50 protein-coding genes (1 of these 50 cut by a window edge) are annotated in these 57,139 nt (G+C 72.8%); 25 read left to right on the top strand and 25 right to left on the bottom strand.

The annotated features are described in order from the left end of the window. On the top strand, window positions 1–739 hold the 3' portion of the coding sequence (locus ACFOX0_RS08205; RefSeq protein ID WP_377543251.1) for a hypothetical protein. Its footprint begins 257 nt before the window's first position; only the last 739 of its 996 coding nucleotides appear in the window; the start codon falls outside the window, past its left edge; its stop codon occupies window positions 737–739. Then, the gene (locus ACFOX0_RS08200) at window positions 736–1,245 is read left to right on the top strand and encodes a hypothetical protein (RefSeq protein WP_377543250.1); all 510 of its coding nucleotides are present in this window, start codon (window positions 736–738) and stop codon (window positions 1,243–1,245) included. The genes ACFOX0_RS08205 and ACFOX0_RS08200 overlap by 4 nt, the downstream gene beginning before the upstream one ends. Window positions 1,246–1,365: 120 nt before the next feature. Here ACFOX0_RS08200 and ACFOX0_RS08195 read toward each other — a convergent pair whose 3' ends face one another. After that, the gene (locus ACFOX0_RS08195) at window positions 1,366–2,913 is read right to left on the bottom strand and encodes a deoxyguanosinetriphosphate triphosphohydrolase family protein (RefSeq protein WP_377543249.1); all 1,548 of its coding nucleotides are present in this window, start codon (window positions 2,911–2,913) and stop codon (window positions 1,366–1,368) included. A 131-nt stretch (window positions 2,914–3,044) separates the two neighbouring features. Here ACFOX0_RS08195 and ACFOX0_RS08190 point away from each other — a divergent pair, with 131 nt between their 5' ends. The 4 genes from ACFOX0_RS08190 (at window position 3,045) to ACFOX0_RS08175 (ending at window position 8,064) form a co-directional block, all read left to right on the top strand. Next, on the top strand, window positions 3,045–5,474 hold the full coding sequence (locus tag ACFOX0_RS08190; RefSeq protein ID WP_377543248.1) for a Tex family protein: 2,430 nt from the start codon (window positions 3,045–3,047) through the stop codon (window positions 5,472–5,474). An 80-nt stretch (window positions 5,475–5,554) separates the two neighbouring features. Further along, complete coding sequence (locus ACFOX0_RS08185) at window positions 5,555–6,667, top strand: lipid II:glycine glycyltransferase FemX (protein WP_377543247.1); 1,113 nt, start codon at window positions 5,555–5,557, stop codon at window positions 6,665–6,667. Window positions 6,668–6,673: 6 nt separating this feature from the next. After that, window positions 6,674–7,309: a sugar transferase gene (locus ACFOX0_RS08180; RefSeq protein ID WP_377543246.1), complete on the top strand. Its 636-nt coding sequence runs from the start codon at window positions 6,674–6,676 to the stop codon at window positions 7,307–7,309. Then, on the top strand, window positions 7,297–8,064 hold the full coding sequence (locus ACFOX0_RS08175; protein ID WP_377543245.1) for a GNAT family N-acetyltransferase: 768 nt from the start codon (window positions 7,297–7,299) through the stop codon (window positions 8,062–8,064). Before ACFOX0_RS08180 ends, ACFOX0_RS08175 begins: the two co-directional genes overlap by 13 nt. Here the strand turns inward: ACFOX0_RS08175 and wecB are convergent. The 9 genes from wecB to ACFOX0_RS08130 all read right to left on the bottom strand — a co-directional run bounded on the left by wecB (window position 8,056) and on the right by ACFOX0_RS08130 (window position 18,341). Beyond that, window positions 8,056–9,198, bottom strand: a complete 1,143-nt coding sequence (wecB, locus tag ACFOX0_RS08170; RefSeq protein ID WP_377543244.1) for a non-hydrolyzing UDP-N-acetylglucosamine 2-epimerase — start codon at window positions 9,196–9,198, stop codon at window positions 8,056–8,058. The two genes, ACFOX0_RS08175 and wecB, sit on opposite strands and share 9 nt — an antisense overlap. Next, entirely contained in the window at window positions 9,195–10,430 is a 1,236-nt protein-coding gene (locus ACFOX0_RS08165) for a glycosyltransferase family 4 protein (protein ID WP_377543243.1), read from the bottom strand. Before ACFOX0_RS08165 ends, wecB begins: the two co-directional genes overlap by 4 nt. Then, on the bottom strand, window positions 10,427–11,554 hold the full coding sequence (locus ACFOX0_RS08160) for a polysaccharide biosynthesis C-terminal domain-containing protein (RefSeq protein ID WP_377543242.1): 1,128 nt from the start codon (window positions 11,552–11,554) through the stop codon (window positions 10,427–10,429). Before ACFOX0_RS08160 ends, ACFOX0_RS08165 begins: the two co-directional genes overlap by 4 nt. Then, window positions 11,551–12,588 (bottom strand): polysaccharide biosynthesis protein, encoded by a 1,038-nt coding sequence (locus tag ACFOX0_RS08155; RefSeq protein WP_377543241.1) that lies wholly within the window; start codon window positions 12,586–12,588, stop codon window positions 11,551–11,553. Before ACFOX0_RS08155 ends, ACFOX0_RS08160 begins: the two co-directional genes overlap by 4 nt. Next, entirely contained in the window at window positions 12,585–13,742 is a 1,158-nt protein-coding gene (locus ACFOX0_RS08150; protein ID WP_377543240.1) for a glycosyltransferase, read from the bottom strand. Before ACFOX0_RS08150 ends, ACFOX0_RS08155 begins: the two co-directional genes overlap by 4 nt. A gap of 162 nt (window positions 13,743–13,904) precedes the next feature. Then, a complete protein-coding gene (locus ACFOX0_RS08145) occupies window positions 13,905–15,368 on the bottom strand; it encodes a hypothetical protein (RefSeq protein WP_377543239.1) in 1,464 nt (487 codons plus the stop codon). 112 nt (window positions 15,369–15,480) lie between these two features. Beyond that, on the bottom strand, window positions 15,481–16,269 hold the full coding sequence (locus tag ACFOX0_RS08140; RefSeq protein WP_377543237.1) for a class I SAM-dependent DNA methyltransferase: 789 nt from the start codon (window positions 16,267–16,269) through the stop codon (window positions 15,481–15,483). A 124-nt stretch (window positions 16,270–16,393) separates the two neighbouring features. Then, entirely contained in the window at window positions 16,394–17,149 is a 756-nt protein-coding gene (locus tag ACFOX0_RS08135) for a class I SAM-dependent methyltransferase (protein ID WP_377543236.1), read from the bottom strand. Then, entirely contained in the window at window positions 17,139–18,341 is a 1,203-nt protein-coding gene (locus ACFOX0_RS08130; protein ID WP_377543235.1) for a glycosyltransferase family 4 protein, read from the bottom strand. The genes ACFOX0_RS08135 and ACFOX0_RS08130 overlap by 11 nt, the downstream gene beginning before the upstream one ends. 283 nt (window positions 18,342–18,624) lie before the next feature. Here ACFOX0_RS08130 and ACFOX0_RS08125 point away from each other — a divergent pair, with 283 nt between their 5' ends. The 4 genes from ACFOX0_RS08125 (at window position 18,625) to asnB (ending at window position 23,845) form a co-directional block, all read left to right on the top strand. Then, window positions 18,625–19,755 (top strand): DegT/DnrJ/EryC1/StrS family aminotransferase, encoded by a 1,131-nt coding sequence (locus tag ACFOX0_RS08125; RefSeq protein WP_377543234.1) that lies wholly within the window; start codon window positions 18,625–18,627, stop codon window positions 19,753–19,755. 154 nt (window positions 19,756–19,909) lie between these two features. Further along, window positions 19,910–21,802 carry a polysaccharide biosynthesis protein gene (locus tag ACFOX0_RS08120; RefSeq protein ID WP_377543233.1) on the top strand — a complete coding sequence of 631 codons (1,893 nt, stop codon included), beginning with the start codon at window positions 19,910–19,912 and terminating at the stop codon, window positions 21,800–21,802. Between the two features lie 49 nt (window positions 21,803–21,851). Further along, window positions 21,852–21,974 (top strand): hypothetical protein, encoded by a 123-nt coding sequence (locus ACFOX0_RS08115; protein WP_377543232.1) that lies wholly within the window; start codon window positions 21,852–21,854, stop codon window positions 21,972–21,974. Next, window positions 21,974–23,845 (top strand): asparagine synthase (glutamine-hydrolyzing), encoded by a 1,872-nt coding sequence (gene asnB / locus ACFOX0_RS08110; RefSeq protein ID WP_377543231.1) that lies wholly within the window; start codon window positions 21,974–21,976, stop codon window positions 23,843–23,845. The genes ACFOX0_RS08115 and asnB overlap by 1 nt, the downstream gene beginning before the upstream one ends. A gap of 33 nt (window positions 23,846–23,878) precedes the next feature. Here asnB and pgm read toward each other — a convergent pair whose 3' ends face one another. Continuing rightward, window positions 23,879–25,525: a phosphoglucomutase (alpha-D-glucose-1,6-bisphosphate-dependent) gene (pgm, locus tag ACFOX0_RS08105; protein ID WP_377543230.1), complete on the bottom strand. Its 1,647-nt coding sequence runs from the start codon at window positions 25,523–25,525 to the stop codon at window positions 23,879–23,881. 124 nt (window positions 25,526–25,649) lie between these two features. After that, on the bottom strand, window positions 25,650–26,882 hold the full coding sequence (gene glgC, locus ACFOX0_RS08100) for a glucose-1-phosphate adenylyltransferase (RefSeq protein ID WP_377543229.1): 1,233 nt from the start codon (window positions 26,880–26,882) through the stop codon (window positions 25,650–25,652). Between the two features lie 73 nt (window positions 26,883–26,955). Here glgC and glgA point away from each other — a divergent pair, with 73 nt between their 5' ends. Beyond that, window positions 26,956–28,188: a glycogen synthase gene (glgA, locus tag ACFOX0_RS08095; protein ID WP_377543228.1), complete on the top strand. Its 1,233-nt coding sequence runs from the start codon at window positions 26,956–26,958 to the stop codon at window positions 28,186–28,188. On the opposite strand, the gene ACFOX0_RS08090 is transcribed toward glgA, so the two are convergent. Next, window positions 28,149–29,513 (bottom strand): glycosyltransferase, encoded by a 1,365-nt coding sequence (locus ACFOX0_RS08090; RefSeq protein WP_377543227.1) that lies wholly within the window; start codon window positions 29,511–29,513, stop codon window positions 28,149–28,151. The genes glgA and ACFOX0_RS08090 overlap by 40 nt on opposite strands. A 128-nt stretch (window positions 29,514–29,641) precedes the next feature. Between ACFOX0_RS08090 and ACFOX0_RS08085 the strand changes: the two genes are divergently transcribed. Together ACFOX0_RS08085 and glgB are read left to right on the top strand one after the other, a co-directional pair. After that, window positions 29,642–31,747 carry an alpha-1,4-glucan--maltose-1-phosphate maltosyltransferase gene (locus tag ACFOX0_RS08085; protein WP_377543226.1) on the top strand — a complete coding sequence of 702 codons (2,106 nt, stop codon included), beginning with the start codon at window positions 29,642–29,644 and terminating at the stop codon, window positions 31,745–31,747. Beyond that, the gene (glgB, locus tag ACFOX0_RS08080; protein WP_377543548.1) at window positions 31,747–33,864 is read left to right on the top strand and encodes a 1,4-alpha-glucan branching protein GlgB; all 2,118 of its coding nucleotides are present in this window, start codon (window positions 31,747–31,749) and stop codon (window positions 33,862–33,864) included. Before ACFOX0_RS08085 ends, glgB begins: the two co-directional genes overlap by 1 nt. A gap of 40 nt (window positions 33,865–33,904) precedes the next feature. Here glgB and ACFOX0_RS08075 read toward each other — a convergent pair whose 3' ends face one another. Next, window positions 33,905–34,948 carry an App1 family protein gene (locus ACFOX0_RS08075; RefSeq protein WP_377543225.1) on the bottom strand — a complete coding sequence of 348 codons (1,044 nt, stop codon included), beginning with the start codon at window positions 34,946–34,948 and terminating at the stop codon, window positions 33,905–33,907. A 142-nt stretch (window positions 34,949–35,090) separates the two neighbouring features. Then, window positions 35,091–35,681 (bottom strand): hypothetical protein, encoded by a 591-nt coding sequence (locus ACFOX0_RS08070; RefSeq protein ID WP_377543223.1) that lies wholly within the window; start codon window positions 35,679–35,681, stop codon window positions 35,091–35,093. Between the two features lie 323 nt (window positions 35,682–36,004). On the opposite strand from ACFOX0_RS08070, the gene ACFOX0_RS08065 reads away from it, so the two are divergent. After that, window positions 36,005–36,670 (top strand): NAD(P)H-binding protein, encoded by a 666-nt coding sequence (locus ACFOX0_RS08065; protein ID WP_377543221.1) that lies wholly within the window; start codon window positions 36,005–36,007, stop codon window positions 36,668–36,670. A 24-nt stretch (window positions 36,671–36,694) separates the two neighbouring features. On the opposite strand, the gene ACFOX0_RS08060 is transcribed toward ACFOX0_RS08065, so the two are convergent. Both ACFOX0_RS08060 and ACFOX0_RS08055 read right to left on the bottom strand, forming a co-directional pair. Then, on the bottom strand, window positions 36,695–37,588 hold the full coding sequence (locus ACFOX0_RS08060) for a helix-turn-helix domain-containing protein (protein ID WP_377543219.1): 894 nt from the start codon (window positions 37,586–37,588) through the stop codon (window positions 36,695–36,697). A gap of 117 nt (window positions 37,589–37,705) precedes the next feature. Beyond that, window positions 37,706–37,942 carry a DUF397 domain-containing protein gene (locus tag ACFOX0_RS08055; protein WP_377543217.1) on the bottom strand — a complete coding sequence of 79 codons (237 nt, stop codon included), beginning with the start codon at window positions 37,940–37,942 and terminating at the stop codon, window positions 37,706–37,708. 353 nt (window positions 37,943–38,295) lie between these two features. On the opposite strand from ACFOX0_RS08055, the gene ACFOX0_RS08050 reads away from it, so the two are divergent. From ACFOX0_RS08050 to ACFOX0_RS08035, 4 genes are all read left to right on the top strand, one after another. Next, window positions 38,296–38,538 carry a hypothetical protein gene (locus tag ACFOX0_RS08050; protein ID WP_377543216.1) on the top strand — a complete coding sequence of 81 codons (243 nt, stop codon included), beginning with the start codon at window positions 38,296–38,298 and terminating at the stop codon, window positions 38,536–38,538. Between the two features lie 200 nt (window positions 38,539–38,738). After that, complete coding sequence (locus ACFOX0_RS08045; protein ID WP_377543214.1) at window positions 38,739–40,037, top strand: MGDG synthase family glycosyltransferase; 1,299 nt, start codon at window positions 38,739–38,741, stop codon at window positions 40,035–40,037. Then, window positions 40,034–40,753, top strand: coding sequence for a polysaccharide deacetylase family protein (locus ACFOX0_RS08040; RefSeq protein WP_377543212.1), 720 nt, complete (start codon window positions 40,034–40,036; stop codon window positions 40,751–40,753). Before ACFOX0_RS08045 ends, ACFOX0_RS08040 begins: the two co-directional genes overlap by 4 nt. 140 nt (window positions 40,754–40,893) lie before the next feature. Beyond that, window positions 40,894–42,045 (top strand): Ig-like domain-containing protein, encoded by a 1,152-nt coding sequence (locus ACFOX0_RS08035; protein ID WP_377543210.1) that lies wholly within the window; start codon window positions 40,894–40,896, stop codon window positions 42,043–42,045. A gap of 176 nt (window positions 42,046–42,221) precedes the next feature. Here the strand turns inward: ACFOX0_RS08035 and ACFOX0_RS08030 are convergent, their stop codons facing one another. From ACFOX0_RS08030 to ACFOX0_RS08015, 4 genes are all read right to left on the bottom strand, one after another. Continuing rightward, window positions 42,222–42,734 (bottom strand): GNAT family N-acetyltransferase, encoded by a 513-nt coding sequence (locus ACFOX0_RS08030; protein WP_377543209.1) that lies wholly within the window; start codon window positions 42,732–42,734, stop codon window positions 42,222–42,224. A 50-nt stretch (window positions 42,735–42,784) separates the two neighbouring features. Beyond that, window positions 42,785–42,997 (bottom strand): ferredoxin, encoded by a 213-nt coding sequence (locus tag ACFOX0_RS08025; RefSeq protein WP_377543207.1) that lies wholly within the window; start codon window positions 42,995–42,997, stop codon window positions 42,785–42,787. Continuing rightward, window positions 42,994–44,211, bottom strand: a complete 1,218-nt coding sequence (locus ACFOX0_RS08020) for a cytochrome P450 (protein WP_377543205.1) — start codon at window positions 44,209–44,211, stop codon at window positions 42,994–42,996. The genes ACFOX0_RS08025 and ACFOX0_RS08020 overlap by 4 nt, the downstream gene beginning before the upstream one ends. Before the next feature lie 152 nt (window positions 44,212–44,363). Then, window positions 44,364–44,852: a nitroreductase family deazaflavin-dependent oxidoreductase gene (locus ACFOX0_RS08015; protein ID WP_377543204.1), complete on the bottom strand. Its 489-nt coding sequence runs from the start codon at window positions 44,850–44,852 to the stop codon at window positions 44,364–44,366. Window positions 44,853–44,944: 92 nt separating this feature from the next. On the opposite strand from ACFOX0_RS08015, the gene ACFOX0_RS08010 reads away from it, so the two are divergent. After that, entirely contained in the window at window positions 44,945–45,361 is a 417-nt protein-coding gene (locus tag ACFOX0_RS08010; protein ID WP_377543202.1) for a hypothetical protein, read from the top strand. Between the two features lie 27 nt (window positions 45,362–45,388). On the opposite strand, the gene ACFOX0_RS08005 is transcribed toward ACFOX0_RS08010, so the two are convergent. Continuing rightward, entirely contained in the window at window positions 45,389–47,878 is a 2,490-nt protein-coding gene (locus ACFOX0_RS08005) for a glycoside hydrolase family 2 protein (RefSeq protein ID WP_377543200.1), read from the bottom strand. 50 nt (window positions 47,879–47,928) lie between these two features. After that, window positions 47,929–48,951, bottom strand: a complete 1,023-nt coding sequence (locus ACFOX0_RS08000; protein ID WP_377543199.1) for a LacI family DNA-binding transcriptional regulator — start codon at window positions 48,949–48,951, stop codon at window positions 47,929–47,931. A gap of 331 nt (window positions 48,952–49,282) precedes the next feature. Between ACFOX0_RS08000 and ACFOX0_RS07995 the strand changes: the two genes are divergently transcribed. From ACFOX0_RS07995 to ACFOX0_RS07980, 4 genes are all read left to right on the top strand, one after another. Further along, window positions 49,283–50,290 (top strand): Acg family FMN-binding oxidoreductase, encoded by a 1,008-nt coding sequence (locus ACFOX0_RS07995; RefSeq protein ID WP_377543197.1) that lies wholly within the window; start codon window positions 49,283–49,285, stop codon window positions 50,288–50,290. Window positions 50,291–50,347: 57 nt separating this feature from the next. Then, complete coding sequence (locus ACFOX0_RS07990) at window positions 50,348–50,863, top strand: LURP-one-related/scramblase family protein (RefSeq protein ID WP_377543196.1); 516 nt, start codon at window positions 50,348–50,350, stop codon at window positions 50,861–50,863. A 58-nt stretch (window positions 50,864–50,921) separates the two neighbouring features. Next, entirely contained in the window at window positions 50,922–52,094 is a 1,173-nt protein-coding gene (locus ACFOX0_RS07985) for a peptidoglycan recognition protein family protein (RefSeq protein ID WP_377543195.1), read from the top strand. 149 nt (window positions 52,095–52,243) lie between these two features. Continuing rightward, on the top strand, window positions 52,244–53,197 hold the full coding sequence (locus ACFOX0_RS07980) for a DUF72 domain-containing protein (protein WP_377543194.1): 954 nt from the start codon (window positions 52,244–52,246) through the stop codon (window positions 53,195–53,197). A gap of 57 nt (window positions 53,198–53,254) precedes the next feature. On the opposite strand, the gene ACFOX0_RS07975 is transcribed toward ACFOX0_RS07980, so the two are convergent. Then, a complete protein-coding gene (locus tag ACFOX0_RS07975) occupies window positions 53,255–54,082 on the bottom strand; it encodes a class I SAM-dependent methyltransferase (protein WP_377543193.1) in 828 nt (275 codons plus the stop codon). Window positions 54,083–54,151: 69 nt separating this feature from the next. Here ACFOX0_RS07975 and ACFOX0_RS07970 point away from each other — a divergent pair, with 69 nt between their 5' ends. Next, window positions 54,152–54,751 (top strand): TetR/AcrR family transcriptional regulator, encoded by a 600-nt coding sequence (locus ACFOX0_RS07970; protein ID WP_377543192.1) that lies wholly within the window; start codon window positions 54,152–54,154, stop codon window positions 54,749–54,751. A gap of 175 nt (window positions 54,752–54,926) precedes the next feature. Here ACFOX0_RS07970 and ACFOX0_RS07965 read toward each other — a convergent pair whose 3' ends face one another. Continuing rightward, window positions 54,927–55,718, bottom strand: coding sequence for an aminotransferase class IV family protein (locus ACFOX0_RS07965; protein WP_377543190.1), 792 nt, complete (start codon window positions 55,716–55,718; stop codon window positions 54,927–54,929). A 233-nt stretch (window positions 55,719–55,951) separates the two neighbouring features. Between ACFOX0_RS07965 and ACFOX0_RS07960 the strand changes: the two genes are divergently transcribed. Further along, complete coding sequence (locus ACFOX0_RS07960) at window positions 55,952–57,139, top strand: sensor histidine kinase (RefSeq protein WP_377543188.1); 1,188 nt, start codon at window positions 55,952–55,954, stop codon at window positions 57,137–57,139.

Here is a 57,139-nt window from a genome sequence, read left to right as displayed (position 1 = left end):
CACAACCGCCCTCGCCATCCAGGAAGCCGTCGACCGCGCCGCCGGCCACCTCGACGGCGTCCACCACCTCGACCGCCGCCTCGTCGACTGGCGACGCGCCCTCACCGACGCCTGGCAGGCCCTCGGCCTGGTCCACGCCGGACTCGCCGACGCCCGCCGACTCCCCGGCACACCCGGCGGCACCGCCGCCGACCTCCTTGCCGGCCTGCGCAGAGCCCGCGCCGACGCCGACCGGGCCACCACACTTGCCGCCACCGCCCGGTTGCGCCTCACGGTGGCCGAGGACCAGCTCCGCCGTACCCGAAACCCTGCCGCACTGATCGCGGCCCGGCAGTGGGGCGCGGCGATCGCGCGGCTCGACCTGGTCGCCGCGCGGCTGGCGATCGGCGGGCTAGCCATCGACCGGTACGCGGCCGTGATCGCTGGGCCGCACCCGGCTCTCGACCCCGCAGCGCCGACCGGCAGAAGTGGTGTCGACGCCTCGCTCGACCCGGCTCCCGCCACCGTCCGGTCGGCTGTACCCGCCATGAACGCGATTGAGCGGGGGAACGCGGTCGGCGGCGGGAACGCGGTCGAGAGCAGGAGCGCGGCACCGGCTGCGGCCGAGGGCCGTTGTCGGGTCGCGGTGGCTGCCGGAGCCGCCACCGCCGGCAAGCTGATCGTCCGGACGCGACGCCGCGACCACCCGAGCTTCTGGGCCACGGTACGTCACCAGTTGCGCGAGGAGACAAGACGATGAACGACCCGAAGGCGGCCCTGCGCGACCTGCTCGACGGGCACGTCCGAAGCCACGACCGGCGACTGCGGCACTTCGCCGAATCCGACTGGCAGCGCTACGCCGATCTGCTCTCCGGCGCGCTCCTGCTCGCCGTCCGGCGCCGCTTCCGACCCGGCCAGGACCGGGCACCCGTCATCCGGTTCGTCGCCACGGTGCGCGAGCGGTACGACCACACCGGTCACGACCTCGACCCGGCCACCGCCGAACGACTGGTCTGGGCGGCGCTGGGCGAGACGGAACCGGTTCCGGTCACCGGGCCGGCGGTGGCCGCGCAGACCCTGCTCGTCCTCGGTCTCCTCGAGGACGAGGGCATGCCGCGCGCCGAACTCGACGACTTCCTCACCGCCGCCGACACGTACACCCGCCCCGGCGTCGAACCGGCACCGGATGCGTGCGGCCGGCCCAAACCGTCGCCGGACGACACGGGACGCACCGACCCGGCCGAACCGCTCCGGCCTGGCTCATGAACATCAGCGCTTTTCCGGTGCGACACGCCGGTGCCGGGACAGCTTTCCAACTGATGCTCTTGGTGCCTCCCCCTGGCCACCGGGTGCGCCTCGGGAGCACCCGGGGCCGGGGCAGGGTGACTACAGGACGAAGGCGTCCGTCCAGAGTTGGCCGGAGCGGCCGGAGAGGGCGTCCATCAGGGCGACGGCCTGACCGTCGGTGAGCGCGGCGACGAAGTCGACGGTGGCCCGGGCCCGCGCCTTCACCGCCCGGTCCGCGGTACGCGGGTGCAGCTCCGTCTCGGCCAGCTCGACCAGGTCGCGCAACCGTTGCGGCAGCCGGCCGTTCTCCTCCGGGTCCAGCACCCAGGCGAACAGCGCCTCGACCAGGGTGTCCAGCAGCCGGGCCTGGCCGCGCTGGTGCAGCGCCAGGTCGGGGCGGGCCAGCACGAACCGGTGGTGCACCAGCTTGAGCACCTGCACCTCGTGCCACTGCGCCACGTCCAACAGCACGTGCCCGGAGCGGGCCGGCGGCTTCTCCACCACGCTGATCGTGTCGACCAGTCGGCGGGTCCACCGGGCGGAGAAGCCGGCCACGTACTGCTCGGCCTCGATCGAGCCGTCGAACGGGGCGGCGAGCAGGCCGTCGACGAGTTCGGCCCGGACGTGCTCGACGGCGGCGGCGAACGCGTCCTCGTCGTACACCCAGGCGTCCTTGCGGCGCAGTTGCCGGCGCAGCCGCTCGATGGCCGAGCCGGGACGGCGCCGGCCGTCGGTCAGGCCGGCGTCGGTCAGGCCGCCCAGCTGTGCGGCGTCGCGCTGCCAGCCGAGCAGCTCACCGGCCACCGCCCCCTGTTGCAGCACGCCGACCCGGTGGAAGTCCTCCACGTCGTGGATGGCGTAGGCGATGTCGTCGGCGATGTCCATCACCGACGCCTCGACGGTCTGCTGCCAGTCCGCGATCCGGCCGGCGAACGGTTCGCGGGCCTGGCGCAGGTCGTCGACCTCGGTGCGGTAGGCGCTGAACTTGGCCGACCCGCTCTCCGGGTCGTCCGCCGGGACGGCGGCGCCGCGCGGCGGCGGGTCGAACGAGCGCGGGTGCGGGTCCGGGTGGTCGAGCCGGGTCCACGGGTACTTCAGGATCGCCGCCCGGACCGCCGCCGTGAGGTCCAGACCGATGGTCGCCGTGCCGCGGATCTCGGTGCTGGTGACGATCCGGTACGACTGGGCGTTGCCCTCGAACCCGTCCGGCAGGCCGAGCCGCCGGCGGGCCACCCGGTCCAGCACCTGCTCGCCGAGGTGCCCGAACGGTGGGTGCCCGAGGTCGTGCGCCAGCGCCGCCGCCTCGACCACGTCCGGGTCGCAGCCGCCGAGCGCGTCGAGCAGGTCGGCGTACCGGTCGTCGGCGGTGAGCCGCTCGGCGATCGCCCGGCCCACCTGGGCGACCTTCAGGCTGTGGGTGAGCCGGTTGTGCACCAGCAGCCCCGACCCGCCCGGGCTGATCACCTGGGTGACACCGCCCAGCCGGGCGAAGAACGGCGAGCTGATGATCCGGTCCCGGTCCACCCGGTACGGGCTGCGGGCCAGATCACCCACCGCGCCGGTCCGGCCGCCGAACAGCCGGCGGGCCCGGCCCGCGTGGTCCGCCCCGGCCGGCCGTCCCGGCACCGGGTCCCCAGGTACGCGCATGATCGAACGCTAGCGCAGCCGACCGGAGCACGACCGGCGGTCGGCGGTGTCGGTGGGTGGCCGGTGGCGACGTCGGTGGCGGACGGCAGAATGCAGGACGGACTTCGACCCCGGAAGAGCGGATCAGGATCGTGACCACGTCTGTTCATCAGCGCATCGCCGAGGAGCTCGGCGTACGTGAGCGGCAGGTGCAGGCCGCCGTCGACCTGCTCGACGGCGGCTCGACGGTGCCGTTCATCGCCCGGTACCGCAAGGAAGCCACCGGCATGCTCGACGACGCGCAGCTACGCACGTTGGAGGAGCGGCTGCGCTACCTGCGGGAGCTGGAGGAGCGCCGGGCGGCGGTGCTCGACTCGATCCGCGGCCAGGGCAAGCTGGACGAGGCGCTGGAGGCGCAGATCCTGGCGGCCGACTCGAAGGCCCGGCTGGAGGACATCTACCTGCCGTTCAAGCCGAAGCGGCGGACCCGGGCGCAGATCGCCCGGGAGGCCGGCCTGGAGCCGCTCGCCGACGGCCTGCTGGCCGACCCGACGGTGGAGCCGCGGGCGGCGGCCGCCGCGTTCGTGGACGCCGAGAAGGGGGTGGCCGACCCGGCCGCCGCGCTGGACGGCGCCCGGGCCATCCTGGTCGAGCGGTTCGCCGAGGACGCCGACCTGATCGGCTCGCTGCGCGAGCAGATGTGGTCGCGGGGCCGGCTCGCCTCCCGGGTACGCGACGGGCAGCAGGAGGCCGGCGCGAAGTTCGCCGACTACTTCTCCTTCGACGAGCCGTACACCAAGTTGCCGTCGCACCGGGTGCTGGCCATGTTCCGGGGCGAGAAGGAGGGCGTTCTCGAACTGGCCATGGAGCCGGAGGAGAGCACCCCTCAGGCGCCGCCGGTCGGGCCGGGCCGGTACGAGGCGGAGATCGCGGCCCGGTTCGGGGTCGCCGACCAGGGCCGCCCCGCCGACCGGTGGCTGACCGACACGGTGCGCTGGGCCTGGCGTACCCGGATCCTCATCCACCTCGCCGCCGACCTGCGGACCCGGCTCTGGCAGGCCGCCGAGGAGGAGGCCGTGCGGGTCTTCGCCACGAACCTGCGCGACCTGCTGCTCGCCGCGCCGGCCGGGACCCGGGCCACGATGGGGCTGGACCCGGGGCTGCGGACCGGGGTGAAGGTGGCCGTGGTGGACGGCACCGGCAAGGTGGTGGCCACCGAGACGATCTACCCGCACGAGCCGCGCCGGCAGTGGGACGCCTCGATCGACACGCTCGCGAAGCTGGCCGCGGCGCACGGCGTCGAGCTGGTCGCCATCGGCAACGGCACCGCCAGCCGGGAGACCGACAAGCTGGCCGCCGACCTGATCAAGCGGCACCCGGAGCTGACGCTGACCAAGGTGATGGTGTCCGAGGCCGGCGCCTCGGTCTACTCCGCCTCGGCGTACGCGTCGCAGGAGCTGCCCGGGCTGGACGTGTCACTGCGCGGCGCGGTCTCCATCGCCCGCCGACTGCAGGACCCGCTGGCCGAACTGGTCAAGATCGACCCGAGGTCGATCGGCGTCGGGCAGTACCAGCACGACCTGTCCGAGATCAAGCTGTCCCGGTCGTTGGACGCGGTGGTCGAGGACTGCGTCAACGCGGTCGGCGTCGACGTCAACACCGCGTCCGCTCCCCTGCTCGCCCGGGTCTCCGGCATCGGCGCCGGGCTGGCCGAGAACATCGTGCTGCACCGGGACGCGAACGGCCCGTTCCGCAACCGGTCCGCCCTCAAGGGGGTGGCCCGGCTCGGGCCGAAGGCGTTCGAGCAGTGCGCCGGCTTCCTGCGCATCCCGGGCGGCGACGACCCGCTGGACGCCTCCGGGGTGCACCCGGAGGCGTACCCGGTGGTGCGCCGGATCCTCGGCGCGACCGGCGGTGACCTGAAGGCGCTGATCGGCAGGAGCGCGATCCTGCGCGGGCTGCGGGCCGCCGACTTCGTGGACGACACGTTCGGCCTGCCGACCGTCACCGACATCATCGCCGAGTTGGAGAAGCCGGGCCGGGACCCGCGGCCGGCGTTCAAGACGGCCACCTTCGCCGAGGGCGTGGAGAAGCTCTCCGACCTGACGCCGGGGATGCTGCTGGAGGGCGTGGTCACCAACGTCGCCGCGTTCGGCGCGTTCGTCGACGTCGGGGTCCACCAGGACGGGCTGGTGCACGTGTCGGCGATGTCGAAGACGTTCGTGAAGGACCCCCGGGACGTGGTCAAGTCGGGTGACGTGGTCCGGGTCAAGGTGCTGGACGTGGACGTACCGCGCAAGCGGATCTCGCTCACCCTGCGGCTGGAGGACGAGCCGGAGGCCGACGGCCGGCCGCAGCGCGGTGCCGGCGGTGGCCGGTCCGACCGCGGCGGGGCCGACCGGGGTACGCCGCGCGGCGGCGGCGAACGGCGGGGCGGTCAGCCCCGGCAGGGTGGCCGGGGCGGCGGTGACCGGGGTGGTCGCGGCGGGCAGGGCGGTTCCGGTGGTGGCGGCTTCGGCGGCGGGGCGATGGCCGACGCGCTGCGCCGGGCCGGGCTGGACAAGGGGCTCGGAGGCCGCTGAGCCGCGGTGCCCCGGAAACCCTGGTCGGCCCGACCACCACCGAACCGACGGCTCGTCGTTTGTCCCGGCAGGAGGCGCCGGTGGACTTCGAGATCTGGAACGCGCGACGTCCGACGGACAACGCGCGCTGGCGGGCGGTCCACGACGCCTGGCGGCACCGCGAGGTCTTCGCACACCCCTCGTACGTCGGGCTGTTCGCGGGACCGGACGACGTACCGATGGCCGCCTACGCGGCGACGGATCATGGTTTCGTTCTCTACCCCTTCGTCCTGCGTCCGGTCGACGCCACCCACCTGCGAGCCGCTGCGGGCCGTCCGCTGCGCGACATCACGAGTGCGTACGGCTACGGCGGCCCGTTCCACAGTGACATCGACGAGGTGGCCGCCAAAAATTTCTGGTCCAGGTTCGACGACTTCTGCCGCGGACAGGGCGTGGTGACGGAGTTCGTCCGGATACCCGTCCTCCGGCACCACCTGCTGCCCTACCCGGGGCAGGTCGAACCCAAGCTCACGAACGTCGTCCGGGACCTGACGACGCCGCCCGGCGTCATGTGGTACGAGTTCGAACACAAGGTGCGGAAGAACGTCAAGCGGGCCCGCCAGCGAGGCGTCACCGTCGAGGTCGACGAGCACGGCGCACACCTCGACGACTTTCTGCGTATCTACCACGGCACCATGCGACGCCGTGCGGCAGACGCGGCGTACCACTTTCCCCGGCACATGTTCGAACGGCTCGGCCAGGAGTTGCCCGGTCAGTTCGTGTTCTTCCACGCCCGGCACGGCGGGGAGATCGTCTCGACCGAACTCGTCCTCGTGTCCGCCGACCACATCTACTCGTACCTCGGCGGTACGGTCGCCGCCGCGTTCGACGTCCGCCCCAACGATCTTCTCAAGTTCGCGATCATCGAATGGGGCAGGCAACACGGGAAGACGTCGTTCGTACTCGGCGGGGGTTACACCCCGGACGACGGCATCGTCCGGTACAAGCGCTCCTTCGCCCCGACGGGACTCGTTCCGTACTCGGTGGGCAGCCGGGTGTTGGACAAACCGGCGTACGAGCGCCTGGTGCGGGCGCACCGGGCCGAGGGACGCCGGCGGGATCCGACCTGGTCACCGGACGAGGGCTACTTCCCGGCCTACCGGAGCCCGTTGCCACCGTCCACCGCACCCGCCGGAATCGAGATTGGAATGTAGTCGCCGATGCCTTCCCATGCCTTCACCCGAACGATCAAACGTGCGGTCGACATCGGGGTGGCCTCGGCGCTACTCGTCGTCGCACTCCCGGCGTTGTTGCCCGCGATGGCGTTCGTGCGAATAAGCCTGGGCGCGCCGGTCTTCTTCAAGCAGGAACGCACCGGTTACGCGATGCGTCGGTTTCTGATCTACAAGTTGCGGACCATGGGGCCGGACCGGGCACCGGACGGACGGCAACTCCCAGATGGCGAGCGGTGCGGGCGGGCCGGCCGGTTCCTGCGCAGATGGAGCATCGACGAACTACCACAGTTGGTCAACATTCTCCGCGGCGATCTGAGCCTGGTCGGCCCCCGGCCGCTGCTGCCCCGCTACGACCCCTGGTACACGCCGGCCGAACTCGCCCGCTTCACCGTCCGCCCGGGGATCACCGGTCTGGCCCAGATCAACGGCCGCAACCATCTTCCCTGGAATGAGCGCCTCGCATTGGACGTGCGGTACGTCGACGAGCAATCCCTTTGGCTGGACCTGAGGATTCTGGCCCGCACCGCCCGTGCGGCCCTGCTCGGCAGTGGCGTGGCGAGCGACCCGTCCGCGCTGATGCTCGATCTCGACGAGGAACGAGCGCCCGCGTGGCACCGCTGATCGACGACGTAGCGATCGGAACGTCGGCACCCGACCGACACCTGCTCCGACACGCGGCCGGCCTGCTCGCCGCCAGCGTGCCCGGCGTCTGTCGCCCGCTCGTCGCCTACGGCGCCGAACGGTACGACGCCTTCCTCGCCCGCGCGCTGACGCCGCCTCCGGCACACCGGAGCCTGCTGCTGCGCGGCGTGACCGCGGGGACCGAACTGATCGCGGTGGCCGATTGGCGGATCCTGCCCGATGCGCTGTTCCTCAACGGTGTGGCGGTGCGCGACGACCATCGCGGCCGTGGGATCGGGACGAGGATCCTGGCTGACGGGGAGGCGATCGCGACCCGGTTGCGCCTGGCCACAATGCTGTTGGACGTCTCGCTCGGCAACGCCTCGGCGCACCGGCTCTACCGCCGGAACGGGTTCACCGACACGGAGCTGTCGGCCTGGTGCTGGCACGAGCCGCACCCGGGGCATGACCAGCCGGCCACCGCCGTCACTCTGATCGTGGACTGGGCGAGCCTCTGGGCCCAGCACGACGCGTACGGCTTCGGAGACTGCTCGGTCCGAGGTCTCGACGGCGGCATCCGGACCGTACGGGTGGTCGGCGACCGGGTTCGCGCGGCCTCCGCCGCAGACGCCGTCGTCGTCAGCCGCGCGTTGGCCATCCGGGACCGTCCGCTCCGGGCCTACCGGATCATCTCCGACGCGACGGCGGGCCAGCCGTTCGCGCGTTTCATCCGGATGCGGAAGCAGTTACGGTAAGGACGCCACCGGGTGACGGATGCCCGCCCAGTCATGGTGTCGCCGAACCGTGGAGAGGATGAAGTCGACCACCCGACGGGACGTGTCCGGTATCTGGTAGTCGGCCGGGCATGGGACACCGTCCACGGCCACCTGGCGCACGGTGACTTCGACCGCTTCCAGCACCCCCTGCGGGTCCAGGCCGGTCATGACGATGCCGCCGACGTCCAGCGCCTCCGGTCGTTCGATCGACTCGCGCAGCGTGACCGCGGGGAAACCGATGATCGCCGCCTCCTCGCTGATGGTGCCGCTGTCGGACAGCGTGCACCGGGCCCGCGACTGCAGCCGTACGTAGTCCAGCAGGCCGAACGGCTCGTGGAACGAGATCCCGGACAGCGTGGTCGGATCGGGTGCCAGCGCCTCCAACCGCTTGCGCGTCCGGGGATGCGCCGACACCAGCACCGGCAGGCCCCATCGGCGGTGGACCGCCCGCAGGCAGTCCAGCAGCCGGTTCAACCGGGCCGTGTCGTCGACGTTCTCCTCCCGGTGCGCGCTGACCAGGAAGTAACCGTCCGGTTGGAGGCCGAGTTGGTCGAGGACCGTGGACCGTTCGACGTCGGGTCGGTAATGGTCGAGCACCTCGCGCATCGGCGAGCCGGTGTGCAGGATGCGGCGTGGGTGCAGCCCTTCGGCGAGCAGGTTGCGTCGGGCGTGTTCGGTGTAGACCAGGTTGAAGTCGGCCACGTGGTCGACCAGCCGGCGGTTGGTCTCCTCCGGCACGTTGAGGTCGAAGCACCGGTTGCCGGCCTCCATATGATAGACGGGAACCCGCATCCGCCGGGCGATCAGCGCCGCGATGCAACTGTTGGTGTCCCCCAGCACCAGCAACGCGTCCGGACGCGACTCGTCGATCGCCTCCTCCACACCCACCAGGACTCCGCCCAGCACCCGGGCCAGGGAGGTGGTCTCGACCCGGAGGAACCGGTCCGGCTGCCGCAGCCGGAGATCCCGGAAGAAGACGTCCGACAGGGTCGGATCCCAGTTCTGGCCGGTGTGCACCAGCACGTGGTCGACGGTGTCGTCCAAGCGGGCGATGACCCGGGACAGCCGGATGATCTCTGGTCGGGTACCGACCACGGTCATCACCCGGGTCACGGCGCACCCATCCCGGCCACCTTCGCCAGGATGTCCTCGAACTGGTCGAGTCCACTGCGCAGCGACATCCGTTCGAGGTACGTCCGGCGGGCCCGTTCCCCCATCTCCGCCCGGGCCTGCGGCGGGAGGTCCGCGGCGGCGGCGAACTGCTCGGCGAGCGTCCGCCAGTCCTCCGGTGGGCAGACGAACCCGACACCGGCCGACCGGGTCAGCTTGGCGGCGTCGCCGCCGGCCGACACGATCACCGGCGCCCCGCAGGCCAACGCGGCCTGCAGCTTGGACGGCACCGTGCCGCGCAATCCTGGCGCGTCGCGCAGGCAGACCAACAGGTAGTCGGCCGCGGCGTACAGCCCTGCCATCGCCGCGGCCGGTCGGCGCGGCAGGATCCGTACGTTCGGCGCGGCGAGTTCGTCCACCAACCGTCGGACGGCGTGCTCCGCCACACCCGATCCCATCAGCACCAGATCCATCCGGTCCGGTACGGCGGCGGCCGCCCGGACGGCGGTTTCCAGCCGCTGCACCGGCCCGATGTTGCCGGCGTACAGGACGGTGCACCGACCGGGGTGGCCGAGTTCCGCGCGGGCGGCCGCGGTCCGCGGCACCGGTCGGTACAACCGCTCGTCGGTCCAGTTCAACAGCACCCGTACCCGCGCCGGATCGGCGCCGGCCGCGATCACCATCTCCGCCATCGCGGGAGAGATCACCACGATGGCGGCGGCCGACCGGTAGAGCCGACGCACCACGCTCGCGATCGCGCTCCCGAGCACGCTCCCGGCTCTGCCGCCGGGCACCATGCCGGAGTGCACGACCGACTCCGGCCAGGGATCCTGGACGTGCAGGACGTACGGGACGCGGTGCAGGGCACGGGTCAGCACCGCCCCGACCGCCGCCGTGGGCGGGCTGAGATACACGTAGTTGACGTCCCGTCGGGCCAGGTAGCGGACGCCGGCCGCGGCGCTGCTCGCGCCGAAGGACAGGTAACTCGCGACGCGCCGGACGGCGGAGCGGTCGCGGCTCGGGTAGGCGGGTACCCGGCGTACCAGGGCGCCGCCGTGGACGGTCCGGTCGTTCCACCGCTGCCGGTAGCCGGGATAGGTCCGGCCCTGCGGATAGCTGGGAAACGTGGTCAGCACCCGCACGTCGTGGTCGCGCCCGGCGAGGCCGGTGGCGAGATTCCCGGTGATGAAGCTCGCCTCCGGCGGGAACCACTGGCTGATCAGTCCGATCCTCATCCGGGCGCCCCCACGGTCTGCCGCGTCCCGGACTCGACTGGCTCGGGGTAGGTGTCGGGACGGTCCGGGTCGAACAGATCGTTCGTCCAGAACAGCGTCAGCAGCTCGCCGGGACCGGTGTTGACCAGACGGTGTGACCACATCGTCGGCATGTCGACCAGCACGGGCGCGTCGCCGTCGACGGCGAACCGGATGACGTCCGGGGTGTGTGCGACGCGCCGCAGGGCGATCTCCGCGGTGCCGCGGAGCACCACGAAACGCTCGACCTTGGCCAGGTGGAAGTGTTCACCGCGGACGACGCCGGGCCGGCTGGTGGAACAGAACGTCTGCCCGCTGCCCCTGCCCGCCCTGACCACCTCGACCAGGTCGCCACGCGGATCGGTGCGGCGGACGAGCGGCAACGGGTAGTGCGCCGGGAAACAGTGTGAGCGGTAGGTGTTGAACAACCGGACGGCGTGCCGATCGGGCAACGGCGGGAGGTCACCGGCGCGGTAGCCCGCCGCGACGGCGGCCAGCAGGTCCGCCAGTTCCCGCACGCCGATCCGGAGTTCGGGCATCGTGGCGTCCCACGAGCCGCCGTCCGGGGCGCCGATCAGCCGGGCCGCGGCGTCGGTCACGTGCACCAGCGCCAGCTCGCGGTCGGTGTGCACCTCGGGCCGACCGCCGTCGGCGAGCACCCGGCAGTAGGTCGCCACCACCGAGTTGTAGAACGGGCGACCGTGTTCGCCGTACAGGTTGGGCAGCCGCACGTCGTCCAGCTCGCCGACGCTGGCCAGGGCCACCGCCGCCGCGGCCTTCGCGTCCCCGTACGGGGTGCCGTTGCCGGCCTGCACCGAGTTCGCGAAGGCGATGCGGCCCGGCGGGCGCCGGCATCGACGCATGCCGCGGGTCACCGCGGCGGCGAGTTCGACGTTGCCGACGGCGACGTCGGACGGATCGCCCCGGTTGACTCCGGCCAGGTGCAGTAGCCGGTCCGCGCCATCCACCACGGCGGCGAAGCGGTCCGCGTCGGCCAGGTCCGCGCGGCCGACGACGGCCGGCTCGGGCCAGCCGAGCACGCGGATCAGGACCCGGACGTGCCAACCGAGAAAGCCGTCGGCACCGGTGAGGGCCAGTCGCGTCATGCCGGCACCGATCCCCACCGCGCCAGCTCCGCCCGCAGCTCCGGCAGGCCCCGGAGCAGCTCGATTATTTCGGGTACGGCGAGCCGGCGGGCGTTGGCGGAGGTGAAGTCCGTCGCCGCCACCACCTCGGTCTCGCCCTCGCTGACATAGAGCGCGTAGTTCAGGTCGCGGGCGTCCACCGGCACCCGGAAGAAGTCACCGAAGTCGTCTGCCTGCGCCAACTCCTCCCGGCTGGCCAGCGTCTCGTCCCGCTTCTCGCCGTGCCGGATGCCGATGACGTCGATCTTGGCGGGCACGTCGAACAGCTGACAGACCGCCTCGGCGAGGTTCCGTACGGTGCACGCCGGCGCCTTGCGGATGAACACGTCGCCGGGTCGGGCGTGGGTGAAGGCATGCTCCACCAGGTCCACCGAATCGGCCAGGGACATCAGAAACCGGGTCATGTGCGGGTCGGTCACCGTCAATGCCCGGCCGCCCCTGATCTGCTCCACGAAGAGCGGGATCACCGAGCCCCGGGAGTACATCACGTTCCCGTACCGGACGCAGCAGACGGTGGTCCGGCTGCCCGGGTTGTTCCGGGCGTGCGCCTGGATCACCTTCTCCATCAGGGCCTTGCTGATGCCCATCGCGTTGACCGGGTAGACGGCCTTGTCGGTGCTGAGGACCACCACCGACCGCACCTCGCTGCGCGCGGCCGCCTCGACGACGTTGGCACTGCCCAGCACGTTGGTGCGGACCGCCTCGAGGGGGAAGAACTCGCACGACGGCACCTGTTTGAGGGCTGCGGCGTGGAAGACGTGGTCGATGCCGCGGGTCGCCCGCAGCGCCGTGTCGACGTCCCGGACGTCACCGACGTGGTAGCGCACCCGATCGTCACCGAGCCGGCGACGCATGTCGTCCTGCTTCGCCTCGTCCCGGCTGAGCACTCGAACCTCGGCCACGTCCCGGTCGAGCAACCGGCGCGTCATGGTCTGTCCGAAGGAACCGGTCCCGCCGGTGATCAACACCCGGCGGCCGGCGAGCGGGTCGGTCACGGCCGAACCACACCGGTGGCGCTGACCGGATCTGCCGCCGTCCGGAACTCATCGAGAACGTTGGCGTTGTTCCGTGGTTCGGCGCGCCACCGTGCGTAGGCCGCTCCCGCCGCCTGTTTGGCACGTAGCCGGTCCGTCGCGTTCCTTCCGGCCACCCGGACGATCTCCCGAGCCAGCGCGGCCGGAGTCGACTCGGTCAACACGGCGCCGCCACCACTGGTGATCACCTCGCTCCACGGCGTCTCGGCCGAGCAGATGACCGGGCAGGACGACGACAGCGCCTCGGGAATGACGTGCCCGAAGTTCTCCCCGAAGGTGGGGAAGACGAAGGCGTCGTACCGGGCGAAGGTGTCCCGCACCTGGCTCAGCGGCACTTCCCCGCGGTACCGGACCCGCACCTGGGGCGGTAGTTCCCGACACGATCGTTGACAGCCGGCCCAGTACGCGGCGTCCTCCAGCGGGCCGTAGATGTCGAAGGTCACCGGAATCGACACCGCCGCCAACGCCGTGATGATCAGCTGGAGATTCTTCTTCGGGTGCACTCGGCTGATGAACACCAACCGCGCCGGCCCGTCCTCCGGCGGGACGGCCGGCAGCGGCTCTCGGGGCAGGGCCGTGTTGTTCGGAACCACCATTATCCGGGCCGTGGGGAGCCATCGTCGGACGTCGTCCGCCTCACGCGTGCTGCTGGCGTGCCAGACGAGGTCCACCCCGCGCAGCACCGGCCGGTAGCAGCGCAGGAACAGCCGCTTCTTCCCAGCCTTGATGCGCAACGCGCCACGATCGAGTTCTCCTCTGGGTGCCAGCAGCACCCGGCGAACCCGCAACAGCCCACACCGCACGGCGAGCACCGGCAGGATGCTGAACGGGAGCCCCAGCAGGCTGTTGACGTAGAGCACGTCGAACGGGGTGCTGCGCAGCTCCCGCCACAGCCGCAGCCACTGCCGCAGACTGCCTCCGTCCAGGTAGAACACCCGCGACCGGCCCCGTTTGATCCACTGTCCGGACCGCACCGGGTACGGTTCGGACGACCCGATGTCCCGGTCGCGGGTGACCAGCGAAAGGTCCACCCGATCGGATATCGCCTCGAGTAGGCCGACCATCGACCGGATCGGGCCGCCGGCCCGGAATCCCGGTTCGAAGGCCGCACACATGACCAGCGCTCGTAACGAGCGGTCAGCCGCCGGGTGGGTCGGCTCGGTGCGAATGGGGTCCGGGGTTGTCGGAGGAGCAGAACCGAGCATCGGGGTTGATTCAGGTCCGTTCGACGCTCTACCGGAAAGCAACCGCATGAACTGGCCAACGACAGAAGCGATTCAGGGTGACGAAACACCGTAATTCGTAAATTTTATCCGCGCTTCGGCTTCGCCCGGGTCGCGGCGTCCGTCCCGCGACCCGATCCGCCTGCTCAACAACAGGAGCGCGAACAACACCCACATGGGAGTGGCGGCCCGGTTCCCGGACAGTGCCGGGTAACCGAGGGACGAGGTGATCGTCACCAGCACGAGTCCGCCCGCGAGCCGGGACATGTTCGGGTCCGACGAAGGACGCCGTCTCCACCAACTCCACAGCAGCACGCAGAGGACCGCGGTATAGGCGAACACTCCCAGCAGACCCCCCACGGCAAAGGCACCGAGCCAGGCGCTGTCGTACGGCCAGCCGACCCCGTTCAGTCCGTAGCCCGTCCAGGGCGACGTCTTGAGAATCGCGATCGTCACGTCGTACAGGGCGGCGTGGTCACCGAACCGGCCCGCCGAATAGAGGTGGACCAGGTCCGCGTCGTCGGCGGGCGCGAAGTAGGTGGCGAGGACGCCGAGCCCGTTCCAGTTCACACCGTGTCCGGCGGCCACCCTCAGCAGCCCGTAGACCACGGAGCCGACCCCCGCCGCGCCGAGCCACCAGGTGGGTCGCCGACCGGCCGTCCGGAGAATCTGCCATACCCCGACCGGCAGTCCGCCGAGAAGAAAGGTCTTCGACGCGCCCAGGGTTCCACCGAGGATGACGACGGCGGCGGCCGCGGCCAGCCACCACGGCCGACGGTGGAACAGGTAGATGAGCGAGAGCAGGGCGATGCTGTAGAAATGACCGCCCTCGGCCGGCTGATTGAAGATCCCGCCGTAGCGGCCGGTGCTTAACGCCAGCGCTGCCACCGAGGGCGTGAGCTCGCCCTGAACCCAGAAACCCTGCAGCAACGGAGTCAGGTCGAACGTGACGGACAGGAACGCGAGACCGGTGTTGACACAGGCCAGTGCGACGATCACGCCACAGACCGCGCGCAGGTAGGGCCGGGGGTCGACCCACGCGCCGAGCAACATCCAGGTGGCGAACAGCACGGCGCCGGGCATGACCAAGTTGTCGAGGGCACGCAGCGGTTCGTCGGCCCAGCCGATTTCCAGGGTGGGCGGGGCGGGGAACAACCAGCCGAACAGGGCGATCACCAACTCGAACCCGAGCAGGTACACCACCAGCAGTCCGTTCGGGGCCGCCGGCGTCGAACGCCACCAGCCGCAGACGAGACCCACCCCGCAGACGAGATAGACGCTGGCCTGTTCGGTACGCAGCCCGGCGACCAGGTACGGCCCGCAGGCGCAGGCCACCAGCAGCGACAGCGCGACCAGCCGCCACCGAGCGTCCGTCCGTCGTGGCCGGACCGGTCCAGGTTCGGCCACCCCCGGCACGGACGACAGCAACGGCAGCACAACCCCCCGGTGGCCGGCCCCGGCCGGGACGCGTTGCCGGAGCGCACCCGGCCGGGCTCTGGTCCCCGGTTCCTCAGACAACGCAGGTCCTCCTCACCTTCGGCTGTTCACCGTGGGCAGCGGCGCCGTCCGGCCGCATCCGCCGATCCGCCGCGGCGCGGTGCCGACCCGGTCCCGGGCCGAACGACGGTATTCAGGCGGGCTGACGTTCGGAGTCGACGGACACCGCCGCCCGGGTCACCGGACGGGACACCGCCAACTCGCCCGAGGCAGCCACGAATGTCAGGTTCTGCGTCACGATGTGCCCGCGCAGTTGCCCGGTCTCGGCCATCAGCGCCAGCTTCCACGCGCCGCCGATCAGGCCCCAGACGACGGACCTGACCAAGCTCGTCAGTCCGTGCACCGGAGGCGGACACGCGCGGCTGCGCACCGAGTCGAACCCGGTGACCGCGGCGAGTTGGGCCACCCTGCGGTGGGTGAACCAGGTCTGGTGGGTGAAGTCGCCGTACATGGTGTGACCGCCGGTCGGACTGACCGCGTTGGGCACCCGGGCGATGAATCGGCCACCCCGGCGCAGCGCCGCACGCACGTCGTCGAAGGTGCGGATCAGTTCCCGCCTGGTCAGGTGCTCCAGTACGTCGGTGGCGACGATGGCGTCCCAGGTGCCGGCCGTCTCGTGCAGGTAGCGGTGCAGGTCACCCAGTTGGACGCGGTCCAGCCCACGGGCGTGCGCCACGGCGACCTGTTCCGGACTGATGTCGACACCGTGGGCGTCGAGCCCGTCGGCCAGCATCAGGGCCACCAGCTTCCCCTGACCGCAACCGATGTCCAGGACCCGGCAGGAGGCGGAGCGGCGGGGCAGATATGGCCGGATGTCACGGCGATAGACCAACGCGGCAGCCGCCGCCCCGCCGGTGCCGGCATGGGTGGACACGTAGGAGTCGTAGAAGCGGTCGTCACCGGCGTCCGCCCCGGCGCTCATCCGCCGCTCCGAACGGGGACGGCGGCCGGACGTCGTCGGCGTGCCCGCACGACGTCGCAGGACAACGGCATTCCGACCTCCCGATGGTAGCGGCACCTGGACCAACGACGGCCACTCGGCCAGGTCACGCACCGGCGGACGGCTGCCACAGGAATGTCCGGACCGTCTCCCCCGACCGGAACAGCGGCAGACCCAACGACAGCCGGAGCACCTCGCGCACCGGCCGGCAGTCGAACGGTGGGCGGGTGATGTCCACCCAGGAACCGCGGTCGAGGCGGATGTCCGGCCCGTGCGGCTTGTCGATATTGGGTCGGCGCATCCGGTCCGGTGCCGGCCAGTGCTCGGTCACCAGTACCGTCGGGAACTGCCTGCAGTGCGCCAGGATGCCGGCGATCTGGCGGTTGGACAGGTGCTGCAGGACCTGCCGGACCAGGCAGAGGTCACCCTCCGGCAACGGCCGGACGGTGGCGTCCAGGACGGAGAACCGCACGCCCGGCGCACCATGGAGCTCGTTGTTGCGGGCAATCACGGCGGGCACCACGTCCACCCCGTGGTAGGACTCGACGTGATCGGCGAAGAGCCCGGCCACCCGGAAGTCGCCGCAGCCCACATCCACCACCGAGCGCACGCCGAGCCGCTGGACCAACGAGCGGACGTACTCGGCGTACCGGATCGCGAGTTCGCCCCGGGAGCCGGTGCCGGAGTCGAAGGTCTCCCCGGCACCCCAACGACCCTCGGCGTAGATGTCCGCGAACACCCGCTCGGCCGACCGGCCGGCGTTGCGCCGGCGGATCGCCGCCATGACCACGGCTCGGCGCCAGTCCTTGAGCACCCGCGGAGTGACGCCGGCCAGCCGCGGTCGCCACGCCTCACCCGGCATCCGGTCCGCCCGCCCGCCGGACCGGCGCCAGCCGGTCGTACACGTCCGTGAACCGTTTCAGGGCGACCGCGCTGGAGAATTTCCGCAGACACCGGACCCGTCCCCGGCTGCCGAAATCGGCACCCCGGCCGGTGAGGAGGTCGAGCGTCCGCTCAGCCACCTCGATCGCCACCCGCGGCGCGGGCCCCTGCGGCACCAACCAGCCGGTTTCGCCGTGCCGGACCGTCTCGACAGTCCCGTTCGTCTCGGTCGCCACCACCGGCAACCCGCAGGCCATCGCCTCCAGCACCGAGATGCCCAGCCCTTCCTCGTGCGAGGTCTGCAGGAAGGCGGCGGCACCCTGGTACACCGCGACCAGTTCGGCGGCCGGGACCTCCGACCGGATCAGCACCCGGTCCCGCAGTCCCAGCCTGTCGATGGTCCGCAGCAGCGACGGCTCGGGCCGGTGCCGGCCGGCGAGCACCAGCGGCCCGATCGACGGCTGCAAGCGCCGCATCTCGGCGTACGCGAGGATGAGCCGGTCGAGTCCCTTGCGCGGGTCGCTCATCCGGCAGACCGACAACAGGTAGCCGTCCCGCCGCCAGCCGTCCGGAGCGGGTACGAACCGGTCGGTGTCCACTCCCGGTGGAGCCACCAGCAGCCGCGTCCGGCTCACCGAACGCACATGCTCGGCCAGCGCGGCGTTCTCCACCAGGACGGCGTCGACCCGGGACAGCACGTCGCGCTCGACCCGCGACACCAGCCTCGTCATCCACCGGCACCAGGCCCGTCGGGCCGGTGGGAGGGAGGCCAGCAGTGCCGGACGCTCCCACCCGACCAGCGAGGCGACCTGGAGCACCACCGGGACACCGGCCCTCACGACGGGCGCCGCACAGGCCGGTGCGCCCGACACCACCTGCACGATGTCGGCGTCCCGCAGGGCGGCGGTCAGTTGTCGGCGCGGCCGGTACCGCATGATCTCCAACTCCACCGCGTTCGCACCCCAGTGCGTGTACCACCCACCCGGTCCGACCGTCCGGAGGTCACGCCGCAGCCAACTGGTGGGCACCATCAGCCGCCGACTCGACGTGTCCCGGCTGAACGTCGCGAGATCGTGCATCGCCACCGAGTAGCGGCCCGTGGCCAGCAACCCGTCCCACAACCACTGCGCCACGGTGCGCACTCCGCCCCCGTACTCGAAGCCGTACGTCACGAGCGCGACACGGCGTAGCGGCGGTGCGGTCGTCCGCCCGAGCGGCGCACCGGTCGGGCGCCCTTCGGGGCCCGGCTGCTCGATGCCGATGGTCGTCGTGGAGGTCGGGTCAGCCGTCACATCCAGCCAACGAATCGACGGATCGGGCGTTACGCGGCGTATCGCCCGGCTGCTCGACGCCACGCCTGCCGCTTTTTTCCGTCGTTATAGCTGTCAGCTGACCATCGTTGTAGCTGTCAGCCGATCAGACCAGTGCGGCGCACGTCCGACCCCGGGAGTCCCCATGCCAGTCAGGATCCACCTGTCGTCCCCGGATGTCGGCGAGCTGGAGGAGTCCTACCTGATCCGAGCGCTCCGCTCCGGTTGGGCGGCACCGGCCGGCCCGGACCTCGACGCGTTCGAGCGCGAGCTCGCCGACCGGGTCGGCACCCGCCACGCGGTGGCGGTCAGCTCGGGTACGGCCGCGCTGCACCTGGCCCTGCTGGCCGTGGGCGCCGGACCGGGAACCCGGGTCGTCGTGCCGACGTTGACGTTCGTCGCGACGGCGAACGCCGTGGTGTACACGGGCGCCGAACCGATCTTCGTGGACTGCGAGCCGGAAACCGGCAACCTGGACCCGGAATTGCTGGCCGAGCTGCTGCGTCGGCTGCGTGCCGACGGCGAGCAGGTCGCCGCCGTGCTGCCGGTGGACATGTTCGGCGTCTGCGCCAACTACGACGCCCTGCTCCCGCTCTGCGCCGCGGTCGGCGTACCGGTCGTGGAGGACGCGGCGGAGGCGCTCGGTGCCGCCCGGCACGGCCGGCCGGCCGGGTCGTTCGGCCGGGCCGGCGTCTTCTCGTTCAACGGCAACAAGATCATAACCACCTCCGGCGGTGGGATGATCGTCTCCGACGACGAGGCGCTGGTCGCCCGTTGCCGCCATCTCGCGGCCCAGGCACGGCAGCCGGTCGCGCACTACGAGCACACCGAGGTCGGCTACAACTACCGGCTGAGCAACCTGCTCGCCGCGCTCGGCCGGGCCCAGCTGCACCGGCTCGACGAACTGCTGGGCCGGCGCCGCCAGCTGCGCGAACGCTACGCCAAGCTGTTCGCCACCACGCCGGGGGTGCGGCTGCTCGGCGAGGGTGACGCCGGGGCGAACTGCTGGCTCACCTGTCTGGTCGTCGACCCGGCGCGGGCCGGCTGGCACGCCGGTGAACTCGCCGCGCACCTCGCCGAGCGCGACATCGAGACGCGACCGTTGTGGAAGCCGATGCATCTGCAACCCGTCTTCGCCCGGGCTCGCGGCCTGGTGACCGGCACCGCCGAGCATCTCTACCGCACCGGCCTGGCGCTGCCCAGCGGGTCGAACATGGACGAGACACGGATCTCGCGGGTCCACCTGGCCGTAGCGGAGTTCCTGGCCGGCCGCTGATCACGGACCATCGGCCGGCGGGCGCCGACGGCGATGCCGACATGAGCATTTTTTCCGGGAATGCCACGGTGCCGACGGCGCGGCTTGCACGTTATTACCCCTGGGGAGAGCGCGGCCTCCACCAGCCACGAGGCTGATGCCAGGGAGCACACGTATGCCGAGCACCGCCGACGTCCGAGCCGCCGCCGACCAGCCGCGGACCAGGCTCCGCCGGGCCTATCTGCTGGTCGTTGACGTGGTCGCCTGGATCGTGGGTTTCCTCCTGGCGATCTGGACCCGTTACGAGTTCCGCCCGAGCGCCGCCCAGACGGCCCACACGCTGGCGATCGGCGCGACGGCGGCCGGCATCTACCTCGTCGTCACCCTGGGCCGGAACCGGTACCTCGGCTGGTACCCGGTCGGCAGCCTGCAGGAGGCCCGCTCGGTCGCGCGCACGGTGGTGGCGACCGGGACGACCGTCTTTCTCTACCTGCTGACGACCGCGGAGCGGCCGGTCCCGGTCAGCACGCCCGTGGTGGCGCTGTCGGGCACCGTGCTGCTCATGTTCGCCGCGCGCTGGAGCTACCGGTACCGGCGGGACCGCTCCCTGCGGCCGACCACCGGGTCCAGCACGCCGGTGCTGCTGTTCGGGGTGGGATCGGCCGGCCAGGGGCTGCTGCGCGCCCTGCTCACCGACCCGAACGGCCGGTACCTGCCCGTCGGGCTGCTCGACGACGATCCGGCGAAGCGTCACCTGCGCATCGACGACGTCCGCGTGCTCGGCGGCCGCGAGGACATCGCCGCAGCGGTACGCCGGACCGGCGCGCAGAGCCTGATCTTCTCCGTCTCCAACGCGGACGCCGAGTTGATCCGCGAGATCCGGAGCCGCTCGCTGGCCGCCGGCGCGGACTTCAAGGTGCTGCCGTCGATCTACGAACTGGTCGACCATCGGATCAGCGTCGCCGACGTACGCAGCCCGGAGATCTCCGACCTGCTCGGCCGTCGGCACGTCGTCGCGGACCTGGTCACCGGTTCCGGCGGCCTGGCCGGCCGCCGGGTGCTGGTCACCGGCGCGGGCGGATCGATCGGCTCGGAGCTGTGTCGGCAGATCATGCGCGCCGAACCGGGCGAGCTGATGATGCTGGACCGGGACGAATCCGCCCTGCACAGCCTGCAGTTGTCACTCTACGGCCGGGCGATGCTGGACAGCCCGGAACTCATCCTCGCCGACATCCGGGACGCGGAGCGGATCAGCCGCATCTTCGCCGAACGGCGGCCGGAGATCGTCTTCCACGCGGCCGCCCTCAAGCATCTGACCCTGCTGCAGCGGCATCCCGGTGAAGCGGTGCAGACCAACATCCGGGGCACCATGGCCGTTCTCGACGCCTGTCGGGACGTGACCCGGTTCGTGAACGTCTCGACCGACAAGGCGGCGAATCCGACAAGCGTGCTCGGTTACTCCAAGCGCATCACGGAGCGGCTGACCGCGCACGCGGCGGTCGCCCTCCCCGGCACCTTCCTCAGCGTACGGTTCGGCAACGTGCTCAGCAGCCGCGGCTCGGTGGTCACCGCCTTCCAGGCGCAGATCGCGGCCGGCCTGCCGATCACCGTCACCCATCCGGACGTGACCCGCTATCTGATGACGGTGCAGGAGGCGGTGCACCTCGTGCTGCAGGCCACGACGATCGGCCGGGACGGGGAGGCGCTCGTGCTGGACATGGGCGAGCCGGTCCGGATCGACGACGTGGCACGCCAACTCGCCGCCCGCGCTCCCGGCCGGACCCAGATCGTCTACACCGGACTGCGGCCGGGCGAGAAGCTGCACGAGGACCTCTTCGGCGCCGGCGAGGTCGACCGTCGGCCGTTGCACCCCCTCGTCTCGCACGTGGCGGTGCCCGAGTTGGACCCGGCCGAGGCGGGCACGCTGGACCCGTTCGACCCACCCGACAAGTTGCTCGACAGGATGGCGTGGCTGTGCGGTCAACCCCCGCAGCCACCCGATCCGATCTCGACCGTCCCGGACATCCACCGGGCCCCCGACGCGCGGTGGACCCCGGCCGACCGCTGACGCGCGTCTGATCGGCGCGTTGACCCGGAGACCGGCCAGGAGCACCAGGATGCCTCGCAGCACCGACGCGGGTCGGAAGGCCGGACCACTCGCCGCCGTCCCGACCGGCGGCGTGACGGTCGGAGCCGGCTTCCCGCCCACCCGCCCCACCGTCGAACGGGCGGCGTTCTGATGTGCGGGATCAGCGGCCTGGTCGGACCGAACCCGATCACCGACCGCCACCTCCGGGCGTTGGGTGTCGTCGATCGCCGCCTGTGCCACCGTGGGCCCGACGACGCGGGTTGGTGGTCCGCCGGCCCGGTCGCGCTGGGGCACCGCCGGTTGGCCATCGTCGACCTCAGCGACAGCGGCCGCCAACCCTTCCGGTCCGCCGACGGTTCGGTCGTGGTCGTGTTCAACGGTGAGATCTACAACCACGAGGAGCTGCGCCGCCGCCACCGGCTGACCGTGGCGGGACGCTGCGACGGTGCCATCCTGCCGGAGCTCTGGCAGCGACTCGGGACGGGGATGTTCGCCGAGCTGCGTGGGATGTTCGCGATCGCCGTCGTGGACACCACCGTCGACAGCGTGACGTTGGCCCGGGATCCCTTCGGCATCAAACCGTTGTACTACACCGGAACGCCGGACGGGACGATGATGTTCGCCTCCGAGCCGAGACCGCTCGTCGGCGTGCTGGCCGCGCCCGAGCTGGACCGGGCGGCGTTGCGGCGCTATCTGGCGTACGGCGGGTTGTCCCGCGACCAGTCACCGTTCGCCGGCGTCCACTCCGTGCCGGCGAACGGGTGGGTTCGATGGGACGGGGCCACCCGGCGGACCGGAGGCACCGTCCGGGACGACCTCTTCGACGACCTGCCGCGCACCTCGCCGGCCGAGCTGCGGGACGCGTTCCTGACATCGGTGTCCGGACACCTGCTCAGTGACGTACCGGTGGCGCTGCTGTTGTCGTCCGGTCTGGATTCCGCGTCGATCGCCTGGGCGGCTTCGACGCTGGGCGCCCGGCTCACCTGTGTCACCGTGGACATCGACGGCACGATGGGCGAGGGAGCCGGAGCCCGCGAGATCGCCCGTTCCTTCGGCCATCGGCACGAGATTCTCTCCGGCCTGCCCGACGACGACCTGGCGGATCACTTCTTCGCCTCGATGCAGCGCCCGTCGATCGACGGGCTGAACACCTTCCTCGTGAGCAGGGCGATCGCCGGGCTCGGCATGAAGGTCGCGCTCTCCGGTGTCGGCGGTGACGAGGTGCTCGCCGGCTACCCGCATTTCCGGGCGCTGCGGTACCTCCCCCTGCTCCGGATCGCCGGAGCGGCCCGGTTACCCGGTGCGCTGGTGGCCGGCGGGGGAAGCAACCGGCGCAGGAAGCTCGGCCACCTGTTGCGCGGCACCGCGGGATGGGACGCGGCGGGCCTGGCCGAGGTGGTTCGCCGGGTCCGCTTCGATGACGAGATCGACGCGCTCCTGCCCGACCCGGGCCGGGAAACAGGCCGGGCAGCGGGCCGGGAAACGGTCGGTCCGCCGGGTCCGAGCGGCCCGTCGACGGCCGTCGCGCTGTCCGTCAACGAGATCGAGGGATACCTCGGCGGCACGCTGCTGCCCGACTGCGACGCATACTCGATGGGTTGCTCGGTGGAGATACGCGTGCCGTTCGTCGACGTGCCGTTCGCCCGGGCCGCCCTCGGTGCCGATCCCCGGCGGGGGATCGGCAAGCGGGGCTTCGCCGCCGCGACCGGCGACGCCACCCTGAAACGCATCGCCGAAACCCGGAAGCGGGGCTTCAACCTGCCGATGGACCGATGGATGCGCGACGGTCCGCTGGCTCCGGTCGTACGCCGGGCCGGCCAACCGGACGCTCCGGTGACCGGAGTCCTGCGCGCCGAGAACGTGGCGGCGGTCCTGGACGGATGGCGAACCGGCGGGGTCGCCTGGCCGAGGGCGTGGTCGGTGGCCTGCCTCGACTCGTGGCTACGCTCGCTGCGGAGCTCGCTGCGGACCGGCCGGCCACAGGTCGTCGACCACCATGTCACCACCGACGCGGCGGTGTGACACCAGCCGACCCCGCACTACCACCGCCGGCCGTCAGGCCTTCCTGAGCACCTCCGACACCAGTTCCCGAGCCTCGTCCTGGATGCGGGTCAGGTGCTCCGGGCCCTGGAACGACTCGGCGTAGATCTTGTAGACGTCCTCGGTGCCGGACGGCCGGGCCGCGAACCAGCCGGACTCGGTGGTCACCTTGAGCCCACCGATCGGCGCGTCGTTGCCGGGCGCCCGGGTCAGCGTCGCGGTGATCGGCTCGCCGGCGAGTTCGGTGGCGGTGACCTGCTCCGGCGAGAGCTTGCCGAGCACCGCCTTCTCCGCGCGGCTGGCCGGCGCGTCGATCCGGGCGTATGCCGGGTCGCCGAACCGGGTCACCAGGTCCGCGTAGTGCTCGCTGGGCGTGCGCCCGGTGGTCGCGGCGATCTCCGAGGCGAGCAGGCAGAGCAGGATGCCGTCCTTGTCGGTGGTCCACGCGCTGCCGTCGCGGCGCAGGAACGACGCGCCCGCGCTCTCCTCGCCGCCGAACCCGACCGATCCGTCGAGCAGGCCGGGCACGAACCACTTGAAGCCCACCGGCACCTCGTCCAGCCGGCGACCCAGGTCGGCGGCGACCCGGTCGATCATCGACGAGGAGACCAGGGTCTTGCCCACCCCGGTGCCCGCCGGCCAGTCGGTGCGGGTGCGGAAGAGGTAGGAGATGGCGACGGCGAGATAGTGGTTGGGGTTCATCAGGCCGGCGTCCGGGGTGACGATGCCGTGCCGGTCGGCGTCGGCGTCGTTGCCGGTGGCGATCCGGTACGCCGACCGCTGGTCGATCAGCGAGGCCATCGCGTTCGGCGACGAGCAGTCCATCCGGATCTTGCCGTCGGTGTCCAGGGTCATGAACCGCCAGGTCGGGTCGACGAGCGGATTGACCACCGTCAGGTCCAGTCGGTGCCGCTCGGCGATCTGTCCCCAGTAGGCCACGCTCGCCCCGCCCAGCGGGTCGGCGCCGATGCGTACCCCGGCGGACCGGATCGCGTCGAGGTCCAGCACCGCGGGCAGGTCGTCGACATAGGTGGCGAGGAAGTCGTACCGGCCGGTGGTGTCGGCGGCGACGGCCCGGGGGTACGGGATCCGGTCGACCCCGGCGAGCCCGTCGGCGATGAGCGCGTTGGCCCGGTCCTGGATCCACCGGGTGGCGTCGGAGTCGGCCGGCCCGCCGTGGGTGGGGTTGTACTTGAAGCCGCCGTCGGTCGGCGGGTTGTGCGAGGGGGTGACCACCACCCCGTCGGCGAGCCCGGACGTCCGGCCCCGGTTGTACGTGAGGATCGCGTGCGACAGCGCCGGAGTCGGGGTGTAGCCGTCCCGGCTGTCGACGAGCACGGTGACCGCGTTGGCCGCGAAGACCTCCAGCGCGCTGGCCGTGGCCGGCTCGGACAGCGCGTGGCTGTCCTTGGCCAGGAAGAGCGGCCCGTCGACGCCCCGCTCCCGACGGTAGTCGCAGACGGCCTGGGCGATGGCGACGATGTGCTGCTCGTTGAAGGCGTTGTTCAGGCTCGACCCGCGGTGCCCGGAGGTGCCGAAGGCGACCTGCTGCGCCGGGTCCGCCGGGTCGGGGCGCCCGGTGTAGTAGGCGGTGACCAGCCGGGCCACGTCGACCAGGTCGGACGGCTCGGCCGGTTGACCGGCACGCGGGTGGGGCGACATCGGGTTGACCTCCTGACCGACCGGCGCCGCCGGGGCGCGATCATGATGCTGGTACGGGTTCCCGCGCCGGGCACGGGTGGAACGTGCCGGCGCGGGGTCCGGCGCCGGTCGGGCGGACCGCCGGTCAGGGCTCGATCCGCTGGCCCTTGCCGATGACCACGATCCCGTTCGGCGAGACGGTGTAGCGCTCGCGGTCCTTCTCCAGGTCCACCCCGATCTCGACACCCTCCGGTACGACAACGTTCTTGTCCAGGATGGCGTTGCGCACCACCGCGTGCCGGCCGATGTCGACCCCCTCCATCAGCACCGAGCCGCTGACGTGCGCCCAGGAGTGCACCCGCACCCGCGGGGAGACCACCGAGTTCTCGACCAGCGACCCGGAGATCACCGAACCGGGTGAGACCAGCGAGCTGACCGCCCGGCCGACCCGCTCCTGCCAGCCGTGCACGAACTTGGCCGGCGGGTACGGCGGTTGGTCGGTGTAGATCGGCCAGTCGAAGTTGTAGAGGTTGAACACCGGGTGGATGGCGATCAGGTCCATGTGCGCGTCGTAGAAGGAGTCCAACGTCCCGACGTCGCGCCAGTAGCCGCGGTCCCGGTCGGTGCTGCCGGGCACCTCGTTGTCCTTGAAGTCGTAGACGTTCGCCTCGCCGCGCTCGACCATCATCGGGATGATGCTGCCGCCCATGTCGTGCTTGCTGGTCTTGTCCGCGGCGTCGCGCTCCACCGCCTCGCAGAGCGTGCCGGTGGTGAAGACGTAGTTGCCCATCGAGGCGTAGATCTGGTCGGGCGCGTCCGGCAGGCCGCGCGCGTCGGTGGGCTTCTCGCGGAACGCGCGGATCTTCCGGCCGTCCTCGCCCACCTCGATCACGCCGAACTGGTCGGCCTGGGCCAGCGGCTGCCGGATGCCGGCGACCGTCACGCCGGCGCCGGAGGCGATGTGGTCCTCCACCATCTGCCGGGGATCCATCCGGTAGATGTGGTCGGCCCCGAAGACGATCACGTAGTCGGGCTGCTCGTCGTTGATCAGGTTGAAGCTCTGGTAGATCGCGTCGGCCGAGCCGGCGAACCACCACGGCCCGCGGCGCTGCTGGGCCGGCACCGGCGCCACGTAGTTGCCCAACAGGTTGGACATCCGCCAGGTCTTGGTGACGTGCCGGTCCAGCGAGTGCGACTTGTACTGGGTGAGCACCACGATCTTGAGGTAGCCCGCGTTCACCAGGTTGGACAGCACGAAGTCGATCATGCGGTACATGCCCCCGAAGGGCACCGCCGGCTTGGCGCGGTCGGCGGTGAGCGGCATCAGGCGCTTGCCCTCTCCACCGGCCAGGACGATCGCGAGCACCTTGGCAGCCATACATCAGACGCTAACCACCGGAGTGCGAACGCACCACTCGTACGAGCAACTGGTTGCGGCTATCGTGCGGGACGTGACCGACTCCACTGCGCGTACCGGGTCCCTCCGCGTCGACCTGCTCACCCGGGAGTACCCGCCGCAGGTGTACGGCGGCGCCGGGGTGCACGTCGAGTACCTCGCCCGGGACCTGCGGGCGCTCGCCGACGTCCGGGTGCACTGCTTCGGCGCCGCCCGGGACGAGGCCGGGGTGACCGCGTACGCCGACCCGGCGCCGCTGGCCGGCAGCAACGCCGCGCTGCGGACCATGGGCGTCGACCTGGAGATGGCCGCCGGCTGCGCGGGCACCGACCTGGTGCACAGCCACACCTGGTACGCCAACCTGGCCGGCCACGTCGCCAAGCTGCTGTACGGCGTGCCGCACGTGGTGACGGCGCACAGCCTGGAGCCGCTGCGGCCGTGGAAGGCCGAGCAGCTCGGCGGTGGGTACACGCTCTCCTCCTGGGCCGAACGCACCGCCGTGGAGGCCGCGGACGCGGTGATCGCCGTGTCCGAGGGGATGAAGCGGGACGTGCTGACCGCCTATCCCGCGGTGCCGGCCGACCGGATCCGGGTGGTGCACAACGGCATCGACACCGGCCAGTACGCCCCGGATCCCGGCACCGACGTGCTGGAGCGGCACGGCATCGACCCGGACCGCCCCACGGTGGTCTACGTCGGCCGGATCACCCGGCAGAAGGGCCTGCCGTACCTGCTGCGGGCCGCCCGGTCGCTGGCCCCCGGGGCGCAGCTGGTGCTGCTGGCCGGCGCCCCGGACACCGCGGAGATCGCCACCGAGGTCGAGCGGCTGGTGGCCGAGCTGCGCACCGGCCGGGAAGGGGTGGTCTGGATCGCCGAGATGCTGCCGAAGCGGGAGGTGATCCAGATCCTCACGCACAGCACCGTCTTCGTCTGCCCGTCGGTGTACGAGCCGATGGGCATCGTCAACCTGGAGGCGATGGCCTGCGAGACGGCCGTGGTGGCCACCGCCACCGGCGGGATCCCCGAGGTGGTGGCGGACGGCGAGACCGGCCTGCTGGTGCCGATCGAGCAGGCCGACGACGGCACCGGCACCCCGCTGCACCCGGACCGGTTCGTGGCCGACCTGGCCGCCGCGCTCAACGAGCTGCTGACCGACCCGGACCGGGCCCGGAAGCTGGGCCTGGCCGGCCGCCGCCGGGCGGTCGAGCACTTCTCCTGGGACGCCATCGCCGAACGCACCATGGCCGTCTACCGCTCGGTGCTCGGCCGCCCGGTGTCGCCGTCGTGACCGGGTAGCTGATCGAGCACACTTCGCCCGCCGGTCCGGCCGCCGCCCCGCACGCCGGCCACCCGGGCACCGGGATCGGACGTCGCGGGCGACGCCGGGCGCCCACCGCGCGACCGGGGCAGCTCCGGGCGGGGACCCGGCACCCGGTTCCGCCGTCGACCGCCGATCTCCGCGATGGCCGCGGCCATCGTCGCGGCGAACGCCCGGGCGCCCTGCCCGGCCGCGCGTTCCCGAGCCTCGGCGGTCAGCCCGCGCCGCAGTCCGGGATCGCCGCTCAGCCGGCGGAGGCAGTCGGCCAAGGCGCCGATGTCCCCCACCGGGTAGACGAGACCGCTGATCCCGTGCTCGATCGGGTCGCCCGGACCCCAGACGCCGGTCACCGAACTGACCACCGGCACGGCGCCGGCGGCCGCGGCCTCGACCGCCACCAGCCCGCGTGGTTCGACGTGTGACGGCAGCACCAGAACGTCCATCCGCGCGACCAGATCGGGCACCTCGTCGGTGTTGCGGAAGCCGAACATCCGCACCCGGTCGGTGATCCCCAGCCGGTCCACCAACCCGGTGAGTTCCACCCGGAGCGGCCCGTCACCGATCAGCCAGAGTTCCCAGTCGATGCCCGGGTCCAGCCGGGCGCAGGCCTCGATCAGATCGTCGACGGCCTTGATCGGGATGAACTTCCCGACGTACCCGATGACGAACGGACGGTCCGCCGGATCGATGCCGGCCGCCCGCCGGCGGTCCGCCGCCGCGAAGAACAGGTCCACGTCCGCCGAGTAGACGCCCGGATACAGCCGCTCGGGCGGGATGCCGTGGGCCAGGTAGAAGGCGTGGTTGGCCGACCCGGTCGCCAGGGCGCCCGCAGCCAGGCGGAATCCCGCCCGCAGCACCCGCCGACGCAGCCGGGCCCGCCGGCTCAACGGTCGCGGATCCCGGATGTTGGCGTCCGAGAAGAACAGGATCGGCGTACGGGTCACCAGCGCGTAGAGGAACCCCAGCCGGCAGATCCGACCCACCCAGCCGAAACTGATCAGCACGTCCGGCCGGTCCCGGTGGAGCGAGCGCAGCACCGTCCACCAGCCTCTCCGGCGACCCGGCTTCGGCGGGGTCCACCAGTCGTACCCGGAGTGCAGGTCGGTGTTCCACCTGACCCGGCGGTCGAAACCCGGATCATGGAAGCCCTCGGCGGACACCCGGTCGTAGTAGCTCCGGCTCCGGACCCCGGGTAACGCCGCCAGCCGGCGCAGACCGGGTACGAAGTACTGCACCGGGTGGTCCATCAGCACGATCCCCAAAGGCTCGGCCGGTTGCCGGTCGCCGTCGCGCACGCGCGTCTCCCGTTCTCACTCGCTGACCTTCGTAAGAACGATCGAGCCGGCGACGCCGTCACGCCCGTCGGGCGGTGGGTGCTGATCTCGCCGGGCGGGCCGGACCGGTGGGCAGTAGGTTGTCAGGCGTGACTGGACGCTTTCCGATCGAGGACGTCACGCCCACGGTCTCCTGCGGGCGGTACCCGGCCAAGGCCGTCGTCGGCGAGTTGGTGCCGGTGTCCGCCCGGTCGTACCGGGAGGGCCATCACAAGCTCGGCTGCAACGTGGTGTGGCGGGGACCCGACGGCGGGACCGCCCCGTTCACCCGGATGCGGCCCGGTGAGCCGGGGTCGGACCGGTGGCACGCCACGATCCGGCCGGACGCGGTCGGCTCCTGGAGCTTCACCGTCGAGGCGTTCAGCGATCCGTACCTGACCTGGCAGGACGCGGTGACCAAGAAGATCGCCGCCGGTCAGGGCAGCGCCGACCTGGCCAACGACCTGGCCGAGGGCGCGCGGGTACTGGACGCGGCCGAGGCGCTGGTGCCGGCCGGCGCGCGCGACCGGGTCCGGGGCGCCGCCGCCGCCCTGCGCGACGACACCCGGCCGCTGGCCGAACGGGTCTCCCCCGCCCTGGACCTCGCCGACCTGCTCTGGGAGCACCCGGTCCGGGAGCAGGTGACCGGCGGTGAGACGTACCCGATCTGGGTGGACCGGGAGCGGGCCCTCTTCTCCGCCTGGTACGAGTTCTTCCCCCGGTCGGAGGGCGCGGTGCTGGCCACCGCGGACCGGCCGGCCCGGTCCGGCACCTTCGCCACGGCGACCGGACGGCTGCCCGGGGTGGCCGCGATGGGTTTCGACGTGCTCTACCTGCCGCCGATCCATCCGATCGGCCGGGTGAACCGCAAGGGGCGGAACAACACCCTGGTGGCCGGGCCGGACGACGTGGGCTCGCCGTGGGCGATCGGCGCCGCCGAGGGCGGGCACGACGCGATCCACCCCGATCTGGGCACCCTGGCGGACTTCCGCCGGTTCGTCGACGCGGCCGCCGAGGCCGGCCTGGAGGTGGCGATGGACCTGGCGCTGCAGGCCGCGCCGGACCACCCGTGGGTCACCGAACACCCGGAGTGGTTCACCACCCGGGCCGACGGCAGCATCGCGTACGCCGAGAACCCGCCGAAGAAGTACCAGGACATCTACCCGCTCAACTTCGACAACGACCCGGAGGGCATCCGGGCCGAGATGCTCCGGGTGGTGCTGCACTGGGTCGCCCAGGGCATCCGGATCTTCCGGGTGGACAACCCGCACACCAAGCCGTTCGACTTCTGGCACTGGCTGATCTGGGAGGTCAAGAAGGTCGAGCCGGACGTGCTCTTCCTCGCCGAGGCGTTCACCCGGCCGGCGATCATGCACGGGCTCGGCAGGATCGGCTTCAGCCAGTCGTACACCTACTTCACCTGGCGGACCGAGGCGGCGGAACTGCGCGCGTACTGCGAGGAACTGGTCGCCTCGGCCGACCACATGCGGCCCAACTTCTGGCCCAACACCCCGGACATCCTGCACGAGTCGCTGCAGCACGGCGGGCCGCCGATGTTCCGGATCCGGGCGGTGCTGGCCAGCCTGCTCTCCCCCTCCTGGGGGATCTACGCCGGCTACGAGCTGTTCGAACACGTGGCCCGCCCGGGCGCCGAGGAGTACCTCGACAACGAGAAGTTCGAGCTGCGGCCCCGGGACTGGGCGGCGGCACAGGCGCAGGGCCGGTCGCTGGCGCCGTTCCTCACCCGGCTCAACGAGATCCGGCGGGCCAACCCGGCGCTGCGCCGGCTGCGCAACCTGCGGTTCCACGACATCGACAATCCGGCCCTGCTGTGCTGGTCCAAGCACGACCCGGACACCGGCAACACGGTCCTGGTGGTCTGCACGTTCGACCCGCACACGGTCCAGTGGGGCAACACCACGCTGGACATGCCGACGCTCGGCTTCGACTGGCACGAGCGGTTCACCGTACGGGACGAGCTGACCGGGGTCAGCTACGACTGGGGACAGCACAACACGGTGAAGCTGGATCCGTACCTGTATCCGGCGCACGTGTTCACGGTGCACCGGCTCGGGCAGTCCCCCGTCGCCGGTGCGGACAGCGCCGCCGGGACTGCCGAGGCCGCTGTGCCGGCCCGGCCGGGCCGGCCGCTCGCCGGGCGGGCCGGCAAGCGGAAACGTCCCGGCCGGCCGAATGCACAATCCGGGGGATCATGATGGACCAGCTCATCGCCGGCGCGGAGCACGATCCGCACGCCCTGCTCGGCGCGCACCCGCGGGACGGGTCCACGGTGATCCGTACCCTGCGCCGGGGCGCCCGGGAGGTCGCCGTGCTGGTCGGGACGGACCGGCACCCGATGCGGCGGGTGCACGACGAGGGTGTCTTCGAGGCGACCGTGCCGGGCGAGGTGCCCGACTACCGGCTCGACGTCGACGGCACGCCGACCGACGACCCGTACCACTACCCGCCCACCCTGGGCGAGGTCGACCTGCACCTGATCGGCGAGGGCCGGCACGAACGGCTGTGGACCGTGCTCGGCGCACGGCCCCGGGACGACCTGGGCGACGGCGGCGTCTCGTTCGCCGTCTGGGCGCCCGCCGCCCGGGGCGTACGGGTGGTCGGCGACTTCACCGGCTGGGGGCCGCACGACGGTTGGCCGATGCGGTCGCTGGGTGCCAGCGGGGTGTGGGAGATCTTCGTGCCCGGCGCGGCCCCCGGCCAGCGCTACAAGTACCGCGTCCTGGGTGCGGACGGGCAGTGGCGGGAGAAGGCCGATCCGCTCGCCGCGCACACCGAGGTGCCGCCGGCCACCGCGTCCGTGGTGCACCGGTCGGACTATCAGTGGTCCGACGCCGACTGGCTGGCCCGCCGGGCGCAGCGCCGCCCGCACCAGGAGCCGATGAGCGTGTACGAGGTGCACCTCGGCTCCTGGCGGCCCGGGCTGACCTACCGCGAACTCGCCGACCAGCTCACCGAGTACGTGGTCGACCTGGGCTTCACGCACGTCGAGTTCCTGCCGGTGATGGAACACCCGTACGGCGGCTCGTGGGGCTACCAGGTCACCGGCTACTACGCTCCGACCGCCCGGTTCGGCGACCCGGACGACTTCCGCCACCTGGTGGACCGGCTGCACGGCGCCGGCATCGGCGTGCTGCTGGACTGGGTGCCGGCGCACTTCCCCCGGGACGAGTGGGCCCTCGCCCGGTTCGACGGCACGCCGCTGTACGAGCACCCGGACCCGCAGCGCGGCGAGCACCCCGACTGGGGCACGTACGTCTTCAACTACGGCCGCCGCGAGGTGCGCAACTTCCTGGTCGCCAACGCGCTGTACTGGTGCGCCGAGTTCCACGTCGACGGGCTGCGGGTGGACGCGGTCGCGTCCATGCTCTACCTGGACTACTCGCGCAGGCCGGGCCAGTGGCAGCCCAACCGGTACGGCGGCCGGGAGGACCTGGAGGCGATCGCGTTCCTGCAGGAGGTCAACGCCACCGTCTACCGGGAGCACCCGGGCGTGGTGATGGTCGCCGAGGAGTCCACCGCCTGGCCGGGGGTGACCCGGCCGACCGCCGAGGGAGGCCTGGGCTTCGGCTTCAAGTGGAACATGGGCTGGATGCACGACACGCTGACCTACGTCGGCAAGGAGCCGATCCACCGGCAGTTCCACCACCACCAGCTCACCTTCTCGCTGGTCTACGCCTGGAGCGAGAACTACCTGCTGCCGATCAGCCACGACGAGGTGGTGCACGGCAAGGGTTCCCTGCTCGGCAAGATGCCCGGTGACCAGTGGCAGAAGCTGGCCACCGTCCGGGCGCTGCTGGCCTACATGTGGGCGCATCCCGGCAAGCAGCTGCTGTTCATGGGCTGCGAGCTGGCCGACCCCCGGGAGTGGAGCGAGGAGCGCGGGCTGGACTGGTACCTGCCGCACGACCCCGGCAGCGCCGGGGTTCAGCGGCTGGTCCGGGACCTGAACGGGGCGTACCGCGACGCGCCGCCGCTGTGGGCGCAGGACACCTCCCCCGGCGGTTTCCGGTGGATCGTGCCGGACGACGCGGCGCGCAACACGGTGGCCTTCGTCCGGATCGGGCTGGACGGCGCGCCGCTGGTCTGCGTGGCGAACTTCGCCGCCGTACCGCAGGACGGCTACCGGATCGGCCTGCCGCGCGGCGGCACCTGGCGCGAGGTGCTCAACACCGACTCGCACTCGTACGGCGGATCCGGCGTGGGCAACCTGGGCGCGGTACACGCCCAGGACGTGCCGTGGCACGGAATGCCCGCCTCGGCCGAGCTGCGGATCCCCCCGCTCGGCGTGCTCTGGCTCCGCCCGACCGGTTAGCCGGCGGCACGCGGCCGGGCCCGGCCGCTCAGCCGGCGGCTCAGACGAGGTTGGCCGCCCGCAGCAGCCGCCACAGGCCCGCGCCGTCCGGGGCGGACAACCACCGCTGGCCGTCCGGCCCGGTGGCCGACGAGCTGCCCGCCGGCGCCGGGAAGGCACCGGCGAGGACGGCCTGGGTCGGCGAGAGCCGGCGGATCGCCACGCCCGCGACCCTCTCCGGGTGCTCGGCGGCGAACTTGGCGTAGATCTCCTGGTCGTGCTGTCCGTCGTCGCCGACGAGCAGCCACCGGACGTCCGGGAACTCCTTGGCCAGCCGGGCCAGGGTGACCCGCTTGTGCTCCATGCCGCTGCGGAACCAGCCGTCGGCGGTCGGTCCCCAGTCGGTGAGCAGCAACGGCCCGCCCGGGTAGAGATGCCGGGACAGGAACCGGGTCAGCGCCGGCGCGACGTTCCAGGCCCCGGTGGACAGGTAGAAGACCGGCGCGCCGGGGTGCGCGGTGACCAGTCGCTCGTAGAGCACGGCCATCCCGGGTACGGCCATCCGGGCGTGCTCGTCGAGGACGAAGGTGTTCCACGCGGCGAGCAACGGGCGGGGCAGCGCCGTGACCATCACGGTGTCGTCGATGTCGGACAGGATCCCGAACCGCACGCTCGGGTCGACGATCCGGACCGGTGCCTCGACCGGGGTGGCGTCGACGGCGCTGAGCCGCACCGTCCCCCACCCGGCGGGCAGGTCGGCCTCCACCACCACGTCGATGAAGCCGCTGCGGTCGGTCTCCGCCTCGCAGCGCTGGCCACCGGCCTCGATCACCACCCGGGCGTGTTTCGCCGGGAGGGTGGCGAAGCTGCGCCAGCCCCGTACCTTCTCCGCCCGGCGGCGCGGCCGGCTCTCCAGCCGACCGAGCACCACCCGACCCATCACCCGGACCCAGCCGGGAGCGCCGTACCCGGTGTAGGCGACGATCCGGGCCTTCCAGCCGCCGCGTCGCAGCCGCCGCTCCAGCAGCTGGTGGACGGCGTCCTCGATCCGGGCCGCCCGGTGCAGTCGGGGCGGGGCCGCTCGGCCCGCGGGTATGAGGGACACGGTGCAACACTGCCACACGCCGTCGCGGCCGGCATGGCAGCGCCCGGAGCGGGACCCGGGCGGCTATCGGGTTTCGGCCGGTACGCGCGGTCTGGAGGCTTTCCGCGCCGGCCCGGTCGTGCCACCGGCGGGACCGCCCCGGTCAGTTCTCGGTCGGGTGCGAGAAGATCACCTGCGCCACCGGCCGACGTGGCTCGGCGGCGCCGGTCGCTTCCTGTTCCGTCGCGCCGTTACCGCCGAAGACCTCGCCGGACAGCAGCCACGGCGCCGGGCCCACGGGTGCCGGCCCCGCACCGGCCGGCCGGTGCTCCCCGGTCGCCACCAGCAGGTCGTAAGCCCGTTCCACGGCGAGCAGCCCGGACGCGATGGCCACCTTGAGGGCCACCGGGGCGCCGGGGCGCGACACCTGGTACGGCAGCTCCAGCACCCGTGGCGACACGGACCGCTCGGCCAGGTAGGCTGCCGCGGCCGGTGGCAGGTCGAGCCACGGCCGGACCGTCTCGGCCGTGAAGCCGTGTTCCGCCCAGGCCCGGGCCTGCGTACGGACCCGCTCGGCGACGTGCCGCGGCACCGCCTCCCGGCCGCCCAGGTCCTCGCTCAACAGCGCCTGGGCCAGCTCGGACAGCTGGTCGACCGAGGTCCACCGGATCTCCGGGGTGGCCACCTGCCGGTCGGCAGCGGATCCGGTGGCCGGCCGACGCCGTCGCGGACCGGTCTCGCGCTGAACAGACATGTCGCCATCCAAACATGATCGAGGCGTCGGGACACCGGCAGGGCCGCCACCTCCGTCTGACCGGGGGACGGACCGGATCCACCGGCCACCGGACGTTGACAGGATTGACTTCCTTCCCACGGCTGAAGCCGGGGGATTCCCGTGACTGGGGCGTGTTCACGCGACGAGCCGTTCGGGTGGTTGGCGCGCTTCACAGACCGCCCAACGGCGAGGTCTCCACGCCCGGTGACCGCCAGTCCGGCGGCCAGAAGCGCGGTCCTGCTGAGCTGAGCGGGCCGTCGGGAAGCCGGCCGGGCCGGGCCCGCAAGCCCTAGGGTGAACTCATGCGTGTCGTCGTCGCCGGTGGTCACGGCAAGATCGCCCTGTTGTTGGAACGGTTGCTCAGCGACCGCGGTCACCCCGTGGTCGGCCTGATCCGCAACCCGGAACACGCCGACGACCTGCGCGCCGCGGGTGCCGAGCCGGCGCTGTGCGACCTGGAACGCGCCTCGGCCGACGAGCTGGCCGATCAACTCGCCGCCGCCGACGCGGACGCCGTCGTGTTCGCCGCCGGCGCCGGCCCGGGCAGCGGCGTCCCCCGCAAGGACACCGTGGACCGGGCCGCCGCCGCGCTGCTCGCCGACGCGGCCGAGCGGGCCGGCGTACGCCGGTATCTGTTGGTCTCCTCGATGGGGGTGGACGCGCCGCCGTCGGCCGACCGGGATGACGTCTTCGCGGCCTACCTGCGCGCCAAGAAGGCCGCCGAGGACGACCTGCGGGGGCGCGACCTGGACTGGACCGCGCTGCGGCCGGGCCGGCTGACCGACGACCCGCCGACCGGGCTGGTCCGGCTGGCCCGGCGGGTCGAACGGGGCGACGTGACCCGCGCCGACGTCGCCGCGGTGCTGCTGGCGCTGCTGGACACCCCGGCCACCGCCGGTCAGACGCTGGAACTGGTCGGCGGGGACACCCCGATCGCCCAGGCGGTCGGCCGGCTCGGCCCGGCCTGATCCCGGCGACCCCGGGGCCAGCGGTCAGTCCGTCGCCTTCTCCAGGTCGCGCATGATGCCCTCCAGGATGTCCGCGGTCCGTTCCGGCGGTTGCGCCTCCACGCACAGCTGCTCCATGGCGGCCGCGTAGTGGTCCACGTCGTCCCGCTTGTCGAGGTACAACGCGCTGGTGAGCTGTTCGATGTAGACGACGTCGGGCAGGTCCGGGTCGGGGAACCGCAGGATGCTGAAGGCGCCACCGGCGGCGGAGTGCCCGCCCGCGTTGAAGGGGATCACCTGCAGCCGGACGTTGGGCAGCCGGGTCACTCCGATCAGCGCGGCGACCTGGCCCCGCATCACGTCGGTGCCGCCGATCGGCCGGCGCAGGGCGGCCTCGTCCACGACCGCCCACAGTTGCGGCGCACCGGGCCGGGCGAGCAGCCGCTGCCGTTCCATCCGCAGGCCGACCCGGCGGTCGATCTCGGCGGCGGTGGCCCGGCCGTGTCCGAGCAGGACGACGGCCCGGGCGTACTCCCGGGTCTGCAGCAGGCCGGGCACGAACTGCACCTCGTAGGTACGGATCAGCGAGGAGGCCGCCTCCAGCCCGAGGTAGGACTGGAACCAGCTCGGCAGCACGTCGCCGTAGCGGTGCCACCAGCCGGGGTTGTTGGCCTCCCGGGCCAGCGCCAGCAGCGTCTCGCGTTCCTTCTCGTCGACCAGGCCGTAGAGGGTGAGCAGGTCGGCGACGTCGCGCTCCTTGAAGCCGACCCGGCCGAGCTCCATCCGGCTGATCTTCGACTCCGAGGCACGGATCTCCCAACCCGCGGTCTCCCGACTGACCTGCCGTGCCTCGCGCAGCCGGCGCAGGTGGGCGCCGAGCAGCATGCGCAGCACGGTCGGACCGGTGGTGGGACCACCATCGGGTCGCACGGTCGTCACGGGCCGACCTCCGGATATCGCTCGATCAGCAGCGGCCACTGCCGGATGACGTGTAAGCATGCCATGACCGGACAGTGAGGCACAGCGGGCTGATCGGCGGATGTGATCCGCGTCGGGTCAGCCGATCAAGTTGTCGAAGTCCCCGTCCCGGGCCCCGAGTACGAACGCGGTGATCTCGTCCACTGTGTAGATCAACGCGGGTCCGTCCGGGTGCCGGGAGTTCCGTACCGCGATCCCACCGCCGGGCAACTCGGCGAGTTCGACGCAGTTGCCGCTGGGGTTGCTGCGGAGGCTCTTCTGCCAGGACAGCGGTGGCAGCTCGGTGACGGGCACGCCGTTGTACGGGTGCTGCATGGTGACCCTCCCCCTATGCCCGCCCGGTCGGGCGAACGGGCCGGCGCACACGCCTCCCCTCGGATCCCGAGCGGATGCACGTGCATTCGCTATTGCATCTGCACTAGACAGCGAGCATGATAGCCCACGTGTACACGTACCCACCTGATTACCGTCAGTCACCAGCAGCGGGTGACTGCCAGGGCGAGAACCGGCCCCCGGCACTGGTCCGCCGACCAGCGCAGACGGCGGCCGGACCGCGGGGCGACGAGGCCGCGCGGGTCCGTGTGCCACGACTGGAACCAACTACCCTGCCGGACGGCTCGGCCCAGCCCGTCCGCGTCGCGGAGGTATCACCCGTGCCTACTCCAACCGTGAATCCCGTCAACCGCGAGCCCGCCGAGGTCTCCCCGACCGACCGGTACCGCCCCACCGACCGGGTGTGGGTACACCGGGGCAGCGCCTGGTGCGCGGGGGTCGTCGAGGCCGCGTCGCCACGCGCCGCCACGGTCACCTACCGGCCCGCCGGGTCGCGCGGGACCGGCGTCGACACCGTCACGGCGCGTTACCTTCTCCCGCGCACCGACCCGGATCCCATGCTCGACACCGCGGCCTGACCCGCCGTACGCCGCGGCCCGGTGCCGCGGCCCGGCGGTTCGACCGCCGGCCGGATCCGCGCCCCGGGCCGCCCCGCCCGCGGCAGCCCGGCCGCACCACGGCCGGCCACCCCTAGTGGTCGGTCCCGGAGCGGAGATCAGGCGTACGGCATGGTTGTCCCCGATTCCGCGGCGCCGGGATCCACGGGACCGTCATGTTCATGCTTCTCACTGGACAGCGGTACCACCGGTGGCACGGCGAGGCACCGGGACCGACCCGGCCGGCCGGCCCGTCGACGAGCACCCGGGGCCGGGTCGTCGTGTTCTCGGCGAGCGTCGGTGCCGGACACGACGGTGCGGCCCGCGAACTGGCCGCCCGGCTGCGCGCCGGCGGTTTCGAGGTCGACGGGCACGATCTCATGGAACTGATGCCGGGTCGGCTCGGTCGGGCACTCCGGGCCGGGTACGCGCGGCAACTCGCCGCGGCGCCGCGGACCTGGGAGTGGCTGGCCGGCGGGCTGGACCGGCACGAGACGCTCGCCGCGCTCGCCGGCCGGCTGACCGCGCTGGCCGCCGGCCGTCGGGTCGACGGCGTGCTCGCGCCGCCGCCGGCGTTGGTGGTCTCCACCTATCCGCTGGCCAGCCAGGCGCTCGGCCGGCTGCGCCGGACCGGGCGGCTGGCCGTACCGGTGGTCACCTTCCTCACCGACATGTCGGTGCACCGGCTCTGGGTCGCCGACGGGGTGGACACCCACCTGGCCCTGCACGAGGTGGCCGGGGAGCAGGCCCGCGGGCTGGGCGGCCGGGACGTACGGGTGACCGGTCCGGCGGTGTCGGCCGCCTTCCGACCGGCGTACTCGGCCGGCGAACGGCGGCGGGACCGGGCCGTCTTCGGACTGCCCGCCCAGGGACCGCTGGCCCTGGTCCTCGCCGGCTCGTGGGCGGTGGGCGAGATCGAGCAGACCGTCGAGGACATCGCCCGCGGCGGGGTGGCGACCCCGGTGGTGGCGTGCGGCCGCAACGAGGCGCTGCGCCAGCGCCTGACCCGCCGTGGCATGGGCGTCGCGATCGGCTGGACGGAGGCGATGCCGGCGTTGATCCGCGCCTGTGACGTGGTGGTGCAGAACGCCGGCGGACTCTCCTCGTTGGAGGCGTTGGCCTGCCGGGTACCGGTACTCACCTACCGCTGCCTGCCCGGCCACGGACGTACCAATGCCCGGGCGTTGGCGGCGGCCGGCTGGGTCCCCTGGGTCCGGACCGACGGGGAACTGCCGGCCGCGTTGCGGGTGGCCCTGGCCGGCGCGGGCGGACCGCCCCCACCCTTCCCGGCCGCCGATCCGGCCGCCGCCCTCGCCGCCCTCGCCCGCCCGGACGGTCCGGCGGACCGGGTCCGATCGGGTGGGGCCACCTCGCGCGGGCGCCGGTGCGTCCCGGCCCCGGGTGCGCCCGGCACGCCCCGCCGAGCCGGCCGACCCGACGGGGCCGGCGCCGCCCGGACCGCTCCGGCGGGCCGCCGGTGACCGCCCGCCGGGTCAGCACCGCCGCGCTGGTCGGCGCCGGCGTCGCGCACGCCGCCCCGGCACTGACCGCGCTCGGGCCGGTACGGCGGCGGCTGCTGCCGACGCTCTGCGGGGTCGGCGCGCCCGGGCACGTGGCGCTCACCTTCGACGACGGGCCGGATCCCCGTTCCACACCCGCGTTCCTGGCCGCGCTGGAGCGGCACGGCGTGACGGCGACCTTCTTCCTGCTCGGCCGGATGCTGACCGACGCGCCCGGGCTGGCCCGGGAAATGGTCGCGGCCGGACACGAGATCGGCCTGCACGGCTGGAGTCACCGGTGCCTGCTCGCCCGCGGCCCGCGCGCCACCCGCGACGACCTGACCCGCGGGTACGACCTGATCGGCGAGGTGCTCGGCGCGCCACCGCGCTGGTACCGCCCCCCGTACGGGGTGCTGACCGGCTCCGCGCTGTGGGCCGCGAACCGGCTCGGGATGCGTACGGTGCTGTGGACCACCTGGGGTGCCGACTGGCGGTCCGGGGCCACCCCGGGCTCGGTGCTGCGTACGGTGCGCCGGGACCTCGCCGGTGGTGGCACCGTGCTGCTGCACGACTCCGACTGCACCTCGGCACCGGGTTCCTGGCGGGCCACCCTCGGCGCGCTGCCCGCGCTGCTCGACCACGCCCGGGCGGGCGACCTGGACGTCGGGCCGCTGCGGGAGCACCGGATCGCCGGATGAACACCTCATGCGGCAACATCACAAAAAGCAATTGTCAGATCACCGTCAGCACGGACGGGGCTCCGCTTCCGAGCGGTTAGCTTCACGGGTGACCCGCGCACCCGGCGGGTTGCGGCGCACGACCGAAAGCGGGGAGTGCGATGCGGAAGCGCTGTGTTTCGACCCGACGGGGTCGCTCCGGGATCGCGGTCCTGGCCTGCCTGGCCGTGCTGGGCGCCGGCCTGGTCACGGGCGGCGCCACGCCACCGGCACGGGCCGGCGGGCGCGACGCACCGGTCCTCGGCGACTTCACCGGCAACGGCCTGGTCGACCAGGCCGTCCTCGACGCGGGCAACTCACCGACCGTCGAATGCAACGTGCTGTTCCGGCCGGGCCTGCCGGGCGGCGGCCTCGGGCCACCGTCGGTACACACCTACCTGCTGCTTCCGCCGTCCGAGCCGAACTGCCCGGATCTGGGCACCGCGGCGAAGATCGACTCGGGCGGTGGTCAGGAGTTGGCCCTGGCCTGGTTCGCCGGGCCGCCGTCCACGGTGCACACCACCGGCCTGATCCTGCGCTACCCGTTCGAGGTCATCGGCACCTTCGACGGTGAGTCGACGCCGAGTTTCATGGGCACGGGCAACTTCAACGGCGACGCGCTCCAGGACGTCTACCAGTGGAGCGACCAGGGCGAGGGGTACCACACCTACCTGGCCGTCCGGGACTCCGGGGTGTCCAGCCTGGTCGCCGGTCCCGAACAGTGGTGCGCGAACCCGAAACAGTTGCAGTTGCGGGACTTCAACCGCAACCGGGCGCAGGACGCCCTGATCTCCTACATCGAGCAGTGCGCGGACAACTCCAGCGGAGTGGTGGTGGTGCTCGACGACGGCACCGTACAACACCTCCAGCTCGACCCGCTCGGCCTCACCGCGTGGTCGGCGACGGCGGTCCACGCCAACGCCGATCCGATCCCGGACGTGCTGACGGTCAACCTCGCCACCGGCGCGCAGACCTACTTCATCGGCCTCGGCGACGGCTCGTTCGTACCGGCACCGACGGCCGTGGCCGACCACGTCCGGATCCCCGACAGCCGGCGGACGAACATCCCGGTCCTGGCCAACGACTACGTCGGGCCGGACGCCCGGGTCACCATCACCACCGCGCCCGCACACGGCACCGCCCACGTCACGTCGGCCGGTTCCGTGGTCTACCAGCCGTTCCCCGGGCACGGCCGGGCCGACCGGTTCGTCTACCAGGTCACCGAGCAGGGCCGGCGCAGCAGCGCCGCCGTCACCATCATGTTCACCGGTTGACTTCACCACCGGCGGCCCCGGACCCGGGCCGGTCGCGGCAACGGCCGACCCGGGTCCGGCCCCGCGGGAACCCGCCGCGCCCGACCCGGGACCCGGATCGGCCGGGACGGCCGTCAGCGGGCGCCGCGGCACGTGCGGTACGACGCGCCGCCAGGACACCAACTCCTCCGGATGGACTACGCGCCGGCCAGTTCCTTGGCGAAGAAGTGGTCGGCGTACGGGTCGTCGTTGAACGGCTCGACCTCGCGGTAGCCGAGCCGGGCGTACAGCCGCCGGGCCTCGATCAGGTCGGCGCGGGTGTCCATGCGCAGCGTGCGGACACCGAGCCCGGCGGCCCGCTGCTCCACCCGCCGCACCAGCCGGGCAGCCAGGCCGCGACCCCGCGCGGCCGGCGCCAGGAACACCCGGGTCAGCTCGCCCACCCCGGCCGGCAGCAGCCGCAGGCCGGCACAACCGACCACGGTCCCGTCCAGCCGGGCCAGCAGGAACTCGCCGGTCGGCGGGACCAGGTCGTGGCTGGGTGCGTCGCCCATGGCCGACTCGACCTCCGCGTCGGTGGCCGACCGGCCGTGGTAGCGGCCGACGATGTCGACGTAGTAGGTCCGCAGTATCGCCCGGGCCGGGGCCGAGTCCGGGCGGGCGACCGCGAACTCGATGGTCGGCGGGTGGGGGCCGGCGCTGGTGTGCATGGCGGCATTATTCGCCGGAGCCGGGGTCAGGCCGCAACGCATATCCGGCGTCAGCCGAGTCGGATCGCTCCGGACGGGCAGAGGTCGACCGCGGTCCGGACCTGGTCGGCGAACTCGGCGCCGGGCTCGGGCCGAAGGAGCACCACCAGACCCTCGTCGTCGTCCTGGTCGAACACCTCCGGGGCGGTCATCACGCAGTTGCCCGCCCCGCAGCAGACGTCCCGGTCCACCAGGATCCGCAGCGACGCGTCCGCGGCGCTCACCAGGTCACCGGCAGCTCGGCCAAGCCGTACACGACGGAGGTGTCCCGTTTGGGCAGCTCCTCGGGTGTGGCGTCGGTGCGCAGGGTCGGGAACCGGCGGGCCAGTTCGACAAGCGCGATCCGCAGCTCGGCCCGGGCCAGCGGCTGGCCGATGCACTGGTGCACCCCGAACCCGAAGGCGATGTGCGGGTTCACCGACCGGTCCAGGCTGAAGCCGTCCGGCTCGGCGAAGACCGCCTCGTCCCGATTGGCCAGGGACAGCAACGCGATCACCCCCTCGCCCGCCCGGACCGGCTGACCGCCGATCTCGGTGTCCTCGGTGGCCACCCGCAACAGTCCGGTCCGGACGATGCTGAGGTAGCGCAACAGCTCCTCCACCAGGGCGGCCGCCCCGGTCGGGTCGGCACCCAGCGCGGCGAACCGCTCCGGCTCCCGCAGCAGCACCAACGTGCTCAGCCCGATCATGTTGGCGGTCGTCTCGTGCCCCGCGATCAACAACAGGAGGGCCACCCCGACGATCTCCTCGCGGGTCAGCTCCCCGGTCGCGAGCCGCTCGTGCACCAACCGGCTGAGCAGGTCCTCCGCCGGCCGCTCGGCGAGTTTCGTGGTGACCAGCCCGTCGAGGTACTCACTCAGCTCGTCGGCGGCGACGCGGACCTCCTCCACCGGGGTCAACAGGTTGATCAGCTTGTTGCTGCGGGTCTGGAAGAACTCGTGGTCCTGGTAGGGCACGCCGAGCAGGTGGCAGATCACCATGGACGGTACGGGCAGGGCGAACGCCTGGACCAGGTCGGCGGGCGGCCCGGCGTCGCGCATCGCGTTCAGGGTCTCGTCCACGGTCTGCTGGATCAGCGGTTCGAGCCGGCGGATGTTCTTGATCATGAATTCCGGCGTGAGGATGCGCCGGAACTTGGCGTGCTCGGCACCGTCCATCCGGATGAACGAGCCCCGGGCGTTGTTCCGGTCGAAGTCGGCGGGCAGCTCGCGCATCAACGGAAAGCCGGGTCGGGTCAGGTCGGAGCTGAGTCCCGGCTGGCGCAACAGGTGTCGGATGTCGGCGTGCCGGGTGACCAGCCACGCCCACCCACCGGTGGGCAGCCGGACCCTGCTCGGCGGACCGACCAGCCCGCTCCGCTGCGCCTCGGCCAACGGGATGAACGGATCGCGCGGATTGTCGAACGGGTACGCCGGCAGTTCGGTGGCGGTGTCGGTCACGGCAGCCTCCCCCTTGGCAACGACCTGTGTCTATTCCAATCCGCTACGTTACTCAGCTCTGACGATCCGGACAAGACCGACGCAAGACCCGCCGGCGGACACCGGCGCATCACCCCGGCCATAGCCACCCGCCGCCCGGCCCGCGCCGGAGGTCAGCCGGGACCCGGACTACCGGGGGCGGCCACCTCCGGCTCCGTTGTGATGCGTACCACCGGCAGCCGGTCGGCGATGTCCGTCGGCAGGGGCCCGTCGTGGACCAGGTCGGCGAGGTCCAGGGTGCGGCCCAGCGCCCGGGCCGCCCGGCGGTGCCGGTCGCGGTAGTCCGCCAGCACGGTCCGGGCCCGGTCCGCCGGCAGCGGCGTCGCCCGGGCCGGTACGCCGACCGACCGTCCGCACCACAGTCGCACCTCGGGACGGGCGAGCACGTTGCGGTACCACTGTGACCGGACGCCGTACCCGGAGACGACGTCCACGCCGTCCGGCCGCCGCCCGATCACCTCGAGGACGACGTACCGGGGCAGGCCGCTGACCCGGCCGCGGTGTTCCAGCATCGCCACCCGACGCCCGAGCAGTCGGCCGAAGCCGGTGCGCAGCAGTGGGATCGGTGCCCGGGCGAGCCAACGAGGAATCCTCCGCACCATGCCCCGACTATCGCACACCGCAATGTTTGCGCTGTGCGTGTACCGGTCGGCGGCGGGACGCGCCGGGTCGCCGGGTCTGGCACCGTGTGGGCATGACCAACTCAGCGGAACCACCCGGCGCCGGCCATCGGGTGCTCGTACCGGTCGGACTGGCCGCCGCGAGCCTGGCGGCCTGGTGGTTGTGGCTCGGGACCGACAGGCGCTACGAGACCGACCCGACCACCGGCGCCACCACCGGGCCGTACCAGCCGTGGCAGGTCGCCGGCTGCGTGCTGACGCTGGTGGCGCTCGCCGTCGGCGGCGGCCTGCTGACCCGGCCGTGGCTGGTCGTCGTCGCGGTGACCGTGCCGTTCACCGCGGCCTGGGCGGTGGACGCCGCCGGGCACGACGACAGCGGCCTCTGGGCCGCCGGCGCCGTCCTGCTGGCCGGTGGCCTGGCGATCGGTACGGCGGTCTGCGCCGGCGCCGCCGACCTGGTCCGCCGCACCGTCCGGCGCCGGCGACGCTGACCGCCGCCGGCGCCCGACGTCCCCGCGTCAGCCGACGGTGTCGACCGCCCGGGCGCGCAGGTCGTTGACGGTCCGCAGCACCGGCGCCCCACCCCACCGGGGATCGTCCGCCGCGACCGAGGTGCGGATCGTGAACGTGTACGACTCCCCCGGCAGCAGGGTGACCACCTGCTCGTCCACCTCGGCCGACGGGTCGAGCCGGTCGGCCTGCACCACGACGTCACGCAGCAGTGCCCGGGCCGTGACGGTGAGCCGTACCCCGTCCGGGGCCGGCGCGGCCCGGACCTGCGGCGGCGCGGTCGGCAGCGGCAGGTCCCGGTCCTCGGCGAAGAACCAGAGCGCGCGCCCGCCGGCGAACTCGACGACCAGCAGCTCGGCGGTGGCGTCGGCGGTCTCCGCGACGTCGCGGGACAGCACCACGGTGACCGGCCGCCCCGGTTCGACGACGGCCGGCAGCGACATCTTCGCCAGCACTTCCCCGCCGAGGTCGCGGCGGGTCGCCTCCAGGTCGCCGGACCAGGTGTCACCGCCGTCGTTGACCAGGACCACCGCCAGGCCGTCCGGCCGGGGCTGCACGGTCAGCAGCCGCGGTGCGAAGGCCCGCCGGACGGCGTACCACAGGGGTTTGCGGCGGCCGTCGCCGTCCACGGCCGCCCAGGAGGTCACCGGCCAGCAGTCGTTGAGCTGCCAGAACACCGCGCCCGCGCAGTACGGACCGAGCGACCGCAGGTGCTCGATGCCGACGGCGACGGCCCGGGCCTGGTTGAGCTGCGTCAGGTAGTGCCAGTCGTCGGTGTTCCGGGGCTCGGGCAGGTGCGGCGCCATGCCCCGGGCCAGTTTGCCGGTGCCGTCGGGGGCCTTCTGGTGGGCCAGCATGCCGGGTGAGTCCGGCAGCAGCGGGTCGTCGTGGATCGCCCGGGTCAGGGTGGCCCAGTTCGGCGGTCCCTGGAAGCCGAACTCGGACACGAACCGGGGCCGCCAGTCGCGGTACGCGGTGTAGTCGACCTCGTTCCAGATGGTCCAGATGTGCGTGTTGCCGTGCGCCTGCTCGTTGGGGTGCCGGGCCGGGTCACCGGAGTACGGACTGCCCGGCCAGTACGGCCGGGTCGGGTCCAGTTCGGCCAGCACGGCCGGCAGCAGTTCGGAGTAGTAGCCCCAACCCCAGCTGCGCCCCGCCAGCACCGGCTGCCAGTCCCAGTCGTGGAAGCCCCAGATGTTCTCGTTGTTGCCGTTCCACAGCACCAGGCTCGGGTGCGGCATCAGGCGTACCACGTTGTCCCGGGCCTCGGCCTCTACCTCGCCGCGCAGCGGCTCCTCCTCCGGGTACGCCGCGCAGGCGAACAGGAAGTCCTGCCAGACGAGCACACCGAGTTCGTCGCAGACGTCGTAGAAGTCGTCGCTCTCGTAGCAGCCGCCGCCCCAGACCCGCAGCAGGGTGATGTTCGCGTCCACCGCCTGCCGGACCCGGGCGGCGTACCGGGGCCGGTCGACCCGGGACAGGAAACAGTCGTCCGGGATCCAGTTGGCGCCCCGGACGAAGATCTCCCGGCCGTTGACCACGAACGCGAACGGCGTGCCGTCGGCGTCCGGCGCGGTGCGCAACTCGACGGTCCGGAACCCGATCCGCCGGCGCCACGTGTCCAACCCGACGCCGGCCGCGGCCAGCTCGACGGCGAGTTCGTAGCGCGGCTGGTCGCCGAGGTCATGCGGCCACCACAGGGCTACCCCGGGCACCCGGAGCCGGACGGTGGCCGAGGTGGCCCGGGCCGGTACCGTCGCGGAGCCGGTCACGTCGCCCACCCGCGCGGTCACCGTCAGCTCGGTGGCCGGGTCGCCGGCCCGTTCCACCTCGACGTGCACCACCACCTCGCCGGTGTCCCCGTCGACCACCCGCACCTGCGGGCGTACCCGGGCCAGCCGGGCGGTCGACCAGTGTTCCAGCCGGACCGCCCGCCAGATACCGGCGGTGAGCAGGCTGGGTCCCCAGTCCCAACCGAAGTTGGCGGCCGTCTTGCGGATGTACTGCAGCGGTTCCGGGTACGCGCCGGGGCGTTCGCCGACCTCGTCGCGGACCCGTTCGGCGTACCGGCGGGCGGCGCGCAAGACGACGGACAGTTCGTGCGCGCCGCCGCCGGCGAGCCGGTCGGTGACGTCGAACCGGTAACCGCGGTGCTGGTTGCGGGTGCGTCCCACCGGCTCGCCGTCGAGCCTGATCTCGGCCACCGTGTCCAGGCCGTCGAACACCAGGTCGATCCGGTCGGCGGTGGACGGCGCCGCCGGCCCGTCGACGGGCAGCGTCGTGGCGTACCGCCAGTCGCTGTCGCCCACCCAGCGCTGCTGGTCCTCGTTCCGGTCCAGGTACGGGTCGGCGAGCAGTCCGGCGGCCATCAGGTCGGTGTGCACGCAGCCCGGCACGGTGGCCTCGACGGACGCGCCGCGTACCCGTTCCGGTGTGTCCGCGGCCGCCTCCGCCAGGGTGAGCCGCCAGCCTGAGTGCAGGTCGGTGAGGGTACGCATCGGTGGTCCTCCACGGTGCTCGTGCCCGATCGGGCGGTTCGGTCCGGGGTTCAACTCCGGCACGGGGCCGTGCTGCCCCGGATGCACAACTCGTGCGGGGCGTCCTCGTACGCCGCCGGTGGCGCGCCCTCGACCACCGCGAGCAGCCGGGTGGCCGCGTGCCGGCCGTAGCCGCTGGCGTCCCGGGTCAGCGCGGTCAGCGGTGGGTGGGTGAGCCGGCACAGCGTCGAGTCGTCCCAGGACACCACGGACAGCTGGCCCGGCACGTCGATTCCCATCTCGGCGGCGACGCCCAGCCCGGCGACCGCCATCACGTCGCTGTCGTACACGATCGCGGTGGGTCGGTCCCGGTCGGACCGGGCCAGCAGGAGCCGGGTGGCCCGCGCGCTGTCCTCGCCGGTGTAGTCGCCCTGGGTGAGCACCTCGCCGAGCCCGAGCCGGTCGGCGGCCGCGCGGAACGCGGCGGTGCGCTGCGCGGTGTGCCGGAAGGCCGGGACGCCGCACACCCGGGCGATCCGGCGGTGCCCCAGCGCGGCGAGGTAGTCCATCACCTGCGCCATGGCCGCCGTCTCGTCGCTCCAGACGCAGGTCACCCCGGTGTCCTCCCGGCTGTCGCCGACCACCACGAACGGCAGTCCCAGCTCGCGCAGGGCCGGGATCCGGGGATCGGTGTCGAACAGGTCGATGACGATGACGCCGTCCACCCGACGCCCGGCCCACCACCGCCGGTAGGCGGCCACCTCGGCCTGGTGATCGGGTACGACCTGCAGCAGCAGGCCCACCGAGCGCCCGGCGAGCAATCCTTCGATGCCGCTGACGAAGCCCATGAAGAACGGCTCCAGGCCGAGGGTCCGGGCCGGCCGGGCCACCGCGAGCCCGACCGTGTCGACGCGCGCCCCGGACAGCGTCCGGGCCGCGGTGTTGGCCGACCAGCCGAGTTCCGCGGCGATGGCCCGGACCCGTTCCCGGGTCGCGGCCGACACCCCGGGCCGGCCGTTGAGGGCGTACGAGACCGCGCCCTTGGACACCCCGGCCCGGCGGGCGATGTCCGCGATGGTGGGCCGTCCGGTCATGTCGTCGCTCCGGAGGTGAGGTCGTGGATGACGCGGCACAGGGCGGAGAAGAGCCTGATTAACCGGTAAAGTTATGCCTCCGACCCCGTGCCGTCAAGGACAGATTTCGATGGATTCGTACTCCGTCGGGGAGGCCAGTGCCTGGTCCGCGCACGGTGAAACGGTTCAGCTTGCGTCCCGTCCGACGGCCGGGACGGCGTCCGGACCGGACGGGGTGTCACCGGCCGGATGACCCCTGCGGGCGGCCGGTGAGGCCGTACGGTGGGTACCGGACCCCACCCCGGCGTGCCGGCACGCGGCCGACCGGCGGCGAACGGAGGAAGGCGCGACGATGACCGCATCGCCGAACGACCACTCGCTGACCAGCGCGCTCGGGCACGCCGCGGCCACCGCCGGCTACGCGCCGTCGGTGCACAACACCCAGCCCTGGCGGTGGCGGGTGCTGCCGGAACGGCTGGAGCTGTACGCGGTCCGCGACCGGCAGCTCGGCGTGTCCGACCCGGACGGCCGCCTGATGATCCTCAGTTGTGGCACGGCGCTGCACCACGCCCGGATCGCGCTGCGGGCCGAGGGCTGGACCACCCGGGTCGACCGGCTGCCCGACCCGGCCACGCCGGACCTGCTGGCCCGGATCACCGGCACCGGCCACGCCGCCCCGTCCCCCGCCGCCATGCGGGTGGTGCAGTCCGTTCGGGTCCGACACACCGACCGCCGTCCGGTGGCCGAGGAGGAGGTACCCGAGGAGTCGGTGGCGGAGATCGTCCGCGCCGCCGGCGACGAGGGTGCCCAGTTGCAGATCCTCAGCCGCGACCAGGTGGTGGAGCTGGCCGCCGCCGCGTCGAAGGCGGCCGCGGCCTCGGTCGACGAGCCGCAACTGCGGGAGGAGTTGCGCTACTGGACCGAACGGGCCGGACCGGCCGGCACCGGCCTACCGCCGGAGGTGCTGCCGGAGCGGGCCCCCGAGAGCACCGTGCCGGCCCGCGACTTCGGCCGGCCCGGCTCGCTCCCGGTCGGACCGGGCCACGACCGGACGGCCCGGTACGGGCTGCTGTTCGGCAACGAGGACGAGCCGGCCGGCTGGCTGCGGGCCGGCGAGGCGCTCTCCGCGGCCTGGCTCGTCGCCACCGGTCTGGGCGTCTCCATGGTGCCGCTGAGCGGCGTCATCGAGACGGTGGGCACCCGGGAGACGCTGCGCCGGATGCTGTCCGGGCTCGGGTACCCGTACCTGGCGCTGCGGCTGGGGATCCCGGACCCGACGCAGGCCGGTCCGGGGCACACCCCGCGGTTGCCGGTCGAGCAGGTGGTGGACACCTCCGCGGTACGCCCGGAGGCGAGCTGACCGGACCGGTCGACTCCCGGTATGCCGGAGCGGGGACGGCGCTGCAGAATGGACGCCATGTACCTCATTCGCGAACGGCTCTTCGACATCGGCGACGACTACGACATCACCGACGACTCCGGCCGCACGGTGTTCCACGTCGACGGCAAGCTGCTGAGCCCGCGGGACCGACTGGTCATCGAGGACCCGGCCGGCAACGAGGTCGCCTCGGTGCACCGCCAACTGATCGCCCTGCGCCGGACGTACACCATCAAGGTCGGCGGCGAGAAGGCGGCCGAGGTGCGCAAGAAGCTGCTCACCCCGTTCCGGGACAAGTACACGATCGACGTACCCGGCCCACACGACCTGGAGATCCGTGGTGACCTGCTGGACCACGAGTTCACCGTCGAGCGGGACGGCCGGGAGGTCGCCTCGGTCTCCAAGCGCTGGCTGACCATCCGGGACACCTACGCGGTGAAGATCGTGCCGGACGAGGACCACCTGCTGATCCTGGCCGCCGTCCTCGCGGTGGACCTCGCCATGTCCCGGGCGGAGAAGGAACGGGAGGACAAGGCCGCCAAGGAGCGCGACTGACCGCCCGACCGAAGCACCGGACCGGCGCTTCGCCACAGACGAACGGGAGAAGACCCTCTTGACCACCAGACGTACCGTCCTGGCGGCCGGCGCGGCCGGCGCCGTGGCCGCCGCCGCCGGACCGGCTATCGGGTCGACGCCCGCCCTGGCGGCGGACACCGCCGGGCCCGGCGTCCCGCGGACCTGGGCCAACCGGCTCCGGCCGCTCGGCGGCGGCATCCGCACCACCCGTACGCGCGTTCCCGTCAGCCACCTCGCGATCAGTTGGTACGGTCCGGGCCGGCCCGGGTTCCGTACCCGGACCGGGGCGGGTTGGACCGAGTGGCGCCCGGTGCCGGCCCGCTGCGACGGCGCGGACCGCCCCGCGCAGGGCCGACGGTCGGCGCTGCTCACCGTGCCCGGCACGGTCGGCTACGAGATCGAGTGCTCCGGCGGCGCGTCCGCGCTGGCGGTCACCGAGCTGAACACCGTCGGCACGGCCGGGGCCGGCCGGTCGGCGACGTCGCCGCGGGTCGGAGCGAGCGCCCCGGTCGGGTCCGTCCGGGGCGGTTGGGGCCCGGCGATCGAGCCGGTGTTGCGCATCGACAACCACTTCGCCAAGGTGCGTTACCTGTCGCGGGCGGCCTGGGGTGCCGACGAGTCGTTGCGGTTCGGTCCGGGCGGCGTCGACCTGTTCCCCGCGGAGTACTACCCACTGCAGACGCTGACCGTGCACCACACCGCCGGCGCCAACAACGACCCGGACCCGGCCGCCACGGTCCGGGCGATCTACTACTACGACGCGGTCACCCAGGGCTGGGGTGACCTGGGCTACCACTTCCTGATCGACGAGGCCGGCACGGTCTACGAGGGCCGCTGGTCCGGCACCGACGGGACACCGGCGTTCGGTCCGCGCGGCGCCGACGGACGGCTGCTGATGTGCAACGGCGCGCACGTCAGCGGCTTCAACGCCGGCAACATCGGCGTGGTGCTGCTGGGCGACTTCACCAGCCAGTTGCCGACCGCGGCCGCCCGGCAGTCGCTGGTCAACCTGCTGGCCGCGCTGGCCGGGGCCGGCCGGCTCGATCCGACCGGCGTCACCGACTACGTCAACCCGGTCAGCGGGGCGGCCCGCCGGGTCAACACCATCTCCGGGCATCGGGACTGGATGGCCACCGAATGCCCGGGCAACACCTTCTATCCCCAGTTGCCGCCGCTGCGGCAGGACGTGCAGCGCCGCTGGGCGGGGTGACCGCCGATCGGCTGAGCCGCCGCGCGGTCCCCGTCGCCCGTCCGACGGGGACCGCGCGGCCGTCCGGGCCCGGGCAGCCTGCCGTCCAGGGTGGGGGTCGCCGCCCGGTCCGGGTTTCGGCCGGGGCACGGCCGGAAAGAATGACCACTATGGGCGGAATCAGGGTGGGCACGTCGTCCTGGGCGGACCGGACGCTGATCGACTCCGGCTGGTATCCCCGGTCGGCCAACACGCCGGCCGGCCGGCTCGCCCACTACGCCCAGCGGTTCGACCTGGTCGAGGTGGACACCAGCTACTACGCGCTGCCCGCGGTGGAGACCGCCGCCGCGTGGGCCGACCGCACCCCACCCGGTTTCACCTTCGACGTCAAGGCGTTCAGCCTGTTCACCGGCCATCCGACACCGACCGCCGCGCTGCCGGCCGACCTGCGACCGGCCGGCGCGCCGGACCGGGTGCGGTGGCGCGACCTGTCCCCCGACACGTACGACGAGTTGTGGAGCCGGTTCCGGGCGGTGCTCGAACCGCTGGCCGCGGCCGACCGGCTCGGCGTGGTGCTGTTGCAGTTGCCTCCGTGGCTGCGGTACGGCGAGCCGGCCCGGCAACGGCTGGTCGACCTCGCCGAACGGTGTCGGCCCTACCGGGTGGCCGTCGAGTTTCGCAACGGCTCCTGGTTCGCCGGGGACAACGGCTTCGACACCCTGGACCTGCTGCACCGGCACGACCTGTCGTACGTCTGTGTGGACATGCCGCAGGGTCACCCGTCCTCGGTCCCGCCGCTGCTGGTCGCGCCGGCCGACCCGGCGGTGGTCCGGTTCCACGGGCACAGCCCGGACTGGGCCGGCGGTGACAAGCAGGCCAAGTTCCGGTACGCCTACTCCGACGACGAGCTGCGCCACTGGGCCGACCAACTCGTCGAACTCGCCGGCCAGAGCACCGAGGTGCACGTGCTGTTCAACAACTGCTGTGCCGGCCAGGCGCAGCGGGACGCGGCCCGGCTCGCCGAGCTGCTCGACGTACCGGTTCCGGCCGCCGTACCGGGTCCGCGCGAGCCGGGCGACCGGCGCGGGTCCGGCGCACCGGCCCGGCCGGGCGGCCCCCGGTAGCCCGCCGCCTGTCCGGCAGCGGCCGGTCACGACGGCCGGCCGGGCGCTGGCGGCCGGTCAGGACGGGCCGGCGCGTCTCGCCACCACCGCCACCGTGGTGTAGGGCATCGTGAAGGCACCACCCAGCGCGTCGATCGCGGTGCCGACCGCCGCGAGCACCTCCCGCAGCGCGTCCGGCGGGACCCGGGTGAGCGGGCCGGTCGTGGGGAGTTGGTCCAGCCACTCGTCCCGGGTGTAGGTCCGCTCCCAGTCGTACCGCCACTGCTGCGGCTCGTCGAAGCCACCCGCCGTGCGGATCTGGTCGACGGTCCTCGCGAACAAGACCTGATAGGCATCCAGGGCCGATCCGGTCGACGGGAAGGTGAACGGCGAGTCCGGCACCACCCGGCGGTAGGCCGCGAGGAACGCCTCGGTCACCTCGACCGGCGACTCGAACACGTGCCAGAACGGCGCCAGCAGGCCGCCCGGCCGGAGCACCTGGGCCGCCTGGGCCGCGCCGGCCACGGGGTCCACCCAGTGCCAGGCGGTCCCGGCCACGACCGCGTCGAACCGCCGCCCCGCCGGTTCCCAGTCCTCGACCGTGGTCACCTCGACCTCGAAGCCGTCCCGCCGGGCGAAGTCGGCCATCCGGGCGTCGGGCTCGACGCCCAGCACCGTGCAGCCCGCCGCCCGGAACTGCCGGGCCGCCGTGCCGGTGCCGCAGCCGACGTCCAGGACGTCGGTACCCGGACTGGCGGCGACAATCCGGGCCACCAGCTCGTCGGGGTAATGGGGCCGGGTCCGGTCGTAGCGCTCGGGGTCCACCCCGAACGACTCGGCGACCTGCCGGTGCCGGTGCGGTTCGGGCTCACCGGCGGGGCGGCGGCCAGACGGTGAAGTGGGCATGCGCCCACTATGATGGGCAAGCGCCCACTCGTCAACCCGGTACGGTGAAACCCGAGGAGAGGGGGACGGGTGCCGACCGGAGTGGCCATTCGCGACGTACGGCGGCAGCTGTTCGACGCCGCCGAGCGGGTCCTGCTGCGGGACGGCCCGAGCGCGCTGACCAGCCGGGCGGTCACCGCCGAGGCGGACTGCGCCAAGGGCGTCCTGCACCGGCACTTCGCCGACTTCGATGCCTTCCTGGCCGAGTTCGTGCTCGACCGCGTCGACCGGATGGACGCCCAGGCCGCCGCCCTGCGCGACGCCGCCGGGACCGGCACCGTGATCGACAACCTCAGCCACGCGTTGGCGGCCCTGTTCGAGTCGGTCGCGGTGGCGATCGTCGCCCTGATCACCTTCCGGGACGAGCTGCGCGCCCGACTGCGGGAGGCATGGCCGGCCGGCGTGCCGGTGCTGACCGAGGCCGCCATCATGATCGCCGCCTACCTCGACGCCGAACGGGACCGGGGCCGGATCGCCGCCGACGCCGCGGTGGACGGGCTCGCCGCCATGCTGATCGGGACCACCCACCTGCTGTACGCCGACCGGACCGGAACACGGCCCACGCCGGACGCCGTCCGCGAGGTCGTGACCACGGTCCTCGCCGGCGTCGTCCGGGAGCCGCACCCCTGAGCCGAGTCCACCGGGGCCCGCGACCCAATCCTTTCCCCACGGCCGACACCGACGCCGGTCGGCCGGGCGAGCCGGACGGCCGGCCGGGCCCGGCACACGATCGCTTCCCCGCGGTCGACGCCGACGCCGCTCACCCGGTCGGCGGGGCGGGCCGGACCGCCGGGCCGGTCGGACGTCAGAGTGGCTCGGCCGGCAGGGCCGCGTAGCCGGCACGCAGCCCGGCCACCAGGTCACGGTCGACGGTGAGATCGGTGTCGTCGATCCGGGCCACCGGTCGCAGGCCGACGGCGGCGTTGCTGACGAACGCGCCGTACCCGGCGACGATCCGGTCGACCGGGACCTGCGCCCGCCGGGTCGGCAGGCCGATCCGGCGGGCCACCCGGTCGAGCAGCCGCATCGTGACCCCGGGCAGGCAGTCCGCGTCCGGCCAGCGCAGCTCGCCGTCGACCAGGAAGCCGATGTTCCACGTCGGACCCTCGCTGACCCGGCCGTCCGGCTCGACGAACAGGGCGTCGTCGAAGCCGGCGAGCTGGGCCGACCGGCGCTGGTGCAGCGCGCCGAACAGCCCGGTGTGCTTGACCGACGGCAGTTCCCGCCGGTGGCGTACGGTGCGCAGCCGGACCGGTGGCGGCGCGTCCGGGCCGGCCGGCCGCGCGGTGACCAGCACCCGGGGCCGGGCCGGGCCGCCGGGACGGCCGAGCGGCAGGTCCGGATCGAAGACGGTGATCCGCAGGACGGTCGGGTCCGGCGCCCGGCCGGCCACCCGGCGGGCCAGGTCCCGCACCCGCCCCGGGTCCAGCGGCGCCCCGAACACCGTCCGGCAGTCCCGGACCAGCCGGTCCAGGTGCAGGTCCAGCCCGCGGACCCGACCGCCGTCCAGTCGTACGGTGGTGAAGTGGCCGTAGCCCGTCAGGGCCAGCGTCGCGAGTTCGTCGACCCCGACCGGTACGCCGTCCAGCTCCGCCATAACCTCATCGTGGCACCCGGGGTAGGCCGGTCCGGGGCGAACCCGGCCGGCGTCAGGCGCTGGCGCCGGTGTAGGAGCGCAGGTCGCGGCGCCAGGCCAGGCTGGCCGCCCCGACCGCGGCCACCGCCACGGCCGGCGCCACCGGCACCAGGTACGGGTCGAGCCGGCCGAGGTCCGCCCGCGACCGGGTTACCGGGGGTGAATCGGCATCGGCGATCGGCGAAGATGGGCGGATGGTGGCGGGTGTACGACCGAGTCTTCAGGGCGCCGGTGAGGAGTCCGGTCCGCTCTGGGACGCCTACTTCGCAGCGGTCGGAGCGCTCACCCTCGCGGTGGTGGCGGTCGCCGATTTCCCCGCCGGGCGGCGCTGGCTGGCCGCGACCGTGCTGGCCGCGATCGCCGTGGCGTACCTGGTCGAGGGGCGTGGACTCGTCGGCCGGGGGGTACCGGGCTGGCGGGCCGGCGGCTTCCTGCTCGGGGTGCTCGCGCTGCTGACGGTGGCGGTGCTCGCCGTGACGCCCAGCTCGTTCCTGCTCTTCGCGATCTGCCCGCTCGCCTTCCGGCTGCTGCCGATGTGGCCCGCCGCCGCGGTCACCACCGTCGCCAACATCCTGCCGGCGGCCGTCATGATCGGCCGGGAGGGCCTCACCGACCACGTCCGCACGCACTTCGTCCCGATGGCTCTCGGCGGCGCCCTGCTGTCGCTGGGCCTGGGCCTGTGGATCCGTTCGGTGGTGGGGCGCAGCCGGGAACGGGCGCACCTGATCGAGCAGCTGGAGGCCAGTCGGGACGAGGTGGCCCGGCTCTCCCGGGACGCCGGCGTGGCCGCCGAGCGGGCCCGGCTGGCCGGGGAGATCCACGACACCCTCGCCCAGGGCTTCACCAGCATCGTCACCACCCTGCAGGCCGCCGACGCCGAACTGCGCCCGGACCAGGACGGGGTCCGCGACCGGATCGGTCTCGCGGTCCGGACCGCCCGGGAGAACCTGGCCGAGTCGCGGGCGCTGGTGGCGGCGCTGGCACCGCCGGCGCTGCGCGCCGGGTCGCTCGGTTCGGCCGTCGGCGACCTGGTCCGCCGGCTCGGCGCCGACACCGCGATCCCGGCCGCGTACGACCTGGTGGGCACGCCGCGCCGGCTGCCGACCAACGTGGAGGTGGTGCTGGTCCGGGCGGCGCAGGAGGCGCTCACGAACGTGCGGCGGCACGCGTCCGCCGCCGCGGTGTCGGTCACCCTGGAATACCGGCCCGACACGGTGCGGTTGGTGGTGTCCGACGACGGCCGCGGCTTCGATCCGGCGTCCGGGGCCGGCGGTTTCGGGCTGCGCGGCATCCGCACCCGGGCGGACCAGGTGGGCGGGACGGTGACGGTCAGCAGCCGGACCGGCTCCGGAACCACCGTGACGGTGCGGGTGCCGGCGTGA

The sequence above is a fragment of the Micromonospora zhanjiangensis genome, from assembly GCF_042650605.1.
GTDB classification, from domain to species: domain Bacteria; phylum Actinomycetota; class Actinomycetes; order Mycobacteriales; family Micromonosporaceae; genus Micromonospora_J; species Micromonospora_J zhanjiangensis.
The sequence above is the reverse complement of the archived record's forward strand: the minus strand, read 5'-3'. Positions and strand labels throughout refer to the sequence as shown.

Excerpts from the sequence above, each read along its gene's own strand:
- ACFOX0_RS08200 (WP_377543250.1), top strand. The coding sequence starts at position 736 with ATGAACGACCCGAAGGCGGCCCTGCGCGACCTGCTCGACGGGCACGTC.
- ACFOX0_RS08195 (WP_377543249.1), bottom strand. The coding sequence starts at position 2,913 with ATGCGCGTACCTGGGGACCCGGTGCCGGGACGGCCGGCCGGGGCGGAC.
- ACFOX0_RS08180 (WP_377543246.1), top strand. The coding sequence starts at position 6,674 with ATGCCTTCCCATGCCTTCACCCGAACGATCAAACGTGCGGTCGACATC.
- ACFOX0_RS08165 (WP_377543243.1), bottom strand. The coding sequence starts at position 10,430 with ATGAGGATCGGACTGATCAGCCAGTGGTTCCCGCCGGAGGCGAGCTTC.
- ACFOX0_RS08160 (WP_377543242.1), bottom strand. The coding sequence starts at position 11,554 with ATGACGCGACTGGCCCTCACCGGTGCCGACGGCTTTCTCGGTTGGCAC.
- ACFOX0_RS08150 (WP_377543240.1), bottom strand. The coding sequence starts at position 13,742 with ATGTGTGCGGCCTTCGAACCGGGATTCCGGGCCGGCGGCCCGATCCGG.
- ACFOX0_RS08140 (WP_377543237.1), bottom strand. The coding sequence starts at position 16,269 with ATGAGCGCCGGGGCGGACGCCGGTGACGACCGCTTCTACGACTCCTAC.
- ACFOX0_RS08135 (WP_377543236.1), bottom strand. The coding sequence starts at position 17,149 with ATGCCGGGTGAGGCGTGGCGACCGCGGCTGGCCGGCGTCACTCCGCGG.
- ACFOX0_RS08125 (WP_377543234.1), top strand. The coding sequence starts at position 18,625 with ATGCCAGTCAGGATCCACCTGTCGTCCCCGGATGTCGGCGAGCTGGAG.
- ACFOX0_RS08120 (WP_377543233.1), top strand. The coding sequence starts at position 19,910 with ATGCCGAGCACCGCCGACGTCCGAGCCGCCGCCGACCAGCCGCGGACC.
- ACFOX0_RS08115 (WP_377543232.1), top strand. The coding sequence starts at position 21,852 with ATGCCTCGCAGCACCGACGCGGGTCGGAAGGCCGGACCACTCGCCGCC.
- asnB (WP_377543231.1), top strand. The coding sequence starts at position 21,974 with ATGTGCGGGATCAGCGGCCTGGTCGGACCGAACCCGATCACCGACCGC.
- pgm (WP_377543230.1), bottom strand. The coding sequence starts at position 25,525 with ATGTCGCCCCACCCGCGTGCCGGTCAACCGGCCGAGCCGTCCGACCTG.
- glgC (WP_377543229.1), bottom strand. The coding sequence starts at position 26,882 with ATGGCTGCCAAGGTGCTCGCGATCGTCCTGGCCGGTGGAGAGGGCAAG.
- glgB (WP_377543548.1), top strand. The coding sequence starts at position 31,747 with ATGGACCAGCTCATCGCCGGCGCGGAGCACGATCCGCACGCCCTGCTC.
- ACFOX0_RS08070 (WP_377543223.1), bottom strand. The coding sequence starts at position 35,681 with ATGTCTGTTCAGCGCGAGACCGGTCCGCGACGGCGTCGGCCGGCCACC.
- ACFOX0_RS08065 (WP_377543221.1), top strand. The coding sequence starts at position 36,005 with ATGCGTGTCGTCGTCGCCGGTGGTCACGGCAAGATCGCCCTGTTGTTG.
- ACFOX0_RS08055 (WP_377543217.1), bottom strand. The coding sequence starts at position 37,942 with ATGCAGCACCCGTACAACGGCGTGCCCGTCACCGAGCTGCCACCGCTG.
- ACFOX0_RS08045 (WP_377543214.1), top strand. The coding sequence starts at position 38,739 with ATGCTTCTCACTGGACAGCGGTACCACCGGTGGCACGGCGAGGCACCG.
- ACFOX0_RS08035 (WP_377543210.1), top strand. The coding sequence starts at position 40,894 with ATGCGGAAGCGCTGTGTTTCGACCCGACGGGGTCGCTCCGGGATCGCG.
- ACFOX0_RS08030 (WP_377543209.1), bottom strand. The coding sequence starts at position 42,734 with ATGCACACCAGCGCCGGCCCCCACCCGCCGACCATCGAGTTCGCGGTC.
- ACFOX0_RS08015 (WP_377543204.1), bottom strand. The coding sequence starts at position 44,852 with ATGGTGCGGAGGATTCCTCGTTGGCTCGCCCGGGCACCGATCCCACTG.
- ACFOX0_RS08010 (WP_377543202.1), top strand. The coding sequence starts at position 44,945 with ATGACCAACTCAGCGGAACCACCCGGCGCCGGCCATCGGGTGCTCGTA.
- ACFOX0_RS08005 (WP_377543200.1), bottom strand. The coding sequence starts at position 47,878 with ATGCGTACCCTCACCGACCTGCACTCAGGCTGGCGGCTCACCCTGGCG.
- ACFOX0_RS08000 (WP_377543199.1), bottom strand. The coding sequence starts at position 48,951 with ATGACCGGACGGCCCACCATCGCGGACATCGCCCGCCGGGCCGGGGTG.
- ACFOX0_RS07995 (WP_377543197.1), top strand. The coding sequence starts at position 49,283 with ATGACCGCATCGCCGAACGACCACTCGCTGACCAGCGCGCTCGGGCAC.
- ACFOX0_RS07990 (WP_377543196.1), top strand. The coding sequence starts at position 50,348 with ATGTACCTCATTCGCGAACGGCTCTTCGACATCGGCGACGACTACGAC.
- ACFOX0_RS07980 (WP_377543194.1), top strand. The coding sequence starts at position 52,244 with ATGGGCGGAATCAGGGTGGGCACGTCGTCCTGGGCGGACCGGACGCTG.
- ACFOX0_RS07975 (WP_377543193.1), bottom strand. The coding sequence starts at position 54,082 with ATGCCCACTTCACCGTCTGGCCGCCGCCCCGCCGGTGAGCCCGAACCG.
- ACFOX0_RS07965 (WP_377543190.1), bottom strand. The coding sequence starts at position 55,718 with ATGGCGGAGCTGGACGGCGTACCGGTCGGGGTCGACGAACTCGCGACG.
- ACFOX0_RS07960 (WP_377543188.1), top strand. The coding sequence starts at position 55,952 with ATGGTGGCGGGTGTACGACCGAGTCTTCAGGGCGCCGGTGAGGAGTCC.